Origin of the sequence: Streptomyces sp. NPDC020299 (assembly GCF_044387825.1) — a bacterium.
Classification (GTDB): Bacteria; Actinomycetota; Actinomycetes; order Streptomycetales; family Streptomycetaceae; genus Streptomyces.
This window is the reverse complement of sequence record NZ_JBIRWL010000003.1, coordinates 506655-563732: the sequence shown is the minus strand read 5'-3', so window position 1 is coordinate 563732 and position 57078 is coordinate 506655. Positions and strand designations below refer to the sequence as shown.

Genomic DNA, 57078 nt, shown 5'->3' with positions numbered 1-57078 from the left:
CCCCGATCACCGGCCAGGACGCCGACCTCGCGGGCGTGCGGCGCATCGTCAGGGGCGACCAGTCCATGACCGTCTACAAGCCCTACAAGGAGTCGGCAGACGCCGCCGCCGAGATGGCCATCGCCCTGGGGCACGGCAAGAAGATCGGGTCCATCGCCACCGGCACCGTCGACAACGGCACCCTCAAGGACATCCCCGCGGTCCTGCTCCCGTCGGTCCCGGTGACCGTCGGCAACATCAGGACGACCCTGGTGAAGGACGGTACGTACACCATCGGCCAGATATGCACCCCGGCGCTCCGGTCCGCCTGCGCCAAGGCCGGACTCACCTGACGGGCGCTCTCCGAAGGCGAAACCCCGAAGGCGGAAGCCCGACGGCGAAGGCTGGAAGGCGGAAGCCCCAAGGCGGAAGGAGGTGGCTCCGTGCCGGTTCAGCCCCTGCTGGCGATGCGCGGCGTCTCCAAGCGGTTCGCCGCCGTCCAGGCGCTGGTCGACGTCGAACTGGAGATCAGGGCCGGAGAGGTGGTCGCCCTGGTGGGCGACAACGCCGCCGGCAAGTCCACCCTGGTCAAGGTGATCTCAGGGGTCGGTCCCGCCGACAAGGGGATCATCGAGTGGCAGGGCAGCGCGATCCAGATCAAGCGTCCCCAGGACGCCCAGGTACGGGGAATCGCGACCGTCTACCAGGACCTCGCGATGTGCGACAACCTCGATGTCGTCGGCAACCTCTTCCTCGGCCGGGAGATCCACCGGCACGGCATCCTCGACGAGGTCGAGATGGAGCGCCGCACCCGCGAGCTCGTGCACACCCTGTCCATCCGCATCCCCGACGTGCGTGCGCCGCTCGCCTCGCTGTCCGGCGGCCAGCGGCAGGCCGTCGCGATCACCCGCTCGCTCCTCGGCACGCCCCGGCTGCTCCTGCTCGACGAGCCCACCGCCTCCCTGGGCATCGAGCAGACCAACCAGCTCCTCGACCTCATCGAGGCGCTGCGCGACCGGGGCCTCGGGGTACTCCTCATCAGCCACAACATGGGGGACATCAAGGCCGTCGCCGACCGGATCGCCGTACTGCGCCTCGGCCGCAACAACGGTGTCTTCGACGTGAACACGACCTCCCAGGAGCAGATCATCTCCTCCATCACCGGCGCGGCGGACAATGCCGTCGCCCACCGCCGGACCCTCCCGGAGGAGACATGGCCGTGAGGGGCAGGGGGGCCCGCGCGGGCGACGCCACCGACGCCACGCCGGACACCGGGCAGCGCCGCGCCGGGCGCCGCTGGTCCACCGGGCGCCTCGGGACGTACCTCGGGACATACGCCGGCGAGGTGCGCCGCAGACTGCGCGAACGGGACCTCGGCCCCGCCCCGGTCCTGCTCGCCCTCGCCGTGATCTGGGCGGTCTTCCAGGGCCTCAACGACAACTTCCTCTCCCCGCGCAACCTGTCCGTCCTCAGCGTGGACATGGTGGGGACCGGCATGATCGCCATCGGCGTCGTCTTCGTGCTGCTGATCGGCGAGATCGACCTGTCGGTGGGCTCGCTCGCCGGCCTGGCCGGCGCCGTGTTCGCGACGCTGAACGTGAACCTCGGCATGCCGGAATGGATCGCCGTGATCATCGCGGTGTGCAGCGGTGCGGCCGCCGGGGCCGTCCAGGGGTTCTCCTTCGCCAGGATCGGCGTACCCGCGTTCGTCGTCACCCTCGCGGGCCTGCTGGCCTGGAACGGCCTGATGCTCTACCTGCTGGGGCCGGACGTCAGCATCAACATCAGCGAGGACGGGCTGGTCGCCCAGCTGACCAGCCGCTACTTCGACGCCGCCGTCGTCACCTACGGCCTGGCGGCACTCGGCACCGCCGCGTACCTCCTCGCCGCCTGCCGCGACCGCAGCCGCCGCAGCGCCGCCGGGATGCCGCACCGGCCGCTCGGGGAGATCTGGGCGCGCACGGCGCTCCTCGCGGTGGTCGCGTTCGCCGCCGTCTACGTACTGGGCCGGTTCGCGGGCCTGCCGCTGGCCCTGCTGCTCTTCCTCGGCGTCATCATCGCCTCGGACCTCTTCCTGCGCCGCACGCCCTACGGCCGGCAGATCCTCGCACTGGGCGGCGGTGTGGAGGCGGCCCGGCGGTCCGGCGTCGATGTGGCGCGCGTGCGGATCTCGGTGTTCATGGTGTCGGGAGCCCTCGCCGGGGTCGGCGGGCTGTTCATCACCTCACGGCTCACCTCGGCCAGCCAGGTCCCGGGCTCGGGCATGCTGCTGGTCAACGCCATCGCCGCCGCCACCATCGGCGGCACCAGCCTGTTCGGCGGGCGTGGCTCGACCTGGTCCGCGCTGCTGGGGGTGCTCATCATCCAGTCGATCGCGTCGGGCATGGCGCTGCTGGGGGTCGAGTCCTCCGTCCAGTTCATGATCACCGGAGGGGTGCTGTTCGCCGCGGTGGTCTTCGACTCGCTGGCGCGGCGCGCGGCGGAGTCACGGGGGCGGGCCTGAGGTCTACGGCGGCCGGCTCGGCGATACGGCGCCCGGCGACGTTTCCCGCCGCCGGGCGCCGCCCGTGCCGGTCCTGCCGTGCCTCTGTGTCGTGCCTCGGTGTCGCGCCTCAGTGCTGCGTCAGGCTGCGTCAGTGCTGTTCTTCCTTGCGCCTGCCGCGCAGCAGCCAGGTGGCTCCGCCGATGGCCAGGGCGACCGGCCATTCCAGGGCCCCGGCCACGGTGAGTACTCCGAGGCCCCCGTAGAAGGCCAGGTCCCGGGCGGACAGTTCCTCCCTGCTGAGGTACGGGATCGGAACCGGCGGGCGGAACGTACGGGTACGCAGGTGGAGGCCCGCGCCGTCAGGATGCGCCTCTTCGGCACGCTCCCGCCGGGCCTGCGGACTCCCTGTGGTCGTGCGCGGGCCCGGGGGGCGCCAGGTCTGCTGCCCTTTCTGGGCCCGTACCCGCGCGGTGGGCTCGAGCACGGTCTGAGCTGCGGTGGTCATCCCGTCTCCTCCTCTCCTTCGAGTCGGTATGGATGTGCCTCTTCCATCCTCCCGCGTCTCGGCCGACCCCTCACGACATGGTGAGCACCATCCGGAAGCGGGCCGCGCCGGACATCATCCGCTGGTAGGCCGCGTCGGCCTGGTCCAGGGGGACGGGCTCGGTCATCGGGCGGATGCTGTGCAGGGCGCTGAAGGCCATCGTGTCCTGGATGTCCTGGGCGGTGCCGGACGCATGGCCGTGGACGACTCTGCCGCCCATGATGAGCTGGGTGGGGCTGATCCGCATGGGCTCGACGTCCGCGCCGAGGACCATCAGCTCGCCCCGGTGGCCGAGCCCCTCCAGGGTCGCCGTGATCGCGTCGGAGTTGGCGGCGGTGGCCAGGACCACCCGGGCGCCGCCGAGGGACTGCAGGGCGTCCGCGACGGGGGTGGCCGAGGTGCTGTCGATGTAGTGGTGGGCGCCGAGCTGCTTGGCGAAGTCGGCCTTGTCGGCGCCGCGGGCGATGGCCACGGTTTCGAAGCCCATGGCCGCCGCGTACCGCACTCCCAGGTGGCCCAGACCGCCGATGCCCAGTACGGCGACCAGGTCGCCGGGGCGTGCCGGGCTGTGCCGCAATCCGTTGAACACCGTGACGCCGGCACAGGCCAGCGGTGCCGCGTCGGGCGCCGCCAGAGCGTCGGGAATGCGGGCCAGGGCGTCCTCCGGGGCGATCACCTTCTCGGCGTAGCCCCCGTCGTACGCCCAGCCGGGGACCTTCAGGTTCTCGCACATGATGAAGTCCCCCTGCCGGCAGGGGAGGCAGTGGCCGCAGCTGCCGCCGAACCAGCCCACCGCCACCCGGTCGCCCACCCGCCAGACGCCGTCCGTTCCCTCGCCGACCTTGTCGATGCGCCCGGCGATCTCGTGGCCGGGGACCACCGGGAAACGGACCCCCGGCATGACCGCGTGCACGAACAGGGCATCGCTGTGGCAGACACCGCAGGCGTCCACGCTGATCCGTACATGGCGCGGGCCCGGCTCCGGCACCGCACGCTCGACGATCTCGAAACGGCCACCGGACTCGGCCACCTGCGCGACTCGGTGCGTACTCATCGGGGTCTCCCGGGGTGCGGGGACGTAAGGACACCCCCTGAACCATCAGACCAGCTACGACCGGTTCACGCGCGTCGGATCACCGGGGGCGTGGCCGTCTTCGGGGGTGATCGCCGTCTCCGGGGGCGGCAGGGGGATGCGGGCCGTGACCCGGTAGCCGCCTTCGGCGGTGGGGCCCGAGTGGAGTGTGCCGTCGTACAGGGTCATGCGTTCGCGCAGGCCCAGCAGGCCGTGGCCGTTGCCGGTGGCGGCGCGGGGGCTCGGGGGACCTCCGGTGTCCCGGACCTCGATGGCGAGGTGTGTGCCGGTGTGGGAGACGATCACGGTCGCGGTGGCCCCGGTCGCGTGCTTCATCGTGTTGGTGAGGGCCTCTTGGACGACTCGGTACGCGGCGAGGTCGATCCCGGGCGGCACGGGGTGGCCAACGGGGTGGCCCGGCCCCGTGACGGTCAGTTCGACCGGCAGGCCGGAGGCGCGCACCCGGTCGACGAGGGACTCCAGCCGGGCCAAGCCGGGGGGCGGGGCGAGGTCCGTCCCGGCGGCCGGCGCGGCGGCACCTTCCTGCCCGGAGTCTCCGGCGTCCTCGGAGTCCTCGGAGTCCATCGTGAGCAGGCCCATCACGTGCCGCAGCTCCGTCATCGCCGCCCGGCCGCCGGCCTCGATGGCGAGCAGTGCCTCGTGGGTGCGGTCGGGGGCGGCGTCCAGGACCTTGCGGGCGGCACCGGCCTGGATGATCATCACGCTGACGTTGTGGGTGACCACGTCGTGCAGCTCGCGCGCGATCCGGGCCCGCTCCCGCTCGACCGCCCGCCGCAGTTCCCGCTCCCGCTCGCGTTCGAGCTCCGCCATCCTCGTCTGCCGTTCCTCGGCCCGCGCACGCCAGTTGCGCATGCCGTACCCGGTCGCCGTCAGCGGAACGAGGACCAGCAAAGGCATGTAAGCGTTCGGGATGGTGGGCACCCCGGCATCACCGGTCGCAGCGAGTACCAGCAGCGCGGGGGCCAGGCTGAGCAAGGTCGCGGCGCGGTACGGGCTGTGCGCGACGGCGCTGTACGCGGCGACGACGAAGGCGTAGAAGATGATCCGGGCCTCACCGTCCGGGGCCAGCAGCCCGGCGCCGATCACCACCCACAGCACGGAGAGCGGGTAACGTCCGCGCAGCGCCAGGGGAAGGGTGGCCAGGAGCGCCGGGCCCACCGCTCCGGCCCAGCTGTCCGCGCCGGTGCGGGCCCTGAGCACCCCGTCGACGACCACGTAGCTCCGGCCGACCCCGGCGCCGAGCGCGTAGTCGGTGGCGGCGACGGCCAGGGCGAGTGCCAGCGCCGCGTCGAAGAGCGCGGTGCGCCTGGTCAGCCGGGGCAGCGTGGCCGTCCGGCGCGTCAGTACGGCCACCGCGCCGCGTAACCCGCCGACCCCCCTGTTGTCCGTCACCGGATCATTGTCACCGGGGCGCCCACGGCGGGGCGTCCTCCCCGATGGCCGTCCCCGAGGCGCGCCGTACATCCTGCGGCTACACCTCAGGGACGACACCGGGGCCCGGGCCGGGCCGGTTCAGCCGGCGACCGGTCGGTGGCCGGCGGTCGCCGGCTGCGGAAGGCCCACGGAACTCTGCCATGTGGCCACGAACCCGTCGATGAACGTGAGCCGCCCCCGGCAACTCGCGGGTGGCCACCCCAGCAGCAGCTCCCGCCGTACACCCGGTGCGACGGCTCCGGGGCTCCGGGGGTCATGGTGCACCGTTCCTAAAGACTGAGCGGGAGTGAGTCCTGGTGCCAGGACTCGTGCTCAGCCGCGTGCCCCGAACGGTTGTGGGCACACTGGTCCCCCGCTTTCGCTCCGCGTCCGGCGCCGACGGATCGTGTCCGTGGTCCGGGAATGCGGGGGCGGGTTTCCTCACGCCCCGGGGCCTCCGGTCGGGCCTGGACGGTCCGATGCCCCACCGCATCACGCTGGTGTGGTGGGGGCGGTGCCGTCCGTCGCCGGATCGGGTGTCCCAGGGCGCGTCGTCCGATGGCCACGGCGGCAGCATCGTGGCGTGTGGTCTTGCGGGTTGTGGTGGTCAGGGGCCGCTGCCAGTGCTGGGCGCCCCAGCGGGAGGTGTAGGCCGGGTCGACGGCGACCAGGGGGATGCCGAGTTCCGCGGCCATGGACACCAGCCGCGCACGCAGCCTGGCCGTCGGCAGGCCGGAGATCAGCCGGCGGAACCGTTTGCGCCGCCCGTGCTTCTCCCGGGATTTCTCCGCGTGGAAGTCCAGGTCCTCGATCGCGAGTGCCAGGCCATGGCGTTGGGCCCAGTGCAGCAGGCGGATCAGGGCGTGGCGGACCTGGGCGTCGCGGTGCGGTGCGCTGCCGGATAGGTCGTAGTCGAACCTGCGCGGGGCACCGACCGGATTGCCGTGGGCGTCCAGGCGCCAGGCGGCCAGATGGTCGGCATTCATGTCCACACCGGCCAGCCCCGAGGCGCGTAAGGCGTGAAGCGGCACCATCTGCACCGGCTGGTTCTGCCAGGAGGCGGTCAGGTAGCAGCGGTTACGGCCGACGTCGTGGTGGATGCGGTAGGCCACGGCCCGGTTGGCGGTGATCCGGTCGGCCCACTGCTCGCCCCGGTGCCGGAAACCGACCCGGCAGGCGAGCACGTACCGGCCGTGCGGTGCGTTGGCCAGGTGGGCCAGCGGCGCCGGGAGTTTGATGCTCACCTCTCCGTCCGGGCTGACCCGGATGGTCTCGTTGCCGTACCGCTTGCCGGACTCGCCGTCGGCCTGGCAGAACCAGCGCTCCGCCTCCCACCGGCGCCGCCATGCGGCCTCGCTCAGGTGGGCGGCCTGGAGGTTGTGCCGGGCACGCAGCAGTTTCTTCCCGCCGCGCACCACCCGTACCCGTCCGGCATCGCACTGGGCGCGTTGCTGCTCCAGGCGGTCTTCGAGCAGGTGCAGGCGCCGGGACTTGGCGAACCACTCCCGTTTCGAGCGGTAACCGCCCGGCCGACCCTCGGAGCCCTTGGCTCCGAGGGGCAGCGACAGCCGGTACATGATCGTGTCCACGCCTGCCTGGAGGTCGCGGACGTGGGCGAGCTGACCGCGCCGGGCCAGCGCCCACTGGTCATGCGTGGCCTTGGTGATGCTGCCCGCCCAGCGCGAGGAGGACTCCACGGTCAGAGCACGCTTACGCTCCGCCCACCGACCACTGTCGTGATCGAGCCCGGCCGCGCAGCGGGCCTTCAGATCACGGGAGGCCAGGGAACCGAGCAGGCCACCGACCAGGCCCAGGACCTTCTCGTCCCGCTCGGTCAGCCCCTTGAGACTGTCCCGAATCGCCACCCCGGACGGGCCCGGCACCACGAACGAAGCCGCCACCACACGCAACCCGCCCACCGCCCCACCCCCTGCCCGGTACCGAGGAACCCGTCACAACGCTCAACGCACACCGCCCGCGAAGGTCACGCATTCGATGCAAGAACTTCCGTTCCTCGACCAGGCGCACATACACGATGTGACCGAGACAGGTCGTGTCCCCCGTCGTGGTGTAGCCGATCACGGTCCGTCGCCTCCGCTTCGGAGCCGTCCGGCTCGTGCCGCGATTCCGTCGTGCGATCACCGCTGGTCCCGGCTCGGGGAGCCTCAACACGGCCTCCGAGGAAGGCGATTCGGGTCGCGACCTGGGATTCCGCCAGCTTGATCGGCTACACCACTCGGCGGGACGCCATCCCGAGACACTCACTCATGCACACCAGAACACGCCCAACCACTGTCAGCCAGCAACAGTTCGCGACCCCCGCGCACACCGGCGCATTGCCGGTTTCCGGCAGTGTTCACTAGGGTCAGCGTGCCGGGACCGCTAAGAAAGCGTCACCGGCACGTCAAAATCCGGGGGGACGACGTGACGGAGTACGAGATACCCGACCAGTATCTCCGGGGGTATGCCCAGCTGCTGGCCGACGTCTCCGCCACCGGCCGCCGCCTCACCCGGGACGAGATCGAGGCCCGGCGTGTCCTGGGCGAACAGGCCGCCGAGGCCGGCCACGGACTGCGCGCCCTGGTCCGGGCCCATCTGGCCGCCACCCGCGCCGCCTGGCCCGGCGCCCCCGGCTCGACCGACAGCGCCCTGGCCGCCGTGCAGCAGGTCGTCGACGCCTTCGCCGAGGGCTACGAACGCGCCCAGCGGCACGCCGTACGCCAGGAGGAGGCCGCCCGCCGGGAGTTCATCGACGACCTGCTCTACGGCCGCAGCGACCTGGGCCGCCTCGCCGAACGCGCCGAACGCTTCGGGCTGCGCCTGTCCCAGACCCACGCGGTCGCCGTCGCGCAGGGGCCGGCGCCGTACGACGAGAGCGGCCCGCTCCCCCGGCAGGTGGAACGCTCCCTCATCGCCCGGTTCGGCGACCGCAGCATCCTGCTCACCACCAAGGGCGGCCACATGCTGTGCGTCGCGCCCGGCGACCAGGACGAGATCCTCACCCACTTCGCCAAGCAGGTGCACGCGGCCACGGACGGCGGCCGGGTCGCCGTCGGCCGCCCGCAGCCCGGCGCCGGCGGGGTCGTCCAGTCGTACGAGGAGGCCCTCAACACGCTGGAGCTGGCCGAGCGGCTCCAGCTGGAGGACCCGGTCCTGCGCGCCGCCGACTTACTCGTCTACCCCGTCCTCTTCCGCGACCGGCAGGCCATGGCCGACCTCGTGCGCGCCGCCCTGGGCCCGCTCACCACCGCCCGGGGCGGCGCCCAGCCGCTCCTGGACACCCTTACGGCCTATTTCGACTGCGGCTGTGTGGCCGCGGAGGCCGCCCGCCGGCTGTCACTGAGCGTGCGCGCCCTGACCTACCGGCTGGACCGCATCCACCGCCTCACCGGCGCCGATCCGTCCGACCCCGCCCACCGCTACATGTTGCAGACCGCGGTGATCGGCGCCCGGCTGCTGGACTGGCCGGCCAGGCCTCTGTGACGTGCTGCGTTTTGCGCGCGCCGGGCGCATGGTGGTGGCATGAGCACGGGTCCTCCAGTGGTGGTGCTGCCGCCGGCCGCGGACGGTGGGCGGCAGGTGACGGTGCGCGGTGAGCGCGTGGGGACGGCGTACGACCTGTTCGACGTGCTGGACCTCGTACACCGTGCGGGTCTGCCCGCCGAGGACCAGGCCGTCGACGATCCCGAACTGATCGAGTGGCGCGGCGGCGGGCCGTACGACTTCAACGGCGGCGAGGGCGGCGGCCGAGGGGAGACGGCGGACCAGTGAGCCCCGCCCCGGGAATCAGGTGTTCCACGTCTCGTCGTACGGATCGTGCGGGGTGGGCACCGGGCGGGCGGCGGTGATCTTCAGGAACGGGATCGGGCCGTTGTTGACCGGGTCCTTGGCCTGCTTCGGCGTGTACGTGCCCGTCACCTCCAGCCAGCTGTCGGGTTGCAGTACCGGCGGGATCTTCCCGGTCAGACCGATCTTCACCGGCTGGGCGTCGGCGGCACAGCAGTTGAGGGCCATCCGGACCAGGTACGGGGCGCCGGTGCGGTCCAGGGCGACGAACCCGGTGATGCGGACCTGGCGGCCGCCGAGGGAGCGGCCGTGGTCGTAGACCGCGCGGCCCGCGTAGTCGACCAGGCCGATCGGCACCGGGTTCTCGGCGGGCAGGGACATGTAGCCGTACGGATGTTGCAGGGCGGTGCCGGTGCGCATGGCGCTGTAGGAGCCCAGGGCGGGCGGGGCGACCAGGATGAGGGCGAGGAGGGGGAGGATCAGCAGCCAGGAGATACGGGGCTCGGGGTGCGCGTGGCCGTGGCCGTCGTCCTCGGGTGCGCTCTCGTTCGTGGCCTCGCCGGTGTGCGGCCCCCGGCGGGTGCGTTTCCACTCGTACCAGGCCGTCGCCAGCGCCGTCACGATCAGCAGCGTGCCGGCCAGCAGCAGCAGCGGTTGCAGGCCCGCCTTCACATACCGCAGGTAGAGGCCGGTGAGGCCCGCGTGCAGCAGGGCCGCACCGGTCAGGAACAGGACCGCCGCCTGTGCCTGCCGGTTCACAGCAGCACCGCCCCGGTCAGCACCGCGCCCACGATGGCGAGGGCGAAGGTGGCGGGGGCGAAGCGCAGGGCGAAGCCCCGGCCGAAGGTGCCCGCCTGCATCGCGAACAGCTTCAGGTCGATCATCGGGCCGACCACCAGGAACGCCAGCTTGGCCGTGAGCGAGAACTGGGTGAGCGAGGCCGCCACGAACGCGTCCGCCTCCGAGCAGATCGACAGCAGTACGGCGAGCACCGCCAGGGCCAGGACCGAGACCGCCGGGTTGCCGGCCGCGGTACGCAGCCAGCTCGCCGGGGCCACCGCCTTCAGCGTCGCCGCGGCCATCGCGCCGAGCACCAGGAAGCCCCCGGCGTGCATCAGGTCGTGCCGGACCGAGCCCCAGAACGCCTCGCCCTTGCTCTGTCCCTCGTGCCCGGCGTGCTCGGGCTGCCGGATCCAGTCGGTACGGCCGATCCGCTGCCACAGCCAGCCCATCGCGCACGCCACCAGCAGGCTCGCGGCGAACCGGCCGAGCACCATCTCGGGATTGCGCGGGAAGGCGACGGCGGTGGCGGTCAGCACGATCGGGTTGATCGCCGGGGCGGAGAGCAGGAACGCGATCGCCGCGGCGGGCGTGACCCCGCGCCGGACCAGTGCCCCGGCCACCGGCACGGACGCGCACTCGCAGCCCGGCAGCACCGCGCCCGCCATCCCGGCGACCGGCACGGCGAGAGCGGGCCGGCTGGGCAGCGCGCGGGCGAAGAACGACGGCGGCACGAACACCGCGATCCCCGCCGACAGCAGGACACCGAACGCGAGGAAGGGCAGGGCCTGCACGACCACCGCCACGAACACCGTCATCCAGCTCTGCATCACCGGGGCCGACAGCGCCCCGCGGATCGGGCCCTGGACGACCACCACGAGGACCAGCAACAGGGTCAGGGCGAGCGGGGAGTTGAGGTGCCAGCCGTCCTGCTCCGGCCGCTTCCCGCCGCCGGGCGGCGCGCCGGCATCCTGGGGGGCCCGCCCGGGCGGGGCTTCTTCGGTGATGGCCACGGGTGGGGTACCTCCGCGTGCGGGCGCTGGTCCGCGATCTGGGTGCGTCTTCTCCCTCCCCTTCAGTACGGCACGCGGGCGCTCGGCGTTCAGTTGATTGCTGGAACCACCCGTCCCGTTGGGGCACTCTTTTCCCTTGTGGCGAGCGTTCCGTATCAAGGTGGGCACGGTGGTGGGCACAGTGGTGCGCCCGCGCACATGGTGGTGTGCGGGGACGACGGGCTCGCGCACCGGCTGGCGGCCGAGTTGCGCGGGGTGTACGGGGAGCAGGTGACGCTCGTCGTACCGCCGAACGAACGCACGGCACGCCCACCGGTCGTGGGGCGGGCACGGGCCGCGTCGGCGGCGCTGCTCGACCGGGTGGTGAACGCCGCGGTGGGCCGCGGCCCCGGGACTCCGGGCGGCACCGGCGGCAACGGGGGCGGGGGTGAACCGCCGCGGGGCGAGCGGCTGTTGGAGGCCACCGAACCCGGCGAGACGGTGCTCGCCGAGGCGGGCGTCGAACAGGCGGTCGCGCTGGCGCTCGTGTACGAGGACGACGAGACCAACATCCGTGCCGCGCTCACCGCCCGGCGACTCAATCCACGGCTGCGGCTCGTCCTGCGGCTCTACAACCGGCGGTTGGGCCAGCACATCGAGGAACTCCTCGACCAGGCCGCCACGTTGGCCGGGAACGACGCCGCCGCCGGGGAGGCGTCCACGGTCGTGCTGTCCGACGCCGACACCGCCGCGCCCGCGCTGGCGGCCACCGCGGTCGCCGGCACCAGCAAGGTCGTACAGACCGACGGGCTGCTGCTGCGCGCGGTGGAGCGTCCGCCGGCGCGGCCGGGGCAGGTCGCCGACCCGGGGCTGTGCACGCTGGCGTTGCTGTCCAGCAGCGATCCGGCCGGGGCCGACGGGGCCGAGGGCAGCGGGGAGCAGGGGCCGCGACTGCTGCCCGACGCGGCTCAGGTACGGGACGCCGCCGGGCGCGCGTCGGTGGTGCTGGAGCAGGTGTCGTACTCCGCCGGGGCGCCGCTGACGGCGGGGCGCGGGGTCGGCGTCGTACCGCCGTTCGCCTCGCTGTTCTCGCCGCGGCTGCGGTGGTCGCTGGCCGGGATGGTGGGGTGCGTGGTGGCGCTCGCGGTCGCCCTGTCGGTGGTGACCGGGATCCATCCGCTCAGCGCCTTCTATCTGACGCTGCTGGACATGTTCGCGATCGACGACCCGGCCATCGGCAAGTCGCTCGGGCGGCAGATCCTGCAACTGCTGTCCGGGCTGGTGGGGTTGCTGCTGCTACCCGTACTGCTGGCCGCGGTCCTCGAGGCCCTGGGCACCTTCCGCACCGCGTCCGGCCTGCGCAAACCGCCCCGCGGGCTGGGCGGGCACGTGGTGCTGCTGGGCCTGGGCAAGATCGGCACGCGGGTGCTGGTGCGGCTGCGGGAGCTGGGCATCCCGGTGGTGTGCGTGGAGGCCGGCCCCGAGGCGCGAGGGCTGGCGGTGGCCCGGCGGCTGCGGGTGCCGGTGGTGCTGGGCGATGTGACGCAGGAAGGGGTCCTGGAGGCCGCCAAGATCCACCGCGCGCACGCCCTGCTGGCGGTGACCAGCGCGGACACCACCAACCTGGAGGCGGTGCTGTACGCGCGGTCCGTACGCCCGGATCTGCGCGTGGTCCTGCGGCTGTACGACGACGACTTCGCGACCGCCGTGTACCGCACCCTGCGGGCCGCGCACCCCCAGGCCCAGACCCGCAGCCGCAGCGTGACCCACCTGGCCGCACCCGCCTTCGCCGGGGCGATGCTCGGGCGCCAGATCCTCGGGGCGATCCCCGTGGAACGGCGGGTGCTGCTGTTCGCGGTGGTCGACGTCGGCGGCCATCCCCAACTGGAGGGCCGCACCGTCCAGGCGGCCTTCCGGGCCGGGGCCTGGCGGGTCCTGGCCCTGGAGGGACGACCGCAAGCGGACGAGCAGTACGTACTGCGACCGGAGGACCGGGTACTGCTCGCGGCCACCCGCCGAGGCCTGGCAGAACTCCTGGGCCGACGCGGAACACCCACCCAGCCACCGCAACCGGTGCCCTGACCGGACACCGACCAGAGCCTGCCGGACGGGCGGGGCCACAACGACTCCCCCCGGCCAGGGACCGGCGGACCTGCTCCGCCGACGCGGAACGCCCGCCCGGCCACCGCAACCGGCGGGCTGAGCGGGCGCCGGTCAGAGGCTGCCGGACGGGTCCTCAAGTCACTTTGGTTCCCCGCCGCCGGGAGCGGGCGGGGACGCCAAGTGTTCCTGGGCGGCCCGCGATCGGTGCCGTGGGGTGGCGCGTCGGGGTGGGCGGGTCAGGGTGATCTGGCGGACCAGTTGCTGGAAGCAGGCCAGTGCCGCGACTCCTGGCAGGGCCGCCGCCGCCGTGTCCTCGATGGTCCGGGGCGCCTGGACGACGCAGAGCAGTACCGCGACGGAGGAGAAGAGCAGCACGACGAACCACGAGTGCACGGCGCGCCGCTGGTGCAGCGCCGCCCGCAGGATGGACAGCGACCCCGCCATCCAGGGCCCGTAGACCAGCATCGGCCACCAGGCGTCGGAGCCGCCCTGGTCGTGCGAGGTGACGACGAGCAACGGCTCATAGGTGGCCAGGCCGCTGAAGACGCTCACCATCGACACGATGATCGCGGCCAGTGCCGCGATGAGGAAGCTGGCGATGCGCAGCCCGCCGACGCGCCGGTGCGCCGGAATCCTGCGATGCCCCCGGCGGGGCCCCCGCACCGGCGGCAGATCGGCCTGGATGTCCTGAAGGTGCCTCATGGGGCTGCCGGCCGGAGGGGCGGTGACCGACGCCTCGTCACGAGGGTGCGGCACGGACCGCGCGGCTTCCTCCTGGCTGGCCTTCTGCAGCAGGTAGGCGAGTTCCTCGGCCGGGTCCCAGGCCGGGTCCCAAGCCGGGTCCGGCGAGGAATCGTCGAACTCGTCCAGGTAGTCGGTGGTGCCGTGCCACACACGGCCGTAGCGCTCGTCGTTCATGAGAATGACAGGGCGCAGGCCCAGCGACCGGCGAGGTCGGATTCCAGCTTCCGGACCGCGGTGAGGAAATTCTCCAGCAACGGGTCGGTGACCTGAAGTACGACAGGCACACCATCCTTACTGAGGATTCCCGGAGTATAGACGTACGGCCCCACCGTCACCCCGTACAGGCCGACCGACTCGCCAGGATCGCTTGCATTAGCCATGCCCGACTAACGTCGGCCCTTTTCACTTGGATGCGCGGCGATCGGGTGAACAACCACACGGAAAAACGCTTGAAACAACCCTCTTTTCTTCCGGATCGAAAGCGGCACGGATAACCCGACTGAAAAAGAAACGTAAGTCGCATTGCACTAAGTCGCATTGCAGACAGTCCACCGGACCGGGGCCGTGCCGCGCCGACACGCACGGCCCCCATACGTCACTCCGCCGTCAATCCGCCGGCTTCAGATGCCGCGCCGCGAAGTCCAGCTCCAGCCGCACCTGCTTGATCCGCTCGTCCACCACCAGCGATCCGTGCCCCGCGTCGTAGCGGTACACCTCGTGGACGGCCCCACGGGACTCCAGGCGCTTGACGTAGTTGTCGATCTGGCGGATCGGGCAGCGCGGGTCGTTGACACCGGCGGAGATGTAGACGGGCGCCTCGACCTGGTCGACGTAGGTGAGGGGGGAGGACGCCTCGAAGCGGTCGGGGACCTCCTCCGGGGTGCCGCCCAGGAGGGTGCGGTCCATGGCCTTCAGGGCTTCCATCTCGTCGTGGTACGCGGTGACGTAGTCGGCGACCGGGACGACGGCGATGCCCAGGGTCCAGAAGGCCGGCTGGGTGCCGATGCCGAGCAGGGTGAGATAGCCGCCCCAGGAGGCACCGGTCAGGATCAGCCGCTCGGGGTCGGCGAGCCCGGAGGAGACCGCCCACTCGCGGACCGCGGCCACGTCCTCCAGCTCGATCAGACCGACCCGGTGCTTCAGCGCGTCCGTCCAGGCCCGGCCGTAGCCCGTGGAGCCCCGGTAGTTGATCCTGACCACCGCGTAGCCGTGGTCCACCCAGGCCGCCGGGCTCGCGGCGAAGGCGTCGCTGTCGTGCCAGGTCGGGCCGCCGTGCAGATCGAAGACGGTGGGCAGCGGGCCCGTCGCGCCGGCCGGCTTCTGGATCAGGGCGTGGATACGGCCGCCGGGCCCCTCGACCCACACGTCCTCCACCGGAACCGAACCCGGGCACTTCAGGCCCGGCGGGTCCAGGACCACCCGGCCCGTGGTCGAACGGACCGACGACGGCTCGGCCGCCGAGGACCAGAGGTACTCCACGCTGCCGTCGGGGCGGGCCGTCGCACCGGAGACCGTGCCCCGCGGAGTGGGGATCCGCGTCAGCTCGCGGCTGCCCAGGTCGTACCGGAACACCTCGCTGCGGGCCTTGAAACCGTGGGCGACGAGCAGCGCCGTACCGTCCGGATACCACTCCGCGCTCACATCGCCCGGCAGGTCCAGCACCAGGTCCGTCTCGTCACCCGAGGCGACGTCCCAGACCAGCGGCTCCCACCGGCCGCGCCGCTGGTGCCCGATGAGCAGCCGCGTGTCGCCGTCGAGCGGGGCGAAGCCCAGCACCTCAAGGCCCAGCTCCTCCGTGCCGTCCTTGGTGTCGTCCAGCTCGGCGACCACCGTGCCGTCCGGGCGCAGCACGCGCAGCGCCGAGTGCATCGCGTCGCCGTGCTCCGTGTGCTCGATGGCGATCAGGGAGCCGTCGTGGGAGAGGTCACCGACGCCCGCCGACTCCCGGTGGCGGTACAGCTCGAAGGGCGCCTCGCCCTCTCTCGCCACGTGGATGGTCGAACCCTCGTCGTCCGTCGAGCGCCCGACGACCGCCGTACGCCCGTCCCGGGACAGGGCCAGGCCCGCCGGGTAGGAGGGCTCCAGGCCCGGGGTGGCCAGTTCGTCCTCGCCGCCCGTGAACCGCTGGCGGCGCCACACCCCGAACTCGTCGCCGTCCTTGTCGTCGAACCACCAGATCCAGGCGCCGTCCGGGGAGAGCACGCCGTCCGTCGTGCCGTTCGGCCGGGACGTCACCTGGCGCTGCTCTCCACTCGTGCGGTCCCAGGCGTACAGCTCGTACGTCCCCGTCGCGTTCGACACGAACAGGGAGCGGTGCGGCGCGTCCTCCGCCCAGTCGGGCAGCGAAACCCGCGGCGCCCGAAAGCGCTTCTCCCAGTCCGGCATGTTGCTCTCACTCATGGCCCCAGTCATGCGCCCATACTGCCCGTCCACGACGGCAAATAGCTGGTGGGTATGCGCAGCCTGTGGATAACTTTTGCGATCACGCGCCCCCGAAGGCCTCCCGGGTCCGGGGACGCCGACGGGCCCCCGTACCGTTGACGGCGTGTACCGCTTTCTGCTGACACCCCGCTGGTGGGGCATCAACGTCTTCGTGCTGCTCGCCATCCCGTTCTGCGTCTTCATGGGGTCCTGGCAGCTGAGCCGGTTCGAGACGAGGGTGCAGGACCACCGCGACGCGAGCGAGCGGGCCGTGTCCGACCGGCACGAGGCGGCCCGGCCGCTGGACCGGCTGCTGCCCGTGGACCAGAACACCTCGGGCAAGCAGGTCACCGCGACCGGGCGGTACGGCAAGCAGCTGCTTGTGCCCGACCGGGAACTGGACGGCAAGAACGGCTTCTACGTGCTGACCCTGCTGCGCACCGACTCCGGGCGGGCCCTGCCGGTCGTACGCGGCTGGCTGCCCGGCACCGCGGACCCGGCCGAGGCGCCCGCCGCGCCGGCCGGCCAGGTCACCGTCACCGGGGCGCTCCAGGCCTCCGAGACGCCCGGGGACAACGGCGTCAGCGCGGCGGGCGGCCTGCCGGCCGGGCAGACGGCGGCGATCAGCTCGGCGTCGCTGGTGAACCTGGTGCCGTACCGGGTGTACGACGCCTGGGTCACCCTCAACAAGGGGGCCGCGGGGATGAAGCCCGTCCCGGCGACCGCCCCCGCCGGCTCGGGCCTGGACCTCAAGGCCTTCCAGAACCTCGGCTACACCGGCGAGTGGTTCGTCTTCGCCGGCTTCGTGGTCTTCATGTGGTTCCGGCTGCTGCGGCGGGAGGTCGAGTTCGCACGGGACGCTGCGCTGGGCTTGGTGCCGGACCAGGAGACCGCCGGGGTGTGAACCCCGTTTCCCGTGCACCGGGGTCTGGCTCGGGCGAGGGTCGCGCAACCCGGCGCTCCGGGGCGCCTCCCCCACTCTCGGCTTCGCTCGAGCGGGGGGACCCCCACCGCCCACCCGTGCCGCCCCAGCGGCACGACTGCCCGCAGCTACGCCGAGAGCAGCCCGGTCCAGTAGACCGTCCCCGCGCAGGCGTTCGGGACCGTCACGGACGCCGTAGGGGAGCCGCCCTCCGCGGTGTGGGACACCACCACGCTGCCGTCCGCCGTGCCGTCCGCCGCGAAGAGCTGGGTCGTGGTCCCGGCGGACGTCGTACCGGAGGTGTCCGCGCTGCCGGTCTCACCGGTCGGCGTGGGCGTCGGGTCGGGCGTCGCGCCCCCGGTGTCCGTGCCGCCGGTGTCCGTGCCGCCGCCGGTCGTGGGGCAGGTCTCGGACGGGACGAAGGCGAACTTCTCCTCGTAGGCCGCGCCGGGCTGCAGCACCAGACCGGAGACCTCCAGCGAGGGGTCGGGAAGCCCCGCCGCCGCGTCACCGGAGACATGCCGGGCCGCGCCGATCTTGGCCGGGTCCGCGGCGCCCTGCGCGGCAGCGCCCACGCTGCCCGGGCCGCCGACGGTACAGCTGGTGGAGGAGACGTTGACGACACGGAAGGTGCCGTAGACCACACCGCTCGCGTCGGGCGCGTTGACGGTCCCGGTGGCCGAACCCAGCTGGGCCGCCGTGCACACCGTGGTGGTGGTGCCCACGGTGGCGGAGGGGTTCGCGCCGCCGGTGGAGCCGTTGCCGTGGCCCGTGCCCTTGTCCTTGCCGGAGGGCTTCGTGCCGCCCTTGTCCTTGCTGCCGGGCTTGCCGCTGGAGCCGCCCGCGGTGCTGGCTCCGCCGTCCGGGTTCTTGCCCGAGTCGCCGCCCTGGGCCTGGGAGGCCTGGCCGGCCATGGAGGTGTTGGGGTCGGAGCCGGTGGAGTTGGAGACGTGCACCAGGGCCGGGATGGCGGTGCCGATGAAGAGCGCCGCGGCGGCCATGCCGACGACGGCCTGCCGCTTGCGCGCCCGCCGGGCGGGCACCGCGCGCCGCAGGTGGTCGAGCGTGCCGTCACGCGGCTCGATGCCGTCGACGGCCGAGTGCAGCAGCCGGCGCAGATCCAGCTCGTCCGAGTCGAGCCCGTCGGGGCTCTGGTCGGCGGGGCCGTGGTTCACAGTTCCGTTCCCAGCGTGCGTTGGCGTGTGCTCTTGCTCGTCCTGCTCGGTCGGTTCGTGCCAGGCATAGGGCTCGTGGCGGTCGTGCGAGCCGCCCTCTTCCACGCGGTCGCTCATGATGCCGCCGCCTCCATGGAGACCCGGAGGGCCGCGATGCCGCGCGAGCCGTACGCCTTCACGGAGCCCAGCGATATCCCGAGCGTCTCGGCGACCTGGGCCTCGGTCATGTCGGCGAAGTAGCGCAGGACGAGGACCTCGCGCTGGCGGCGCTGCAGGCCCTTCATCGCCTTGATGAGGTCCCGGCGCTCCAGCGAGTCGTACGCGCCCTCCTCCGCGCTCGCCATGTCCGGCATCGGCTTCGACAGCAGCTTCAGGCCGAGTATGCGGCGGCGCAGCGCGGACCGGGAGAGGTTGACGACGGTCTGGCGGAGGTAGGCGAGCGTCTTCTCCGGGTCCCGGACGCGCTTGCGGGCCGAGTGGACGCGTATGAAGGCCTCCTGGACGACGTCCTCGCAGGAGGCGGTGTCGTCGAGGAGGAGCGCGGCCAGGCCGAGCAGCGAGCGGTAGTGGGTCCGGTAGGTCTCGGTGAGGTGGTCGACGGTGGTGCCGGCCGCGACGGTGTCCTCGGCGCTCTGGGCGCCCTCGGCGCTCTCGCGCGGGGTCGGTACGCCGTCGCGCTGGTTCGGTATGCGGGTGGGCCGCGCTGCGGGCATGGGCGCGATCACCGGCATGCCGCCGGGCGTGCCGGGCATGCGGGGTCGGAGCGTCGCACGGGGGCGGAAAGCCGTGCCGTGGGTCGCCGCAGTGAAGTCGAGTACCTCTGCCACGCCTGTTGGACACGCTTCCCCCCGCCGGGGTTGTACGTGTCAGGCATCACTTTCCCCGAAAGCACACCCGACGAGGCCTCAAATGCCGTCATGCGTCCCGCTCTTCCCTTATATCCCATATGAACGGGCGTCCCCACGCCCCGATCACGGCGTCCCCACGCCAGGATCATGCGTCCCCACGCCCCGTAAGGGCGACCGCAAAGACGCTCCCCGCCCTCCGCGTGGTTGCGGAGAGCGGGGAGGAAAATCTTCGGACACCGAAGGGGGTCGGTTCAAGTGGTCCGGACCATGCCCCTGACCACACTTTTTTGCGCAGAACCTACGAATGGGCGCGCTCCCACCGCCGGTCTTGCGGCGGACCCGGGGGCCTCACGAGAACTCCGCCGCCACCAGTTCGGCGATCTGCGCGGTGTTCAGCGCGGCACCTTTGCGCAGATTGTCCCCGCATACGAAGAGTTCGAGCGCGGTCGGGTCGTCGAGCGCGCGCCGCACCCGCCCGACCCAGGTCGGGTCGGTGCCCACCACGTCGGCGGGCGTGGGGAACTCCCCGGCGGCGGGGTTGTCGCAGAGCACGACACCGGGCGCCGTGGCGAGGATCTCCCGGGCTCCGTCGACGGTGACCTCGCCCTGGAAGCGGGCGTGGACGGTGAGGGAGTGCGTGGTGACGACCGGCACGCGCACACAGGTCACGGCGACGGGCAGCTTCGGCAGTCCGAGGATCTTGCGGGACTCGTCCCGCACCTTCATCTCCTCCGAGGACCAGCCGTCCTCCCGCAGCGACCCGGCCCACGGTACGACGTTCAGCGCGACAGGCTCCGGGAACGGACCCGTGTCGTCCCCCACGGCCCGCCGCACGTCACCGGGGCTGGTCCCGAGCTCCGTACCGGCGACCAGGGACAGCTGGGCGCGCAGCGCGTCCACGCCGGCCCGCCCGGCCCCGCTCACCGCCTGGTACGAGGACACCACCAGCTCGCGCAACCCGAACTCGGCGTGCAGCGCGCCCAGGGCGACGATCATCGACAGGGTCGTGCAGTTGGGATTGGCGATGATGCCGCGCGGACGGACTCTCGCCGTGTGCGGATTGACCTCGGGGACGACCAGGGGCACGTCCGGGTCCATCCGGAAGGCGCCCGAGTTGTCCACCACGACGGCGCCGCGCGCGGCGGCGATCGGCGCCCACCGCGCGGAGACCTCGTCGGGTACGTCGAACATGGCGACGTCGACCCCGTCGAAGGCCTCCTCCGTGAGGGCGGCCACCTCGACCTCCTCGCCGCGCACGGCCAGCTTGCGGCCGGCCGAGCGCGGGGAGGCGATCAGGCGGATCTCGCCCCAGACGTCGGCGCGCTCGGACAGGATCCGGAGCATGACCGAGCCGACGGCCCCGGTCGCTCCCACGACCGCGAGCGTCGGTCTGCGGGTCATCGCCCGGTGCCTCCGTAGACGACGGCCTCGTCGGAGTCGGAGTCGAGTCCGAAGGCGGTGTGCACGGCGCGCACGGCCTCCGGCACGTCGTCGGCGCGGGTGACGACCGAGATGCGGATCTCGGAGGTCGAGATCAGCTCGATGTTGACGCCCGCGTCGGACAGCGCCTCGAAGAAGGAGGCGGTGACGCCCGGGTTGGTCTTCATGCCCGCGCCGACCAGGGAGATCTTGCCGATCTGGTCGTCGTAGCGCAGCGAGTCGAAGCCGATGCCGGACTTGTTCCGCTCCAGCGCGTCGATGGCCTTGCGGCCCTCGGTCTTGGGCAGCGTGAAGGAGATGTCCGTCAGGCCCGTCGAGGCGGCGGACACGTTCTGGACGACCATGTCGATGTTGACCGCGGCGTCCGCGATCGCACGGAAGATCGAGGCGGCCTCGCCCGGCTTGTCCGGCACGCCGACGACCGTGATCTTGGCCTCGGAGGTGTCGTGCGCGACACCGGAGATGATGGCCTGCTCCACCTTCTTGTCCCCTTGCTCGATCGGCTCGCTGCTGACCCACGTGCCTTGCAGTCCGCTGAAGCTGGACCGGACGTGGATCGGGATGTTGTAACGGCGGGCGTACTCCACACAGCGGTGGAGCAGCACCTTGGAGCCGGAGGCCGCGAGCTCCAGCATGTCCTCGAAGGAGATCCAGTCGATCTTCTTCGCCTTCTTCACCACGCGCGGGTCGGCGGTGAACACGCCGTCGACGTCGGTGTAGATCTCACAGACCTCGGCGTCGAGCGCGGCCGCGAGGGCCACGGCCGTGGTGTCGGAACCGCCCCGGCCCAGGGTCGTGATGTCCTTCTTGTCCTGGCTGACACCCTGGAACCCGGCGACGATGGCGATGTTGCCCTCGTCCACGGAGTCACGGATGCGGCCCGGCGTGACGTCGATGATCCGGGCTTTGTTGTGGACCGAGTCGGTGATGACACCTGCCTGGCTGCCGGTGAACGACTGGGCTTCGTGACCCAGGTTTTTGATCGCCATGGCCAGCAGGGCCATGGAGATCCGCTCTCCGGCGGTCAGCAGCATGTCGAACTCGCGCCCGGCAGGCATCGGGGACACCTGCTCGGCGAGATCGATCAGCTCGTCCGTCGTGTCGCCCATCGCGGAAACCACGACAACCACCTGGTTGCCGTTCTTCTTGGCTTCCACGATCCGCTTGGCGACGCGCTTGATGCCCTCGGCATCGGCTACGGAGGAGCCTCCGTACTTCTGCACGACAAGGCCCACGTGCGCTCCTCGCTCCGGTATGTATCGGTCGGCTCAGTCTAACGAGCGCCCGGAATTCCCCTCCGCGATATCGCATCGTGAGATCCCGCCCGCCCGTCCGGAACAGCACATGCCCACCCCGGGGGAACCCACTCGGAACGTGCCCGGGGTCACAGCGACGGGCGGCGCGGTGAGCCGGGCCCGCTACTCCGGGCGCACGCCCAGGGGGCCGCCGATTTCCTCGGCCATGACGCGGCCCGCCTCGAACTCCAGGGTCTCGTCGCCCAGGGCGGGCTGGTCGGTGTCGAGGCCGTCGAGTTCTTCCAGGGGCTGGTTCAGGCGAACGTGGATGAGCACCGACTGGAGGGCGCGCAGCACGGCGGAGGCCGTGGGGCCCCAGTTGGAGAAGTAGGAGAACTGCCACCACCACAGGGCCTCCGTGGTACGGCCGGCCCGGTAGTGGGCCATGCCGTGGCGCAGGTCGGTGATGACGTCGGCCAGGTCGTCGGAGATCCGGGCCGGGACCGGCGCCTTGCGGGGCTCGTAGGGGTCGAAGACCTCGGAGTAGACGTCGATGGGGTCCAGCAGACGCGCGAGGTTCTCGCGGAGTCCGTCGGCATCGAGTTCCGGGCCCGGGTCCGGCTCGTAGCGCTCGTCGGGGACGATGTCCTCGTGGGCACCCAGCCGGCCGCCGGCCAGCAGGAGCTGGGAGACCTCCAGGAGGAGGAAGGGCACCGCCGAGGCCGGTTCGTCGCCCTTCGCCACCTCCGTGACGGCCACCAGGAAACTCTCCACCTGGTCCGCGATCTGGACCGCGAAGTCGTCCGGGTTCCGCGTCGAGTCGTGCAGCGTGGCGTCAGACATCTAGGAGTCGTCTCCCCTCGAAGGCGCGGCCGAGGGTGACCTCGTCCGCGTATTCCAGGTCGCCGCCCACCGGGAGGCCGCTGGCCAGGCGGGTGACCTTCAGGCCCATGGGTTTGATCATGCGGGCGAGGTACGTGGCCGTCGCCTCGCCTTCGAGATTGGGGTCGGTGGCGAGGATCAGTTCGGTGACCGTCCCGTCGGCCAGGCGGGCCAGCAGCTCCCTGATCCGCAGGTCGTCGGGGCCGACGCCCTCGATCGGGCTGATCGCGCCGCCGAGCACGTGGTAGCGGCCGCGGAACTCGCGGGTGCGCTCGATCGCCACGACGTCCTTCGGCTCCTCCACCACGCAGATGACGGCCGGGTCGCGGCGCGCGTCACGGCAGATGCCGCACAGCTCCTCCTGCGCGACATTGCCGCAGGTCGCGCAGAAGCGGACCTTCGCCTTCACCTCGAGGAGGGCCTGTGCGAGCCGCCGTACGTCCGTCGGCTCCGCCTGGAGGATGTGGAAGGCGATCCGCTGCGCGCTCTTGGGACCGACGCCGGGCAGGCGACCCAGCTCGTCGATGAGGTCCTGGACCACGCCTTCGTACAACGGACTGCCCTTCCTGGAGTCTTACGGTACGTACCGTAGTTGGCGGTGGGCGGTCTTAGAAAGGCAGGCCCGGAATCCCGCTGCCGCCACCGCCCAGACCCTGGGCCAGCGGACCCAGCTTCTGCTGCTGCAAAACCTGCGCGTTCTCGTTGGCCGCCTGGACGGCCGCGACGACCAGGTCCGCGAGGGTCTCGACCGTCTCTTCAACAGATGCAGCGTCCGGGTCCACCGCCTTGGGGTCGATCCGCAGCGCGCGCAGCTCACCCGAGCCGGTCACCGTGGCCCGCACCAGGCCGCCGCCCGCCTGCCCGTCGACCTCCGTGGCCGCGAGCTCCTCCTGCGCCCGCGCCAGATCCTGCTGCATCTTCTGGGCCTGCTGGAGCAGCTGCTGCATGTTGGGCTGGCCACCACCGGGAATCACGATCAGCTCCTGGTCTTGTCGTTGCCTCCGTTGTGCACGAGCCTACGTGGTCCACTCAGCCATCGCCCCAGCACTCTTTCGAGTGACATATGCGGTGGCCCCATACCTGACCAAGGCCCTCTTACGGGCGGAAATCCGACGGAAGCGACGCCCCCGCCACCCGTTGGGCGGTAGGAAGGGTCCGCACATCGACATGCGCTATCACACGGAGTGACGGGCCGGAATCAGCAGGGTCGGAACCAGTAGGGAGTGCCGGGTGGGTCAGCCGGAGATGCGGCCCGAGGGTCCGCCTCAGGACGGGCGGGGCGAGGGGGCGGCCGGACCGCGGCCGGGCGATCTGACCGGGCGGCCGTTTCCGCTCGGGGACTGGGGCGAGCCGGCCGAGCGGCTCGACGAGCTGTACCGGTGGGTGGAACGGGGAGCACTGGACACCGCGGCCTGGTACCTCGCGGACCGGGTGTGGAAACGTCGCGGCGCGCGGGCGCTGCGGGGCGGGGCGGCGGCCGGGGCGGTGTGCGGGGCCGCGCTGCCCCTGCTGGACCTGACCGGGGTGGCCGGCGGTACCGCCGCCTGGGGGTATCTGGCGTTCGTGCTGGCGGTGGCGTGCGTGGCCGTGGACCGGTTCTTCGGGATCACGTCCGGGTGGATAAGGGACGTGGCCACCGCGCAGGCCGTGCAGCGGCGGCTGCAGGTGCTCCAGTTCGACTGGGCGTCGGAGAGCGTGCGGGAGGTGCTCGGTCCGACGGAGGGGACGGCCGGGGAGGCCGCGGAGCGGTGTCTCGGGGTGCTGCGGAGGTTCTCCGAGGACGTGACGGAGCTGGTGCGGGTGGAGACGGCGGACTGGATGGTGGAGTTCCGCACCGGCCCGGCGCCACTGGGGATCCAGACGGCGGTGCCTTCCGGGGCACGGCCGGAGAACGCGTCCGCCGGGCCGGGCCGGTTTCCCCTCCCCCCGGGCCCGGCCCGCCCCAACATGCCCCGGCAGCGACCGCCGGAGCCGCGCTGACCCCTGCGGGGCTCACTCCTTGGTGTAGGTCAGGCTCTCCACGCTGCCCTGCATGTCGCGCCGCAGCCGGCCGTCCGAGAGCAGGGTGACCTCGCTGGCGACGCCCGGCTTGCACTCCGAACTCGGGCCGTCGGTGACGGTGGACGAGGCGATCTCCAACGGGCCGTCGGCGCCCGGCTGTTGGGCGAGCTTCGCCTCGAAGACGCAGTGGTACGTCCCGCCGTCCTTGGTGGGGCCGTCGGCGACCACCGTGAGGACCGTGTCCCCCACCTCACCCTGCTGGAGGGTCAGTTCGCGGGTGTGGTGGCCGAGGGAGTTGTCGATCGTTCCCGACCACGTACCCAGGTACGCGGCCGGGACCGCACCGTCCGCCGCCGGCGGCGGGGTCGGGGATTCCGGCTCCGTGGTGGTCGGGGTGGGCCCGGGTGTGGTGGGTGCGCCGGGGGCGGTCGGGGACGGGCTGACCGTGCCCCCGCCGGTGTCGTCGCCGCCACCTCTCATCAACGCGTACACCGAGCCGCCCGCGGCGAGCGCGACGACCAGCGCGATCACGACGAGCAGCGCGGTGGACCGCCGGTTTCCCCGCACGGGCTGGGGCCCGAGGCCGATGGGCGGCGGGCCGTACGGCGGGGTCGAGCCGTAGCCGCCCGCGTACGGGTTGTACGGCGCCTGGGGGCCGGGCTGTTGCGGGTAGCCGTAGGCGGCGGGCTGCGGGTGCTGCTGGGGATAGCCGTACGCGGGGTGCGCCGGGGGCGCGCCGGGCGGGGGCGTCCGGCCCTGCCCGGCGATCATCGTCGGGAGGTGGTTCAGGGGCACGCCGCCGCCCTGCTGTCCCTGCGGTCGCGGGTCCCCCGGCGGCGGCGGTACGGAGGCGTCGTCGGAGGCGGGGGCGTGCTCGGGGGAGGCGGCGGATGCGGGGGCCGGCGGGCGGTCGGGCGTACGGTCCTGGGCGGGGACGGGGTCGGGCATCCGCTCTCCCCCGGGACCGGCCACCGGACCGGCCGCGGCCACCTCGCCCGCCCCCGCACTCCCCGATGTCCCCTCGGGATCCTCCGTGTCCAGCAGCCGCACCGCGTGCCGCCCCAGCTGGGCGACGAGCGCCCCCGGCAGCCAGGGGTCCCGGGAGCGGCCCCCGGCGACGGTGTCCTCCGCGCCCGTACGCTCCAGGACGTCGTCCAGCGTCGGGCGGGCGGCCGGGTCCTTCTTCAGGCAGTCGCGGACGAGGTCGGCGATGCCCTCGGGCACGCCTTCGAGGCCGGGTTCCTCCTGGGCGATGCGGAACATCATCGCGTGGACCCCGCTGTTGGAGGTCCCGAAGGGCAGCGCGCCGGTCGCCGCGTAGGCGAGGACCGAGCCGAGGCAGAAGACGTCGCAGGCGGGCGTGATCCGGTCGCCGCGCACCTGCTCGGGCGCCATGAACCCGGGCGAGCCGACCAGTGAGCCGGTCCGGGTGAGCCCGTCCCCGGCCAGGGTCTCCAGGGCCCGCGCGATGCCGAAGTCGATGACCCGCGGCCCGTCGATGGTGACCAGCACGTTGGACGGCTTGAGGTCGCGGTGGACGATCCCGGCCGCGTGGATGTCCTGCAGCGCGTGCGCGAGCCCGGCCGCGAGGATCCGCACCGACCGCTCGGGCAGCGCCCCGTGGTCGTGCCCGACGACCTGCTGCAGGCTCGGCCCGGCGACGTACCCGGTGGCCACCCAGGGCACGACGGCCTCGGTGTCCGCGTCCAGCACGGGCGCCGTCCAGTGACCGCCGACCCGGCGCGCGGCCTGCACCTCCTGCCGGAACCGCGCCCGGAACTCCTCCTGTTCGGCGAGCTCCTCGCGCACCAGCTTCACGGCGACGGTACGGCCCCGGTCCGACCGGGCGAGATACACCTGCCCCATGCCGCCCGCGCCCAGCCGCGCCAGCAGCCGATACGCCCCGATACGTTGCGGATCCCCCGGCCCCAGCTTGTCCATCGCCGCGCCGCCTCCCCCGATAGGCCCGAAATCTGCGCGTGTGCAACAAACCGAGAATAGTGCGGCACTGATCCCCTCCGCATCGAGCAGGGTCTACGGTTCCGTAACAGCTCTCGACACCCTGTCGCGGAAACGATCCGCCCAGGGAACAGGACGCCGATACCGGTTCCGCATCGCGGACATCTACGCTCACCGCCATGACCCCTCAGCCCAACCCTCAGGCCGGCGCCGCCGTGAAGGCCGCGGACCGTGCGCACGTCTTCCACTCCTGGTCCGCGCAGGAGCTCATCGACCCGCTCGCCGTCGCCGGCGCCGAGGGGTCGTACTTCTGGGACTACGACGGCAAGCGGTACCTGGACTTCAGCAGCGGGCTCGTCTTCACCAACATCGGCTACCAGCACCCCAAGGTCGTCGCCGCCATCCAGGAGCAGGCCGCGACGATGACGACCTTCGCGCCCGCGTTCGCCGTCGAGGCGCGCTCGGAGGCGGCCCGGCTGATCGCCGAGCGGACGCCCGGCGACCTGGACAAGATCTTCTTCACCAACGGCGGCGCCGACGCCGTCGAGCACGCGGTCCGGATGGCCCGGCTGCACACGGGCCGCGCGAAGGTGCTGTCCGCGTACCGCTCGTACCACGGCGGCACCCAGCAGGCGGTGAACATCACCGGCGACCCGCGCCGCTGGGCCTCCGACAGCGCCGCGGCCGGTGTCGTGCACTTCTGGGCGCCCTACCTCTACCGCTCCCGCTTCTACGCCGAGACCGAGGAGCAGGAGTGCGCGCGGGCGCTGGAGCACCTGGAGACGACCATCGCCTTCGAGGGGCCCGGGACGATCGCCGCGATCATCCTGGAGACGATCCCGGGAACGGCCGGGATCATGGTCCCGCCGCCCGGTTATCTCGCCGGGGTGCGTGAGCTGTGCGACAAGTACGGGATCGTCTTCGTCCTGGACGAGGTCATGGCCGGGTTCGGACGGACCGGCGAGTGGTTCGCGGCCGGCCTGCTGGACGTCGTGCCCGACCTGATGACCTTCGCCAAGGGCGTGAACTCCGGGTACGTGCCGCTCGGCGGCGTCGCGATCTCCCAGAAGATCGCGGAGACCTTCGCCAGGCGCCCCTACCCCGGCGGCCTGACCTACTCGGGGCACCCGCTGGCCTGCGCGGCGGCCGTCGCCACGATCAACGTGATGGCCGAGGAGGGCATCGTCGCGAACGCGGCGACGCTGGGTGCGTCGGTGCTCGAACCGGGGCTGCGGACGCTGGCCGAGCGGCACAGAAGCGTCGGCGAGGTGCGGGGCGTCGGCATGTTCTGGGCGCTGGAGCTGGTGAAGAACCGCGAGACCCGGGAGCCGCTCGTGCCGTACAACGCGGCCGGGGAGGCGAACGCCCCCATGGCGGCGTTCGCCGCGGCGGCGAAGAAGCAGGGCCTGTGGCCCTTCGTGAACATGAACCGGACACACGTGGTGCCGCCGTGCAACGCGAGCGAGGCGGAGCTGAAGGAGGGACTGGCGGTACTCGACGCCGCGCTGAGTGTGGCGGACGAGTACACCCAGTGACCAAGTAGCGGTTGTCACAGCTACGTACGTGAATGCTCCGAACGCGTAAGGTGGCGTGCTCGTAGACATATACGAGCATCCACCCGCACGTGTGAGGAGAGCCCCCCGACCATGCCCGGCACCGGCGCCGTGACCCGCAGCACCCTGCGACAGCAGATAGCGGACGCGCTACGCGACGAAGTGCTGGCCGGGCGGCTGCTGCCGGGGCGGGAATTCACCGTGAAGGAGATAGCGGAGCAGTACGGGGTCTCCGCGACGCCGGTCCGCGAGGCGCTGGTCGACCTGTCCGCGCAGGGGCTCCTGGAGGCCGACCAGCACCGCGGCTTCCGGGTCCCGCAGTACACGGCGGCCGACCACCGGAACATCATCGAGGCCCGCAGCCTGGTCACCGACGGCATGTTCCAGGCCCTCGCCGAAGGCCACGACGGCTTCCGGAACCCGGAGGACCCCCGTACGGCGGCCGCCTTCGCCGTGGTGCGCCGCCGCGGCGAGGAGGCGCGGCGCGCCGCCGCGGCCGGTGACCTCTCCGTGCTGATCGGCTACGACCTGCGCTTCTGGCGCGAGCTCAGCGCCATGTTCGGCAACCCCTACCTGGCGGACTTCCTGCACCGGCTGCGCGTGCAGTCCTGGGTGTGCACGGTGCAGCACCTGCGGCGCCTCACCGACCTGCGCGGCGACCTGTGGTCCCGGCACACCGAACTGGTCGACGCCCTGGCCCGCCAGGACTCCGCGACCGCCCGGTCGATCGTCGCCGCGTACAACGCGCACTCCCTGGCCCTGATCGAGCGGCCGGCGGGCGAATGAGGCCCGGTGCATGGGTATGGGACGTGCACGAGGGGAGTCGGCCGGGTAACGCACCGACTAGGCTTCCCTGTCCACCCTGCCATGCTGTACGCGTGCTGATGCGAGGAGCCCTCTTTGGCTTGTGACCTGTGGCTGGTCCCGCTCGTCGATGTGTTGTGCCACACCCCGGACAACCCGTTCGCCGAGGAACTCGCGCAATACAACAAGGTGCTCACCGAGGCCGGGCTCCCACCGGTGCCCGTGTACCAGTACATGCCGGGCCTGTCCGGCGAGGTCGCCCCGGTGGCCGGCTTCGACTACGACGCGCTGCACTTCCTGCGCCGCGTCTACCTGCTCCAGATGTGCGGCCTTCCGGTGACCCCGGTCGACGACCTGGGCGGGGACTACGAGCAGTTGCTGGAGATGTTCGAGTCGACGGCGCAGCAGTCCCACCTGGTCTGGCACTACGACCACGCGGGCGCCTACGTCCCGGTGGACTTCCCGAACCCGCTCTCCAACGACGAACTGCTGGCGGGCGGCGGACCGCTGGGCTCCGCCCAGACCCTGCTCAGGGAGCTGGAGTTCGTGGCCCCGTCGATCGGCATCGACCCGGCCAATCCGCCGGCGCCCCCGGAGCCGCCCCGGGCGCCGACGGAACTGGAGGAACCGGCCGTGGCCGCCCCGTACGACCCCAGCCCGTTCGCGCGCGAACGGCACGTCTGGCTGGGGCTGCACGCGGCGGCGACACGGAGCCTGGCGCAGGGCTCGATGATCGTGTTCAGCTGAACCAATCTCTGCCTACCCACCAGTAGTTGAGGGCTCGTGTCACGATCGGGACACGAGCCCCTCGTCTTGTTGTCCTTACGTCTTGACGTCACCTGGTTTCTCTGCGTTTCCTTCCTTGCACATCATCGGCTCCCGCATGATGCTCCCCCCACGGAAGGCACCGCTGTGTGCAGCACCCGTAGGCCCCCTGTACGCCGTATCGCCACAACCCTGACCGCCTCCGCCTCGGCCCTCACGCTCGCCGCGTGCGGTGCCGTCGACAGCATCGGCGGGAGCGACGGCACCGCAACGCCCAAGAAGGGCGACGACATCACGGTGGGGCTGCTCCTGCCCGACAAGGACACGGCCCGTTTCGAGGCCTTCGACCACCCCATCTTCAAGAAGGAGGTCGCCTCCCTCACCCACGGCAAGGGCACGGTCGACTACGCCAACGCCGAGGCGAGCCAGGACAGACAGAGCCGGCAGTTCCAGGAGATGGTGGCCAAGAAGGTCGACATCATCGTGGTGGACGCGCTGGACTCCAAGGCCATCGCGCCCGACATCCGGAAGGCGAAGGCCGCCGGCATCCCCGTCATCGCCTACGACCGGCTCGCACAGGGCCCGATCGACGCGTACGTCTCGCACGACAACGAACTCGTCGGCGAGGTCCAGGGCCGCGCCATCCTCGAAGCCCTCGGCAGCAAGGCGGCGACCAGCGAGGTCGTCATGATGAACGGCGACCCCGCGGACCCGAACACCGGGCAGTTCAAGGAAGGCGCCCTCAGCGAGCTCAAGGACAAGGTCCGGATCGCCAAGGCGTACGACACGGACAAGTGGTCGCCGGACGTCGCCAAGGCGAACATGAAGAAGGCGATCCAGGCCCTCGGCCTCGGCGACATCGCCGCCGTCTACTCGGCCAACGACGGTATGGCGGGCGCCGTGATCGAGGCGCTGAAGGAGGCGGGCGCCACCAGCATCCCGCCGGTGACCGGGCAGGACGCGAACCTGGACGCGGTGCAGCGGGTCATCTCCTCAGAGCAGTACATGACGGTGTACAAGTCGTTCCTGGAGGAGGCCACCAACGCGGCGGAGATGGCGGTGTACAAGGTCCAGGGCCGCGACATCCAGTTCGACGCGCTGACCCGGGACACGGTGAACAGCCCGACCACCAAGAAGATCCCCGCCGCGCTGGTGCCGGTGGTCTCCCTCACCAGGAAGAACATCAAGGACACGGTGATCGCGGACGGCGTCTACACCGTCAAGCAGCTCTGCACCCCGAAGTACGCGTCGGACTGCGCCGCGATCGGTCTGAAGTAGCCGCCCGCCCCCGACCCCTACCCCGTCCACCGGCCGGCCGGCTAGAACACCGGCGTGCCGTCCTGGGTGAGCTTCCAGTTGGTGACCGCGAAGTCCTTCGGGTCGAGGGTCTTCTTCGCCGTCACGTAGTCGATCATCAGCTGGCGGATCTCGTTCGTGGAGCTGTACGCGATCTCCGCGGACGCGATGTGCGGGTACCCCGAACCGCCGTTGGCCCGGTAGTTGTTGACCGCGACGACGAAGACCTGGTCGTCGGCGACCGGGGCGCCGCCGTACGTCAGGTTCCTGATCCGCGAGCCCTCCGCCTGCGCGATGTCGATCTCGTAGCCGACGCCCGCCGCGGTGTCGTACATGTAGTCCCAGAAGCTGTTGGCGCCCGTGAGGGTGGCGGTGTCCACGGCCGTGCCCGACGGGACCTGGTGGTAGTACTTCGCCGCGTACTCCAGGTAGTCCTTCAGCTGGGCGCCGGTGAGCTTCTTGCCGTACAGGGTGTTGTCGTAGATGTAGAGCCCGGCGATGTCCTTGATGGTCACGTTCCCGGCGGGGATGTCCGCCGTGCGGCTGAAGGGCGCGGCGACCGAGATCAGCGGGAGGGCCGCGTCCGCCGCGGACAGGGCCGCCTTCACCGTGTCCGCCTGCACCTTGTGGATGAAGTCCATGATGGGCACGTCCTTCCAGCAGGACTCCGCCGCCGAGAGGTCCTCGGTACAGGTGCCCACCGCCGTGTTGACGTACTTCACGACCAGCTCGTGGTCGGCCGCGAGGAGCTTCTTGATCTCCGGGTCCTCGTCCACGGTGTTCGGGTTGAGGGTCTGGGCGGTCTTGCCCGTCACCTTCCACTGCCCGTCGCGCAGTTCGAGTTCGAAGTCGAAGACGCTGAGGCGGTAGCCCCAGCAGTACGGCTCGGAGAGCAGGACGTCCTCGCCGGTCTGCTCGTTCTTCACGGTGTAGGACGGGACCTCGACGTGGGTGTGGCCGACGAGGATCGCGTCGATGCCCGGGACCTGCTCGGCGACCAGGTTCGACGCGTTCTCGACGTACGGGAGTTCGTCACCGTACGAGGAGGAGCCGTCGAGGCCGGAGTGGTCGGTGAGGAAGACGACGTCACAGCCCAGCGCCCGCAGCCGGGGCACGTACTTCTTCGCCTGCTCCACCAGCCCGGGGAACACCATCTTCCCGCTGACGTTGTCCTTGTCCCAGATCGCGATGCCGGGGTTGGTGAGGCCGAGGATGCCGACCTTGATGTCGGGGGCGCCGGGGACGCGGATCTTCTTCACGGTGTACGGGGCGAACGCCGGGCGCAGGGTCTTCGCGTCCAGCGCGTTCGCGCCGAGCAGCGGGAAGCGGCACTGCTTCTCGAACCTGCGCAGCACGTCGATGCCGTAGTTGAACTCGTGGTTGCCGAGGGCGGCGGCGTCGTAGCGCATGTGGTTCATGGCGACGGCCATCGGGTGCTTGGGGCCGTGCTTGCCGTCGGTGCCGGTGATGGGGTCCACGCGCGCGAAGTAGTAGGCGAGGGAGGTGCCCTGGATGATGTCGCCGGCGTCGACGAGCAGCACCCGGTGCTCGCCCTTCGCCTCCCGCTGCTGCTTGATGAGCGTGGCGACGCGGGCCACGCCCACGGAGTTGCCGGCCTTGTCGCTGTAGGCCGCGTCCTTGTAGTAGTCCCAGTCGAAGACGTGGCTGTGCAGGTCGGTGGTGCCCAGGATGGAGAAGGACCAGGTGCGGGGCTTGGGTTCGGGCCTGTGCCCGGACTTCTGCCCGGCGGCCTCGGCGGTGCCGGTGCCGACCGCTCCCGCGACGGCCACCGCCGCACCGGTGACGGCCGACTTCTGCACGAACTCACGGCGGTTCATGGGACTGACGGGCATTCGGGACTCCTGGAGCTGAGGAGGGCGGAGGGATGACAACTACCCGCGTAGATGCTTGCCGCGGCCACTTCCGTGCGGAACCACGAACAGCCCAAGGGCCGGTCAAGGATGCTCATGTCCATGACCGGCCCAAGGGGGAACCGCGTCCTACAGGAACGAGTTGATCTCGATCGTCTCGTCACGGCCCGGGCCCACGCCGATCGCGGAGATCGGGGCGCCGGACATCTCCTCCAGCGCCTTGACGTAGTTCTGGGCGTTCTTCGGCAGGTCGGAGAACGACTTCGCCTTCGTGATGTCCTCGGACCAGCCCGGCAGGGTCTCGTAGACCGGCTTGGCGTGGTGGAAGTCGGTCTGCGAGTAAGGCAGTTCCTCCACCCGCTTGCCGTCGATCTCGTACGCCACGCAGACCGGGATCTGCTCCCAGCCGGTCAGCACGTCCAGCTTGGTGAGGAAGAAGTCGGTCAGACCGTTCACCCGGGTCGCGTACCGCGCGATCACCGCGTCGAACCAGCCGCAACGCCGGTCACGGCCGGTCGTCACGCCCCGCTCGCCGCCGATGCGGCGCAGCGCCTCGCCGTCCTCGTCGAACAGCTCGGTCGGGAAGGGACCGGCGCCGACGCGCGTGGTGTACGCCTTGAGGATGCCGATGACCCGGCTGATCTTCGTCGGGCCGACACCGGCACCGGTGCAGGCGCCGCCGGCGGTGGGGTTGCTGGAGGTGACGAACGGATACGTGCCGTGGTCGATGTCCAGCAGCGTGCCCTGGCCGCCCTCGAAGAGGACGACCTTGTTCTCTTCCAGGGCCTGGTTCAGCACCAGCACCGTGTCGGTGACGTACGGCGCGAGCTTGTCGGCGAAGCCCACCAGCTCCTCGACCACCTGGTCGACGGCGATCGCGCGCCGGTTGTAGAGCTTGGTGAGGACCTGGTTCTTGATGTCGAGGGCCGCCTCGACCTTCTGGGTCAGGATCGACTCGTCGTACAGGTCCTGCACCCGGATGCCCACGCGGTTGATCTTGTCCGCGTAGGTGGGTCCGATGCCACGCCCGGTCGTGCCGATCTTGCGCTTTCCGAGGAAGCGCTCCGTCACCTTGTCGACGGTCACGTTGTACGGCGTGATGATGTGCGCGTTACCGCTGATGAGGAGCTTGGACGTGTCGACGCCTCGCTCGTTCAGACCGCTCAGCTCGGAGAGCAGGACCGACGGGTCGACGACGACGCCGTTACCGATGACCGGCGTACAACCGGGCGAGAGGATTCCGGAAGGGAGAAGGTGGAGTGCATACTTCTGGTCGCCGACGACCACCGTGTGGCCGGCGTTGTTGCCGCCCTGGTAGCGCACTACATAATCCACCGAGCCACCGAGCAGGTCGGTCGCCTTTCCCTTGCCTTCGTCACCCCACTGAGCACCGAGCAGCACAAGTGCGGGCACGCGCGTACACCCCTTCCGGGCGGGGCATGTCCAAGGTCAGGGGCGCACGCGTAGGCTTCACCGCCGCGTACCACCGCGACCGTCGTTGGTCGCACAACCGTCGGACCGGATGCCCCGGAATAGACGAAGCCCCTGGCGCAATAGCGCAAGGGGCTCTTGCACAAAGATGCTACCCGAGGAAGCGAGGCAGGACCGAGGTGGCGACCTTCGCGACGTCCGATCAGCTGCTGGTGATCATCGATCCCCTCGCCCGGCAGGCGGACGGGGAAGCGGTACGGATCGCGAAAGACGTGCTCAGCGCGGGTGCGGCCACGAAGGTGTGCCTGCCGGACGACCCCGAGGAATTCGCCCGGGCGCTCACCCGGCGGGGCTCGCGGCGACCGGTGGTCGTGGGCGACGACCGGGCGCTGGTCCGGGCGGTGACCCTGCTGCACCGGCAGCGGGAGCTGGCCGGATGCCTGCTGTCGATGGTCCCCGTCGGGGGCTCCCTCGCCCTGGCGGAGACACTGGGCGTGCCGACGGGGGCGGTGGCCGCGGCCCGTACGGTGCTGGACGGGGTGGAGCGGCGCATGGACCTGCTGGTCGACGAGAGCGACGGCGTGGTGCTGGGCGCGCTGCGCATCCCACCGGTTCCCGTGCGGGAAGCCGAGACGGTGGGGCCGACGGCGTCGGTGGCATCGGCTTCCGGACGCCCGTGGCTGCGCACCCGCTACCGCTCCCTCGTACGCACCCTGGCGGCCCGCCCCACCCGGCTCGCCGCGACCGTCCCCAGCCCCGGCCCGTCCCGGCTGCGGGTCGAGGTCGACGGGGAGACGGTCATCGGCCTGGAGCAGCCGGTGGAGGCGGTGTCGGTGACCGCGGGGATGGCTGGGGTGGCCGACGTGGAGGTGCGACCGGTTTCGGTCGGCGCGGAGGCGTCACCCCTGCTGGCGTCCGGGAGGACGGTGACCGTGACCGGCGCGGACTTCCGCTACCGCGCGGACGCGGGGGTGGCGGGGCCGGTGCGCAGACGCACGTGGCGGGTGGTGGAGGGGGCCTGGGGGCTTACGGTGCCGTCGTCATCGTGAGCGGGGCGCCTGGAAGCCGGTGGTGTCGAGGAGGCAGTCGAAGCGCTCGGGGATGTGGAGCTTCTCGCCGAACGGCTTCGTGCAGTGCGACTCATAGCCCTTGGCCGAGGGCGTCCAGAAGACGGTCGCCTGCTCCTCCTGCATGTCGAGGAGCAGGTAGACAGGGACGCCGGCCCTTCCATAGACCGTGACCTTGTCCGTCAGGTCGTCCTTCCGGGTGGAAGAGGAGGTCAGTTCAGCGACGAAGGACAGGCCTTCGCCGTCCAAGCGGTTGCTGTCCGTCTCGAATACCCGCTTGTGCGCCGCATGGATGTCTGGCCCATAGGCACACTCATCGCCTGGAAAGACGTAGAGGAACGGACCGGTGGTGAGGTTGTGATCGGGGAGGAGATGGGGCCTGAGCTGTTCGCAGACCTGCTCCATCACCCGGTGGTAGTACCCCTTCGACCACGGCGACCCGACGATGTTCCCCCTGTAGATCTCGGCCTTGAAGCCGTCGCGCAGGTGCAGCTCATCGAGGATGTCCAGCAATTCCTCGAAGCTGTCGGGCTCGCTGCCGCTTATCGTCGGTCGCTCTGTCATCAACGTCATGATGCGCCCTCCCTCGGATACAGACCAGCCACCACATAGAGTAGCCGCCTGATCACCCATCCGGACGCGCCCTGGATCACCCCGTCTCCACGCTCAGTCCCTCCAGCCCCCGGATCACGAAGTTCGGCTTCCGCTTCGGCTCGGCGGCCAGGGTCAGGGTCGGGGCCTTCTCCAGGAGGGCCGTCATCGAGGCGGCGAGCTCGATACGGGCGAGGGGGGCGCCGATGCAGTAATGGATACCGGCGCTGAAGGAGATGTGCGGGTTGTCCTTCCGGCTCAGGTCCAGCCGCTCGGGATCGGCGAAGACGGCCGGGTCGTGGTTGGCGGACCCGAAGAGCATGGCGATCTCGGACCCCCTGGGGATCACCGTGCCGCCCATCTCGATGTCGATCTCGATCTCGTCCAGGACCCAGCGTTCGAAGAGCTGGAGCGGGGTGTCGTAGCGCATGAGCTCCTCGATCGCGGAGGGGATCAGGGAGTGGTCGGCGCGCAGGGCGGCCAGCTGGTCCGGGTTGCGGAAGAGGGCCCACCAGCCGTTCACGGTGGCGTTGACCGTGGCCTCATGACCGGCGTTGAGGAGCAGGACGGCCGTCGAGATCATCTCCTGCTCGGTCAGCCGGTCGCCCTCGTCGTGCGCGGCGATCAGGCCGGAGATGAGGTCGTCACCCGGCTCCTTGCGGCGGGCGGCGATCAGCTCGCGGAGGTAGTCGGAGAACTCGACGGAGGCGCGTACGGCCCTCGCCGCCGTCTCCTCCGACGGGTTCAGCTCGTACATCCCGCAGATGTCCGCCGACCAGGGCCGCAGCGGGGCCCGGTCGGACTCCGGGATGCCCAGCATCTCGGCGATCACCGCGACCGGCAGCGGCTCGGCCACGTCCGTCAGCAGATCACCGCCGCCCGCGTCGACCAGTTCGGCCACCAGGTCCTGGGCCAGCCCCTGCACGTACGGCTTGAGCTGCTCCACCGTGCGCGGTGTGAACGCCTTCGACACCAGGCGCCGGATCCGGGTGTGGTCCGGCGGTTCGAGGTCGAGCATGCCGTGGTCGTTGAGGACGCGGAACGGCTCGTGCTCGGGTGGAGGCGCGGTGCGGCCGAAGTCCTCGTGCGTGAACCGGTGCTGGTACGTCCGCCCGAGCCGCCGGTCCCGCAGCAGCGCCGAGACGTCCGCGTGGTGCGGTACGAGCCACTGGTCGGTGGGCTCGTAGTAGATCGCCCGGCCCCTCTCCCGCAGCTCGGCGTAGGCCGGGTACGGGTCGGCCACGAACGCGGGGTCCCAGGGGTCGAACGCGAGGTCATCAGCAGCTGCCATGAACGGACGCTAGCCGGTCACGCAGGCTGCTGACCAGGGGGTTGGGGGTGGAGAGCTGGGCGGGGTCTGGGGGCGGGGTGCGCTTGCCGCCGGTTGGAGGGTCGCCGTGGGGCCGCCCGCTTCTTTCGCATTGTCGTGCCTCCGCGACCCGAGTAAAGGGCGCTCCGCGTCGGCTTCGCCGATGGCCCTTCGGGCCACCCTTGACTCGGCTCGCTCCACCACGGGGAAGAAGCGAGCGGGCAGCCCAGGGAAAGCGGGGGCCCGGGTGGGCGTCCCTTGCGTGGGCTGGGTAGCGGGGCGGGGTGGGGGGCGCGAACGCGCCTCGCCTGCACGCCGGGGTGGCTTGGCGACGATCGGTGGGTGGGATGTGAGGGTGCGCGCTGGGTGGGGGGCGGCACGCCGGGCTGGCTTAGCGGCTTGGGGTGAGTGGGGGGGCGCGTCGAGCAGGCGGGGGCACACCGGCTGAGGTTGGGGGCTTGGGGCGGGTGGGCGGTGCGGGTGCACGTGGAGGTGAGTTGTGGCGGCACGCCGGGCGGGGTTGGCGGCTATCGGTGAGTGGGTGGAGGAGGTGGAGGAGGTGGAGGAGGTGGAGGAGGTGGAGGCAGCGGCTCGGGGTGGGTGACGGGCCGGGGGCTGCGCCCCCCGGCCCGCAGCCCGCACGACCCGGCGCCACCAGCCCTCCGCCCTCCACCCTTCGCCCTCCGCCCTCCACCCTCCACCCTTCGCCCTTCGCCCTCCGCCCTCGGGAATCCGACACCCGACACCCGACACCCGACACCCGACATCCGACATCCCACGTGCGTCGCATTGGCCTCACCAGTCACAGACACCCGGTGATTGGCAGAAATGTCTCACGGGCAGAGGACGAAACCGCAGGTCGCAGCGCCTAGGCGTGGTACATATCTTCCACTTGCACCCACGACCCCACCCCGTATCCCTTTTGCCCTGATATGGGAAGGGGAAGCCGCCCGGTCGGCCGCCCCCCGCGCCGACCCTCGGCGCCGTACTGGAGCCCGCCCGACCGCCGCACCCACCACCAGCCGCCCCCGCCTCCCGACCACCGACCGTCAGCCCCCACCCCACCCCACCCCACCCCACCCCGGCACGCCCGCACCCACCGACCGCGCATCCCCACCCCGGACTCACCGCAGCCGCCGAACCACCCCGCCGAACCACCCCGGCGTGCCGCCACCCGCCCACCGCGCACCCCAGTCACCCACCGGCCGCGAGACGCCAACCCCACCCGGTGTGCCCCGCCTGCCCGACGCGCCCCCCCCCACTCACCGATCGCCGCTGAGCCCTCCCGGCGTGCAGGCGAGGCGCGTTCGCGCCCCCCACCCCGCCCCGCAGCCCAGCGGGCGGAAGGGAACACCGACCTCGGCCCCCGCTTCCCCGGGCTGCCCGCTCGCTTCTCCCACGGGATTCCGTGGGCCGGGTCAAGGGTGGCCCGTAGGGCCATCGGCGTAGCCGACGCGGGAGTGGAGCGAAGCGGAACGGGAGCGCCCTTGACGCGGGTCGCGGAATCCCGACAATGCGAAAGAAGCGGGCGGCCCCACGGTCACGACTCAACCGGCGGCAAGCTCGCACCACACCAGCTTGCCCCGGCTGCCATTCCTGGCCAGCGGCTGCCAGCCCCACAGGTCGGCGCAGGCTCGGACCAGTGCGAGGCCCCGCCCTTCCTCGGCCTCGGCCAGCCGCTCCCACGCCTGCGGTGGCTGCGGTGGTGCCGGGTCCCCGTCCCACGCGCCGATCCGCAACACCCCCGACGCCCAGTGCACCCGCAGAGCCGCCGGCCCCTTGGCGTGCCGTACCGCGTTCGCCACCAACTCCGCCGCCAGCAGCTCCGCCACGTCGACCAGGCCGATCAGTCCGTGCAAGGTCAGGATCAGGCGAAGCGTGCGGCGACTGACGGTGACCGCACGGACGTCACTCGGGACGTGCAGCCAGTACTCCCACGGCTCGTTTTCCAGCATGCGTCGGCACTCCGTTCACGTAAGGGGGAGGAGAGTCGCGGATCGCGGGTGGTGGCCTCGCCGCAGCCGTCATGGCAGGACGGAGCGGTGCGCTTCCGGCGCCCCGGGGTTCCGCAGTGTGTGCGTCGCGTCACCGACGGTAGGTAATAAATTTCGACGGCACCCCACCGCACGACAGGTGCGCCTGGGCGCAGAGCTGCGGAAACTGCGTGAAGCCGCAGGGCTCAAGGCGACCGCGGCAGCCAGCCTGCTCGGCGCCAACTCCGTGCAGATGAGTCAGATCGAGGCCGGCATCTCCGGCGTCAGTGAACAGCGGGTACGTCGCCTCGCCGCCAACTACGCCTGTTCGGACGATGCGTTGATCGATGCCCTCGTGGCGATGGCGACCGACCGTAGCCGCGGCTGGTGGGAGGAGTACCGCGGCGTACTTCCTGCCGCGTATGTGGATCTCGCCGAACTGGACCATCACGCGAGGTTCCGTCATGACGTCGCGGTCATCCAGGTGCCGGGGCTGTTCCAGACGGAGGACTACGCCCAGGCCCTCTTCGCCTACATGAACCCGGAGTTCCCCGCGGAGGAGGTGGAACTCCGGGTAGCTCACAGGATGCAGCGAAGGGTCATCATCGAGGGCCCGGACCCCATCCCGTACGAGACCGTGATCCATGAGGCCGCGCTCCGCATCAGGGTGGCCGGACGCGTCACCACCCGGGCCCAGCTCTCCCGCATCCTGGAGATGTCCGACGCGGACCATGTCACCGTCCGGGTCATCCCCTTCAGCCTGGACGACTTCGCTGGAGCCGGAAGCACCATGGTGCACCTGGGCGGCGCGGTCCCCCGCCTCGACACCGTCGTACGCGATGCCCCGCACGGCACGGTGTTCCTCGACTCCGAGGCCCAACTGGATCACTTCCGGAAGCTCTTCCTTAGGGTGAAGGAAGCGTCGCTCTCTCCGGAGCAGTCACGCGACCTCATCCACCAGTTGGCCAAGGAACTGTGAGGACCAGCATGACCACCCGCACGCAGTGGCAGAAGTCGTCCTTCTCCGGTGGCGGCGAGGGCAACGACTGCGTCGAAATCGCCCACCTCCCCACCCACATAGCCGTCCGCGACTCAAAGGCCCCCGCCCGCGCGACCCTCTCCTTCCCGGGCGAGGCCTTCAGCTCCTTCATCACCGCCCTCAAATCTCACCCCGGCGTAACCAACCGCGCCTCATAAGCGAACACCGCCGCCTGAGTCCGGTCCCGCAGCCCCAGCTTCACCAGGATCCGGCTCACGTGGGTCTTGATCGTCGACTCGGCGACCACGAGCAGTTCGGCGATCTCCGCGTTGGACAGGCCCTGGGCGATGAGGACGAGTACCTCCGTCTCGCGTTCCGTGAGGTCTCCGTAGGCGGAGTGGGCCGTGGCCGACAGGCGTGGGGTCTCGGCGAGGCGGGAGAACTCCGTGATCAGCCGCCTGGTGACCGAGGGGGCGAGGAGGGCCTCGCCGGAGGCCACCACCCGTACTCCGTCGGCGAGTTGCCGGGCCGAGGCGTCCTTGAGGAGGAAGCCGGAGGCTCCCGCGCGCAGGGCCTGGTAGACGTACTCGTCGAGGTCGAAGGTGGTCAACACCAAGACCTTCGCCGTGCCGTCCGCCGCGACGATCTCGCGGGTGGCCTCGATGCCGTTCAGTTCGGGCATGCGGATGTCCATCAGGACGACGTCCGGGGACAGTTCGCGGACGCGGTCCACCGCCTCGCGGCCGTTGACCGCCTCGCCGACGACCTCGATGTCCGGCATGGCGTTGAGGAGCACCGAGAAGCCCTCCCGCACCATCATCTGGTCGTCGGCGATCAGTACCCGAATGCTCATGCAGATCCTTCGTTCATGGTGGTGACCGGCAGGAACACCGTCACCTCGTAGCCGCCGTCGTCGGACGGGCCGGCCGTCATCTCGCCGTTCAGCATGGTGACGCGTTCCCGCATGCCGGTGATGCCGTGGCCGGCCCCGGGTGAGGGCTTGATCAGGGACGGGGCGGGCGGCGGGTCGTTCACGACACGCAGGCCGAGCCCGCCGAGGACGTAGCCGACCTCGACGCGGGCGCTCGCGCCGGGAGCGTGCCGCAGGGTGTTGCTCAGGGCTTCCTGGACGATCCGGTACGCCGACAGCTCCACGCCCTGGGGCAGTTCGCGTACCGCGCCGGTCACCGCCTTCTCGACGGTGAGGCCCGCCTCGCGCACATTGGCGAGCAGGGTGTCCAGGTCGGCGAGGGTGGGTTGCGGGGCGTCCGGGACCTCGTAGTCCTCGGCGCGGACGACGCCGAGGACGCGGCGCAGCTCGGTCAGCGCCGCCACCGCGTTCTCCCGGATGGTGGCGAAGGCCCGCTCCAGCTCCGGCGGCGGGTTCTCCACCCGGTAGGGGGCGGCCTCCGCCTGGATGGCGACCACCGACATGTGGTGGGCGACGACGTCGTGCAGCTCGCGGGCGATGGTGGTGCGCTCCTCCAGCAGGGTGCGGCGGGAGCGCTCCTGCGCGGTCACGGTCTGCTGGGCGGTCACCTCCTGCCGGGCGTCACGGCGGACGTGCCAGACGGTGACGGCGAGCATGGCCATCGCGGAGACGACCATCATGGGGCCGACGTTGGTGATGTCGTGGTCCCAGCCGAAGAAGGTCTCGGCGAGGAAGCCGTACGCGGCGGTGATCAGCCACATCCAGGCCGCCGTGCGGGGCCGGGTGCGTATGGCGACGATCGTCAGCACCGCCAGGTGGGCGCACAGACTGCCGGGCGTCCACGGCCAGTTGCTCGAGACGCCGACGAGGCCGCCGACGCCGACGACTGCGGTGACCGCCGTCGCCGCGAAGGACACCCAGAAGGCGCCGATCGGACGGATCAGGGTGAGCAGGACCGGGATCGGGGCGATCAGGCCGCACAGCAGGGCGGTCGCGCCGCCGCCGTTGTTCCCCGACCAGGCGACGAGCGCCGCCACCATGCCGGCGGCGGCCACCGCCCAGTGCCGGCCCCAGGACGCGAACTCCCGCAGCTGCCCGGTGAGCCGGCCGGTGAGGGGGCCGTCGACGCTCATGCGGGGCAGCGGGCGGTAGGCGAAGGCGTCGTGGAACAGGTCCTGCCGCAGCCCGCGCAGGGCGTCCGCGGCCAGCCGGTACTCCGGGCTGCGCGGGCCGGCACCCGCGCCCGGCGGCGTCGTCTGCGTTTGCGTCGTCTCGGTCACGTGTCCAAGGTAGGCGGGGGCGGGTTCGCGGTCGTCAGCAGTGAGAGGGGTCCTCAGGAATCCTTCTCAGGTACTACGGGCCGTCCCCTACGGGCCGTTCCTGACGGGTACGGGCCGTTCCTGACGGGTTCAGCGGCTGCCCGGGCGGACCAGGCCCGACTCGTAGGCGAACACCGCCGCCTGGGTGCGGTCGCGCAGGCCCAGTTTCACCAGGATGCGGCTGACGTGGGTCTTCACGGTCTGCTCCGCGACGACGAGCCGTTCGGCGATCTCCCCGTTCGACAGGCCCTGGGCGATCAGGGCGAGCACCTCGGTCTCGCGTTCCGTCAGGCCGCCCACGCGCTGCTTCAGCGGTGTCCGGCGGCTGCCGTCCATGCGGGAGAACTCGGCGATCAGACGGCGGGTGATCCCGGGCGCGAGCAGCGCGTCACCGGCGGCCACCACCCGGACCGCCTCGGCGAGCTGGTCCGCGGAGGCGTCCTTGAGCAGGAAGCCGGAGGCGCCGGCGCGCAGGGCCTCGTACACGTACTCGTCGAGGTCGAAGGTGGTGAGGACGAGGACGCGTATGTCGGGGTGCTCGGCGGTGATGCGGCCGGTGGCCTCGATGCCACCCACTTCGGGCATGCGGATGTCCATCAGGACCACGTCCGGGAGCAGTTCGGCGACCTTGGCGATCGCGTCCCGGCCGTCCACCGCCTGGCCGACGACGTCGATGTCGGGCTGGGTGTTGAGCAGCACGGTGAAGCCCTGCCGGACCATCTGCTGGTCGTCGGCGATGAGGACGCGGATGGGGCTGCTCGTCATGCGGTGTGGCCCTTCGGGTCGGTGACTTCGGCCAGGTCGGCGACGGGCGTGGACGTGGGGAGGAGCGCGCTCACCCGGTAGCCGCCGTCGGGCAGCGAGTGTGCCGCCAGGGAGCCGTCGAGCATCGCGATCCGCTCCCGCATGCCGAGCAGCCCGTGCCCGGCTCCCGGTGACGGCGGAGTGGGCCGGGTTGGGGGTGAGTTGACTATCTCCACGCTCAACTTGGGGAGGGAGTACCGCAGTTCGACGTGCGCGGTCGCGCCGGGAGCGTGCCGCAGTACGTTGCTCAGCGCCTCCTGCACGATCCGGTACGCGGACAGCTCCACGCCCGGCGCCAGCGGTCGCCGCTCGCCCTTGACCTCCAGGGTCACGGTCAGGCCCGCGGCCCGGGTGTTCTCCACGAGCGCGCCGAGCCGGTCCAGGCCGGGCTGCGGGGCGTGCGGGGCGGCGCCGGCGGCCGGCCCGTCGAGGGGGTCGCCCGTCTCGGGGTGCTCCGAGCGCAGCACGCCGAGCACCCGGCGCAGCTCGGTCAGGGCCTCCAGCGCGTTCTCGCGGATGCCCGCGAGGTTCTCCTTGAGCTCCTCGGGCGGGTTCTCCACGAGGTGCGGGGCGACCTGGGCCTGGATGGAGATGACGGACATGTGGTGGGCGACCACGTCGTGCAGCTCGCGCGCGATGCGGCTGCGCTCCTCCAGGAGGGTGCGCCGGGCCCGTTCCTCGGCGGTGAGCGTGGTCTGCCGGCCGAGTTCCGCGCGTGCCACGCGGCGGCCGCGCAGGGCCATGCCGAGCACGACGACGACCGCCGACAGGACGATCGTGACCACCCCGGTGGGCTGGTAGTTCGCCGCGCCCCACAGCCCTTCCAGGACGTAGGTGACCAGTACGGTCAGGGCCAGCGCCTCCCCGGAGGCCCTGGTGCGCACCCGCAGCGCGAGCAGCAGCAGTACGAGCAGGTGGGCGATGATCCCGGCCGGGGTCCAGGGCCAGGTGAACTTGTCGTTCACGTCCATGGGCATCCGGCCGTGCAGTGCGACGGCCCCCACCACCATGGCCGTCGTGGACAGCCACCACGCCGGAATCGGCCGCCGCAGGGCGAGCACCACCGCGCCGCCCTGCGCGATGCCGATCAGCAGGGCGGTCGTGGGGTTCAGGTTCCCGTCGTTCCCGAGGTGGGCCGCGCCGCCGAGGCCGATGCCGAACGCGGCGAGCCACAGCACGCCGTGCGGCAGCCAGCGCACCCATACGGACGGGGGCAGCGGGTCCGCCCTGACGGTCCACAGGTCATCCCGCAGCACCCCCAGCCAGCGCAGCACAGGGCGGCCGAACACCTGCTGGAGCCCCCGTTCCGTCACGCGCCCCACCTTAGACACGGTGACCGTCCACCGTCGCTCCCCGGCCGGACGGCCGGTGCGCACGGACCACGCGTGAACGGCGGCGGCGGGCGCGGGCGGGCCGCTCGTGGCAGCGGAACGCGGTCCAGCAGACGGCGAGGGCCAGGGTGAAGACCGGGAGCCAGAGCAGGCGGGCGGCGACCCAGGTCAGGCTGGAGGGTGGGGTGTGCAGGCCGGTCAGATGGCCCGCGGGCAGGGCGAGGGCCGTGGTGGCCATCATGGCGGTCTGGTGCCAGAGGAAGATCGTCATCGCGGAGAGGTTCACCAGGGCCACCGCCGCCCAGGCGAGCGGCCGGCGCAGCACTCGGCGCAGCGGTGCCCGCAGCAGCAGGACCAGCCCGCACTGGGCGAGGCCGAAGGTCACGGCCGCCAGGGTCGGTGGGTCCAGGTTGGAGACGGCCGTCCCGGGGACGCCGACCATCGAGGCCGGGTAGCCCGCCCACGCGACCAGTCCCGCGGTGGCCGTCGCCCCGCCGGTGAGCAGCACCCAGCCGGCGCGGCGGCTCTCCAGCTCACCCCGGGTCCAGGCCGCGCCCAGGGTGTAGGGCACCAGCCAGCCGGCCGCCACGTTCACCCAGCCGAGCCAGGGCGGGGCGATGCCGAGGCCGAATCGGAGGAGGTCCACGTGGAGGACGACGGCCAGCGGCCACAGGGGGTTGAGCCGGGTCACCAGCGGGGTCGCCGCCGTCAGCGCGGCGAACACCAGCAGGAACCACATCGGCGACAGGGCCAGTTTGACCAGGGTGCGGACCGTGTCGTACGGGGCGCCGGCGAGGAGCAGGGCGGTCGCCGCCACCGTCCACAGGGCCAGTACGGCGGCCACCGGACGGAACAGCCGGGTCAGCCGGCCGCGCAGCCACTCGCCGTACGACACCCCCCGGGCGCGAGCGGAGGCGTACCCGCGGGTCGCCACGTGCCCGCCGACCAGGAAGAACACCGCGAGGGTCTGGAAGGCCCAGGAGACGGGCGCCAGCCAGGGCATGTGCTGGAGCGGGCTCGCCGCGTGCAGCGTGCCGTCGTCCACGACGAGGGCGGTGACCAGCCAGTGGCCGAGGACGACGCCGAGGATCGCGAAGGCGCGCAGGGCGTCGACCGCGCGGTCCCGGGAGGCGGGGGTGGCGGCGTCCATCCGGCGGGCGGCTTGCCGTATGCCCCGGGGGAGCGGGGTGTGGAGGGTTCGCTCAGTCATGGGTCACCTCCGAGGTGTCGCCCAGGACGATCCGGGCCAGGTTGGTGAGGGCCGTCGAGCCCGGTGTGAAGTAGCCGCTGTGTGCGGCGTCGCCGGCGTCGAAGACCCGGGCACCGAAGGCCGGGGAGACCGGGTCGGTGCCGAAGCCGAGGGTGGTGACGAACAGGTCGGCCCTGACGTGCGGGACTTCCCCCACCCAGTCCTCGCTGCCCCGGGCCGCCCAGACCCGGGCGGGCGTGTGCAGCGCGGATGCCTTGTCGGCGCCCGTGCCGGGGCTGCCGATCAGCGCGATGTCGTCCACCGCGAGGTGGTCGGCGGCACGTCCGCAGACCACCGAGCCGTACGAGTGGCACACCAGGGTGAGACGGGTGTGCGGGCCGGTGACGCGGCGCAGCTCGCCGACGAAGTCCCGGAGGTGCGGGGCGGCTTGCTCGGCGCGGCCCGCGGTGAGGACGGTCGTGCTGACCGTGCCGGGCGTGCGGTAGCCCAGCCAGGCGACGACCGCGGTACGGGTGCCGGGCGGGGCCTGCCGGGTGAGTTCGCGGTGCAGGGCGGAGGCGGCCGTGTGGAAGCGGGCGTAGGTGTCGAGGGAGGTGTCGGAACCCGGGACCACGACCGCCACCCGGTCGGCGTGGGCGAGGTCGCCGAAGACCTCCGTGGCCAGGCCCGCGCCCCGGCCGTCGAAGGCGAGGAGATGGCGGGCCGGGGCGGCGAGCGAACGGTCCGCCGCGGCGCGCCGCCGGTCACCGTGGGCGGCGGCCATCCGGGACGCCTGCGCGGCGTTGGCACGGTTGGCCGTGTAGGCCTCGCCCAGGGTGGACGGCGTCAGAGGGCCGAGGGCGGCGGGCGGCGGGGCGGGGACCTCGGGGTGGGCGGCGGCGGAGAGGGGGACCACTATGGCGGCGGTGATCGCTGTGGCCAGGAGGGCGCGGATCCATCTGGGGCCGCGGGGGGTGGCTGGGCCGGTGTCCCGGCTGGTGGCTGGGCTGTCTGGGCTGGCGCCTGGGCGTCGTTCCACGTCCCGCTCGTGTGCCTCCCGTACCAGCTCCATGCCGGCCTCCCCTTCCGGTTCCGCCCGGTCATCGGGCTGATGTGGAAGGGAAGTTACGGAGCGGGGCTCGTCGTTGGCGTCCCGCCGGAGAGCTGTCCTCGGGGGTAGCTCTCAGGTACTACGGGTATGACCGGGGCGCGTCACCAGGCGAGTTGGGCGATCTCCTCCGCCACCACCGCGCAGGCGTCCGCCGCCGGGTCGATCAGCGGGAAGTGGCCGACCTCCTCCAGCAGGGTCAGGCCCACCATCTCGCCCGCCTTCGCCGCCGCCTCCGCGTACGACTCGGCGACCGCCTCCGGAACGACCAGGTCGGTGCGGCCCTGGACCAGCGTGGTCGCGATGCCGGTGGGCAGCAGGAGGGCGGGGTCGGCGTACGGCTGCCGTTCGGCGAACTTCTCCTCGCCGCCGAGGAGTTGGAGCGCCGCGTTGCCACAGACCTCCAGTTTCCCGGCGACCGCGAAGTCCGCGATCGGGGCGAGGGCGACCACTCCGCGCAGCGCGGCGGGGCGGTCGGTGCGCCAGTGGGAGTCGGCGGGGAGGACGTGGCGAGCCGCCGCCCAGAGGGCCAGGTGGCCGCCTGCCGAGTGGCCGGTGAGCACCGTGCGGCGGGGGTCGGCCTGGGGCAGTGCCTCGCGGACGAGGGCGGGGAGGGCGTCCAGGGCCGCGGCCACGTCGTCGAAGGTGTCCGGCCAGCGGCCGGCGATCGGGGCGTTCTCGGGCTGCGCCGGGGTCGTGCTGCCGCGCCGGTACTCGACGTTGGCGACGGCGAAGCCCCTGGCGGCCAGGGAGTCGGCGAACGGGGTGATGTGGTGGCGGTCGTAGGGGGCGCGCCAGGCGCCGCCGTGCAGGACGACGACGAGGGGGACGGTGTTGTCGGGGCCGCGCTCGCCTCGCGGCGCGTAGAAGTCGATCACCTGGTCGGGGTGGTCGCCGTAGGCACGGGTGGCGTCGGGGGCGACGGACGGGTGCGAGAAGGCCGACTCCTCCTCGGCGGCGGCGCGGGATGCTGCTGCGGCGTCGTCCGGCATGCTCCAACCTCTCAGCGGTGTAACGGTTTTTGGCGGACCAGGTGGGGAGTCGGCCGTTGGCGGGGACGGTATCAGGCCGGTGACGTGGCATGTCAGCGGGATCTTCGCCCCCGCCGCCCCTGCCCATTCCCGTCCCCAGGGGCTCCGCCCCTTCGACCCCGCTGGGGGCTGCCGCCCCCAGACCCCCGCTTCGGCCTGAACGGCCTCGTCCTCAAGCGCCGGACGGGCTGATGATCGAGAGCCGCGCCTTCCAGCCCACTCGCACGGGTGGTGGGTGGGCATAGGCCGGGGGTCTGGGGGCGGAGCCCCCAGCGGAGTGGGGCCCGGCCCGTTACCCCGCGACCGTCTCCGCCAGTACCCGCGCCGCCCGCTCCACGTCAGTGAACCGCACGTACAGCGGGGTGAAGCCGAAGCGGAGGACGTCGGGGTGGCGGAAGTCGCCGACGACGCCGCGTTCGATGAGGCGGCGCATCACCTCACCGGCGTCGTCGCAGCGCAGCGCGATCTGGCTGCCGCGCTGCTCGTGCGGGGCGGGGGTGAGGGACTCGACGCGGCCCGGCGGGACGTATGCGGTCACGCACTCCAGGAAGAAGTCGGTCAGGGCGAGGGACTTGGCCCGTACCGCCGGGACCGACACGTCCTCCCAGACCTCCAGCGCCGCCTCCAGGGCCAGCATGGACAGGATGTCCGGCGTGCCCACGCGGCCGCGCAGGGCGCCCGGCGCCGGCTCGTAGGACGGGCGCATGCCGAAGGGCTCGGCGTGGGAGTTCCAGCCGGGGAGGGGGGAGTCGAAGCGGGGCTGGAGGTCCTGACGGACGTACAGGAACGCCGGTGAACCCGGGCCGCCGTTCAGGTACTTGTAGGTGCAGCCGACCGCCAGGTCCACCCCGTGCTCGTCCAGCCCCACCTCCAGCGCGCCCGCGCTGTGGCACAGGTCCCAGACCGCGAGGGCGCCGGACGCGTGGATCGCCGCCGTGAGGGCGGGCAGGTCGTGCAGGCGGCCGGTGCGGTAGTCGACGTGGTTGAGCAGGACCGCCGCCGTACGGTCGCTCAGCGCGCCCGGCACCTCGGCCGGGGTCACCGGGCGCAGCGTGCGGCCGGTCAGGCGGGCCGCCGACTCGGCGATGTAGCCGTCCGTGGGGAAGGTCGTCGCGTCGACGAGGATCTCGTCGCGGCCCTCGCCCGCCATGCGTACGGCCGCCACGAGCGCCTTGAAGACGTTGACGCTCGTGGAGTCGCCCACCACGATCTGGCCCGGCGCCGCGCCCACCAGCGGGGCGATCCGGTCACCGATCCGCTCCGGTGCCGTCCACCAGCCGCTCTCCGTCCAGGAGCGGATGCGCAGTTCGCCCCACTCGCGGCGGATCACGTCGTCCAGCCGGGCGGGGACGTGTGCGGGCAGCGCGCCCAGTGAGTTTCCGTCCAGGTAGACACCCGCGGCGTCAGCCGCATGATCGGACACAGTGTCGAGGGAGAAGCGGGATCTGACGGGGGCCAGGTCGTCCGCCGCGTCCAGCTTCTCCGCCCGCATCACGAGTTCGGACATGGGCTCAGACATGCGCTCAGACATGGGACCTCGCCGTCCACAGCTCCGGGAAGACGTTCTTCTGCGCGCGCTTCTCCAGCCAGGCCACGCCCGCCGAGCCGCCGGTGCCGGCCTTGGCGCCCATCGCGCGGCGGGTGGCGACCAGGTGGTCGTTGCGCCAGCGCCAGACCAGTTCGGCCACGTCGCTCAGCGCCTCGCCGAGACGGGCGAGTTCGGCGTTCTGGTCGCCGGAGTAGATCGCGGTCCAGGCCGACTCGACGGCGTCCGAGGGCTCGTAGCGCAGGGACACGTCACGGTTCAGGACGGCGGCGGGGATCGTGTGGCCGCGGCGGGCGAGCAGCCGCAGCACCTCGTCGTAGAGGCTCGGCTCGTGCAGGGCCTTCTCCAGTTCGGCGTGCACGCGCGGCGCGCCCCGGTGCGGGACGAGCATCGACGCGGACTTCTCGCTGAGCAGGAACTCCATGCGGCGGTACATCGCCGACTGGAAGCCGGAGCCCTCGCCGAGAGCGGAGCGGTACGAGTTGAACTGCGCCGGGGTGAGCTGGCCGAGCGGCTTCCAGGAGGCGTTGAGGGCCTCCAGCTCGCGTACGGAACGCTTCAGCGCGTCGATCGCGACCGGTACCCGGTCCTCGCGGAGCGCCCTGGCCGCGGTCTCCCACTCGTGGACGATGACGGTGAACCACAGCTCCATCACCTGGGTGGTGACCAGGAAGACCATCTCTCCGGGGTCGTCGGAGAGGGTGTGCTGGAGGTGGGTGAGCACGTCCGCCTTGACGTAGTCCTCGTAGGGCGTCGTACCCGCGAAGTCGAGATGCGGGGTCTCGGGCTCAAGGGCCTCGGGGGGCTGAGAGGTCGGGTGAGCCTGTTGGGACATCGCTGTCTCCTGTTGTTGCTCCGGGTAGCGGTCCGCCCCTGCCGATGCCGGCACGGGGGCCCCGGTCCCCTATGCGCATCCTCCGCAATCCCCCCGGATACGGCAAGGCCCGCCTGCTGCCAGACGGGCCACACCGGCTGCCTCCCGGCAGGTCAGCCGAGGGTCTGGGCCGCCGTCGGGGAGGAGTCCTTCAGGAACTGCGTGCAGCGCTCGTACTCCTCCTGCTCGCCGATCGCCTGCGCGGCGCGGGCGAGGGCGTGCAGGGCGCGCAGGAAGCCACGGTTCGCCTCGTGCTCCCAGGGGACCGGGCCGTGGCCCTTCCAGCCGGCTCGGCGCAGGGAGTCCAGGCCCCGGTGGTAGCCCGTGCGGGCGTAGGCGTACGACTCGACGACCGAGCCCCGCTCGAACGCGTCGTCGGCCAGCTGGGCCCAGGCGAGCGACGAGGTGGGGTACCTGGCGGCGACGTCCGCCGGCGCGGTGCCCTGGGCGAGGAGCTCACGGGGCTCCGGGTCGTCGGGGAGGTGCGTGGGGGGCGGGCCCCCGAGGAGGTTCTCGTGAATGCTCATGGGTCCAGTCTGTCGCACGACTGGCCGCGGCTACGCCCGGCGGTTGTCGCTACGTCCGACGGTTGCCGCTACGTCCGACGATCGCCTTGCTCCAGCGGCGGTGCCGTCACCGAGCCGTGCGTACGGCATTCCGGGCGGACGCAGCCGGGCCGCGGGCGGCGTACGAAGGCGAAGGCCAGTGCCGATCCGGCGACCAGTACCCCGGCGCAGATCGGCATCGCCCGGCGGAAGGCCGCGTCGAAGGCGGCCGCCGAGCGGTAGGCCTCCGGGCCCATCCCGGCCAGCAGCGGCAGCGCGGCCACAGCGATCAGACCCGCCGCCCGGGCCGCCGCGTTGTTGATGCCGCTGGCCAGGCCCGCCCGGGCGGTCTCCACGGAGGCCAGCACGGAGGCGGTGAGCGGGGCTACCAGGGTGACCATGCCGGCGCCCATGACCAGCAGGGCGGGGAGTACGTCCGTCACGTAGTTCGCGTCCCGGCCCACCCGCAGCATCAGCAGCATCGCCGCCGCGCAGAGCAGGGGGCCGACGGTGAGGGGGACGCGGGGGCCGATCCGGTCGGCGAGGGCGCCCGAGCGGGCCGAGAACAGCAGCATCAGGACGGTCGTCGGCAGCAGGGAGACACCGGCCTGGAGGGGCGAGTAGCCCGCCACGACCTGGAGCTGGAGGGCGGTGAGGAAGAAGAAGCCGCCGAAGGCCGCGTAGACGCAGAGGGTGACCAGGTTGACCGAGGTGAACTGGCGGGAGGCGAAGATGTCGAGCGGCAGCATCGGGTCGGGGCGGTGCTTCTCGACGTAGACGAAGGCGACCGCGGCCAGCAGGCCCGCCACCGCCGTGAGGGCGACGGCGAGTGAGCCGCCGCGGGCCTCGATCAGCGCGTACGTCACCAGGGCCAGGGCCAGCGCGCCCAGCGCGGCGCCGAGCGCGTCGAAGCGGCCGTGCGCGCGGGAGTCGGAGGACTCCGGGACGTGCCGCAGGGCGATCGGCGCGCACAGCAGCGCCAGCGGCACGTTCAGCAGGAACACCCAGCGCCAGCCGGGGCCCGCGACCAGCCAGCCGCCGAGGAACGGGCCGACGGCCGCGCCGACCCCGCCGAAGCCGGACCACAGACCGATCGCCCTCCCCCGGTCGTCGGGGTGGAAGGACGCCTGGATCAGGGCGAGCGAACCGGGGGTGAGGAGCGCTCCGCCGATGCCCTGGAGGGCGCGGGCCGCGATCAGGATGCCCGGGGTGGGGGCGAGCCCGCACAGCAGGGACGCCAGGGCGAACCAGATCACGCCGAGCACGAAGATCCTGCGGCGGCCGTAGCGGTCGCCCAGGGAGCCGCCGAGCAGGATCAGCCCGGCCAGCGTGACCATGTACGCGTTGACCGTCCACTGGAGGGCGGAGAGGCTCGCGTCGAGGTCGCGGCCGATGGTCGGGAGCGCCACGTTGACGACGGTCGAGTCCAGCATCGCCATGCTGGAGCCGAGGACGGTGGTCAGCAGGATCCACTTGCCCTGCGGTGAGGACAGCCGGACGTCGGGCATGCCCCCAGGTATACAGCGGGCCCGGCGCCGTAGACAGACGCCGGGCCCACCGGAAGTACCGCGGCCGGTTACCGCGATCGGCTACTTGATCTTGTTGCCCGCGGACCGCAGGTTCTGCGTGGCCTCGACGACGCGCTTGGCCATGCTCGCCTCGGCCAGCTTGCCCCAGGTGCGCGGGTCGTAGGTCTTCTTGTTGCCGACCTCGCCGTCGACCTTGAGGACGCCGTCGTAGTTCTTGAGCATGTGGTCGGCGACGGGACGCGTGAAGGCGTACTGCGTGTCCGTGTCGAGGTTCATCTTGACGACGCCGTTCTCCAGCGCGGTCGCGATCTCCTCCGCCGTGGAGCCGGAGCCGCCGTGGAAGACGAAGTCGAACGGCTTGCTGCCGGACGGCCGGCCGAACTTGGCGGCGACGCCGTCGTTCAGCTCCTTCAGCAGGTCGGGGCGGAGGACGACGTTGCCCGGCTTGTAGACGCCGTGCACGTTGCCGAAGGACGCGGCCAGCAGGTAGCGGCCCTTGTCGCCGAGGCCGAGCGCCTCCACGGTGCGGATCGCGTCGTCGACCGTGGTGTACAGGGAGTCGTTGATCTCGTGGGAGACGCCGTCCTCCTCGCCACCGGTCGGGGTGATCTCGACCTCGAGGATGATCCGCGCGGCGGCGGCGCGGGCCAGCAGCTCCTGGGCGATCTCCAGGTTGTCGGCGAGGGTCTCGGCCGAGCCGTCCCACATGTGGGACTGGAAGAGCGGGCCCAGACCGGCCTTGACGCGCTTCTCGGAGAGCGCGATCAGCGGACGTACGTACCCGTCGAGCTTGTCCTTCGGGCAGTGGTCCGTGTGCAGGGCGACGGTGACCGGGTACTTCTCGGCGACGATGTGCGCGAACTCGGCCAGGGCCACCGCGCCGGTGACCATCTCCTTGTCGTACTGGCCGCCCAGGAACTCGGCGCCACCCGTGGAGATCTGGATGATGCCGTCGCTCTCCGCCTCCGCGAAACCGCGCAGGGCCGCGTGCAGGGTCTGGGTCGAGGTCACGTTGATGGCCGGGTAGGCGAACTTGCCTGCCTTCGCCCGGTCGAGCATCTCGTTGTAGACCTCGGGGGTTGCGATGGGCATCTGTCCGCTCCTTGTATGTGCGGGTTTGCGTCCTGCTATTACGGCCCTGACCTAGGGAGTGACGTCATCGTCGGGGCCATCTTCGCAGACTGGACGGGATTCTTCGGACACCCTGTCCAGCCTGTGGATAACCGCTCAGTCGAGCCCCAGGTCGTCCTTCGAGTAGGCGTAGAGGTACGGCACACCGGCCTGCTCGGCGATGGCCTCGGCGGCTCCCGTCGCCCGGTCCACGATGGTCGCGACGGCCACGACCTCCGCGCCGGCCTCGCGCAGCGCCTCGACCGCGGTGAGCACCGAGCCGCCGGTGGTGGAGGTGTCCTCGACGGCCAGCACCCGGCGGCCCCGGACCTCGGTGCCCTCGATACGGCGCTGCAGGCCGTGCGCCTTGCCCGCCTTGCGCACCACGAAGGCGTCCAGCGTCTTCCCGCGCGCGTGGGAGGCGTGCAGCATGGCCGTGGCCACCGGGTCGGCACCCAGCGTGAGCCCGCCGACCGCCTCGAAGTCGAGGTCGGCGGTCAGGTCGAGCATGACCTGACCGACCAGCGGCGCGGCCACACCGTCGAGGGTGATCCGGCGCAGGTCGACGTAGTAGTCGGCTTCCTTGCCCGACGACAGGGTCACCTTGCCGTGCACCACGGCCTTGTCCTTGATCTCGCGAAGCAGCTCGCCACGTACGTCCGTCATGCCGGACAGCTTAGGGCGTGCCCTCAGAGCCGCCGCCAGCGCCAGGTCGTCGTGGCCTCCAGCGGCTCCAGCGGCGTGACCAGGCGCGGAAGCGTGTTCAGGCCGTTCGGCGGGCCCGTCTGCGGCTCCACGCACACCGCGGCCTCCTGCTCGTCGTAGACGACGACCCACTCCTCGCGGCTGGTCACCTTCAGCTCCAGCTGCCCGGGCCAGGTGAGCGTGACGTCCACCCCGCCGGGCATGCCGAAGCAGTCGTCCCAGGGGCCCGGCTCGGGATCGACGCGGTTGCCGGTGGGCAGGTGGTCGTCGCCGCGCTCCTCCTGCCAGGCGGGGGCGAAGTCGAGGCGCGCGTCCTGACCGCCCAGGTTCCGGTTGAACCACGGGTGCCAGCCGATCTGCGCCGGGAAGGACGAGTCGTACGTCTCCACGGACATGGTGAGCGTCAGCGCGTCCTCGGCCAGCGTCACCGCCTGGGTGACCCGGGCCGGGAAGGGCCACGGCTCGACCAGGTCGTACGTGAGGACCGCCTCGTCGGCGCCCGTGCGGGCGACGCGCCAGGCGCCGTCGCGGGCGGTGCCGTGGATGGCGTGCGGCGGGGAGTTCAGCGGCATCTGGTGGGCGGTGGCGCCGTCCAGGAAGCGGCCCTCCCGGATCCGGCCGCACCAGGGGACCATCGGGAAGCACCCGAACCGGTCACCCTGCCGGAGCAGCTCGAGACCGGCGACCTTCAGCCCGCCGACCCGGCCACCGTGGGCAGGCCGCAGGGTCACTTCCGCGTCACCCGCGGTCAGAGTGATGTCTTCGTTGCTCACGTGACGACCCTACTGGGACGATCAAGAGGGCGCTGGAGGTCCCGGACGGCGGTGGTCGGTCGCGTCAGCGGCGGCGGCGCGTACCGGCGGCGCGGGGGCGCTCTCCGCGCCGCGCAAGAGAACAGTCGCAACTTCGCCGGCCGTGTCCGGCGGCACCGGGGCGGCCCAGTGCGGCGCGGAGTTCAAGGCAACAGTCTGCGGCACCGGCACAGACGCGTACTGCCGCGCGAGGGCGCGTGGTCGCCCCCTGCCACGCTGCGGCCGATCGCCGCCCGCCAGGCGGGGTGGCGTCAGCGGCGGCGGCGCAGGGCCCGGCCCACCACGATCGCCGACGCCAGTACCACCGCCGCCGCCGGGGCGGCCCAGCGGAGCGTGGAGTTCACGGCGACGGCCTGCGGCGCCGGTACGGGGGCGTACCGGCCGCGCGGGGGCGCGTGGTCGACCTCCTCCGCGCTGCGGCCGATCATCGTCCGCCGGGCGTGTGCGGCCTCGGCCGGCGGCTCGGCGTGGTCCTCGGTGCCGGTGTCCTCCCGGAGGCCGAGGCCGTCGTCGGCCACGGGGCTGAGGGAGGGGGGCGGGATCTCGGTGTCGTGGACGGAGGCCTCGGCGGCGGTATCGGCCGGAGGCAGCGGCTCCGGTTCCGCGCCCAGCGCCTCCACGCAGCGGTTCAGCAGCCGCATCGCCGCCGAGGCCACCGCGTCCCGCGGGAGTTCCGCGACGCGGCCGTCCCCGGTGGCGGTGCCGTGGACGGTGACGGTGGTGCCGCCGTCGGTGCCGCGCAGCCGGAGGGTGAGGACGAGGGTGACCGAGCCCGTGCCGCGGGTCTCGGTGGCGTCGCCCTCGACGACGTACGCGCCGTCCTGTCCGGGCGAGATCCGCAGCGAGCCGCGGTAGGTGATGGAGTGGCTGCCGATGCGCACCTTCAGCCGCCCGGCGACGGGCTCGGCACCGGCGTCCTGCTGGAGCCCGGGAATCGCCCGGGCGATGCGCGCGGGGTCGGCGAGCGCCTCCCTCAGCCGCTCGACCGGAACCGGAAGGAAGACCTCGTGCTCCATGTCGGCTGAGCCTACCCAGGTGCGACCGGTACGTACCCCCTTCGGCGAATCGTCAGTAGCGCGGATGCACCAACGTGGACGCGGGCAGCCCCGGCACGCGCGTACGGTCCGCCGAGCGGGCGGCGGCGGTGAGTCCGGCCGGGGTCAGGATGCGCGGGCGCGGCTGTTCCGGGGCCAGGCGCAGTGGGGGTGCGGCCGGGCCCGGCGCGGCCAGGAGGAAGCCCCAGTCGTGCGGGGCGTGGAAGGCACCGGCGGAGCGGTCGGGGCCTGCGGCGGGGCCGGGGTCCTGGCCGGGGACGCGGTACGGGGTGGCGGCCAGGCCGGCCGCGCGGAGTGTCGACGCCACCGTCCAGAAGTCCCGGGCCCGGCCGGCGACCGGGCCGGCGTGCACGGCCAGGCGGCCGCCCGGTGCCAGGGCCCGGCGGGCCAGGCCGTAGAACTCCAGGGAGTACAGCTTGGTGCTGGCGGTGATGCCGGGGTCGGGGAGGTCCGCGATCACCACGTCGTACGCCGCCGGGGGCACCGCGCGCAGCCGGCCGAAGGCGTCCGCGGTGGTGGCGTGGACGCGGGCGTCGTCGTACACGTGCCCGTTCAGACGCGCCAGGGCGGGATCGTGGCGGGCGAGGCGGAGCAGGCCCGCGTCGAGTTCGACGAGGTCCACGCGGCGCACGCCCCGGTGGCGCAGCACCTCACGGGCGGCCAGCCCGTCGCCGCCGCCGAGGATCAGCACGCGCGCGTGGGGGCCGGTCATCGCCGGGTCGACGAGGGCCTCGTGGTAGCGGCGTTC

General features: G+C 71.9%; 52 protein-coding genes (2 of these 52 running past the window's edge). 15 read left to right on the top strand and 37 right to left on the bottom strand.

Annotated features, from left to right (window positions below):
• From ACH45E_RS10540 to ACH45E_RS10530, 3 genes are all read left to right on the top strand, one after another.
• Positions 1 to 332, top strand: partial view of a substrate-binding domain-containing protein gene (locus ACH45E_RS10540; RefSeq protein ID WP_361446216.1) — the 3' end only. Its footprint begins 772 nt before the window's first position; the window shows 332 of its 1104 coding nt (coding positions 773-1104); its start codon lies off the left edge, out of view; its stop codon occupies positions 330 to 332.
• 90 nt (positions 333 to 422) lie between these two features.
• Positions 423 to 1202, top strand: a complete 780-nt coding sequence (locus ACH45E_RS10535) for an ATP-binding cassette domain-containing protein (protein ID WP_361446218.1) — start codon at positions 423 to 425, stop codon at positions 1200 to 1202.
• A complete protein-coding gene (locus tag ACH45E_RS10530) occupies positions 1193 to 2482 on the top strand; it encodes a sugar ABC transporter permease (RefSeq protein WP_399040398.1) in 1290 nt (429 codons plus the stop codon). The genes ACH45E_RS10535 and ACH45E_RS10530 overlap by 10 nt, the downstream gene beginning before the upstream one ends.
• 130 nt (positions 2483 to 2612) lie before the next feature.
• Here the strand turns inward: ACH45E_RS10530 and ACH45E_RS10525 are convergent, their stop codons facing one another.
• From ACH45E_RS10525 to ACH45E_RS10510, 4 genes are all read right to left on the bottom strand, one after another.
• Complete coding sequence (locus ACH45E_RS10525) at positions 2613 to 2969, bottom strand: hypothetical protein (RefSeq protein ID WP_361446220.1); 357 nt, start codon at positions 2967 to 2969, stop codon at positions 2613 to 2615.
• A gap of 70 nt (positions 2970 to 3039) precedes the next feature.
• Positions 3040 to 4062, bottom strand: a complete 1023-nt coding sequence (locus tag ACH45E_RS10520; RefSeq protein WP_361446222.1) for an alcohol dehydrogenase — start codon at positions 4060 to 4062, stop codon at positions 3040 to 3042.
• A gap of 54 nt (positions 4063 to 4116) precedes the next feature.
• A complete protein-coding gene (locus ACH45E_RS10515; RefSeq protein ID WP_361446224.1) occupies positions 4117 to 5493 on the bottom strand; it encodes a histidine kinase in 1377 nt (458 codons plus the stop codon).
• A 311-nt stretch (positions 5494 to 5804) separates the two neighbouring features.
• Positions 5805 to 7433: an IS200/IS605 family accessory protein TnpB-related protein gene (locus ACH45E_RS10510; protein ID WP_361446226.1), complete on the bottom strand. Its 1629-nt coding sequence runs from the start codon at positions 7431 to 7433 to the stop codon at positions 5805 to 5807.
• A gap of 505 nt (positions 7434 to 7938) precedes the next feature.
• Between ACH45E_RS10510 and ACH45E_RS10505 the strand changes: the two genes are divergently transcribed.
• Positions 7939 to 8997, top strand: coding sequence for a helix-turn-helix domain-containing protein (locus tag ACH45E_RS10505; RefSeq protein WP_361446228.1), 1059 nt, complete (start codon positions 7939 to 7941; stop codon positions 8995 to 8997).
• Positions 8998 to 9036: 39 nt separating this feature from the next.
• Positions 9037 to 9285, top strand: a complete 249-nt coding sequence (locus ACH45E_RS10500; protein ID WP_361446230.1) for a hypothetical protein — start codon at positions 9037 to 9039, stop codon at positions 9283 to 9285.
• A 15-nt stretch (positions 9286 to 9300) separates the two neighbouring features.
• On the opposite strand, the gene ACH45E_RS10495 is transcribed toward ACH45E_RS10500, so the two are convergent.
• Together ACH45E_RS10495 and ACH45E_RS10490 are read right to left on the bottom strand one after the other, a co-directional pair.
• On the bottom strand, positions 9301 to 10059 hold the full coding sequence (locus ACH45E_RS10495) for a TIGR03943 family putative permease subunit (protein ID WP_361446232.1): 759 nt from the start codon (positions 10057 to 10059) through the stop codon (positions 9301 to 9303).
• A complete protein-coding gene (locus ACH45E_RS10490; RefSeq protein WP_361446234.1) occupies positions 10056 to 11093 on the bottom strand; it encodes a permease in 1038 nt (345 codons plus the stop codon). Before ACH45E_RS10490 ends, ACH45E_RS10495 begins: the two co-directional genes overlap by 4 nt.
• 198 nt (positions 11094 to 11291) lie before the next feature.
• Here ACH45E_RS10490 and ACH45E_RS10485 point away from each other — a divergent pair, with 198 nt between their 5' ends.
• A complete protein-coding gene (locus tag ACH45E_RS10485) occupies positions 11292 to 13154 on the top strand; it encodes an NAD-binding protein (protein ID WP_361446236.1) in 1863 nt (620 codons plus the stop codon).
• A 159-nt stretch (positions 13155 to 13313) separates the two neighbouring features.
• Here the strand turns inward: ACH45E_RS10485 and ACH45E_RS10480 are convergent, their stop codons facing one another.
• Together ACH45E_RS10480 and ACH45E_RS10475 are read right to left on the bottom strand one after the other, a co-directional pair.
• Complete coding sequence (locus tag ACH45E_RS10480) at positions 13314 to 14093, bottom strand: hypothetical protein (RefSeq protein ID WP_361446238.1); 780 nt, start codon at positions 14091 to 14093, stop codon at positions 13314 to 13316.
• 432 nt (positions 14094 to 14525) lie between these two features.
• Positions 14526 to 16319, bottom strand: a complete 1794-nt coding sequence (locus ACH45E_RS10475) for a prolyl oligopeptidase family serine peptidase (protein WP_361446240.1) — start codon at positions 16317 to 16319, stop codon at positions 14526 to 14528.
• A 145-nt stretch (positions 16320 to 16464) separates the two neighbouring features.
• On the opposite strand from ACH45E_RS10475, the gene ACH45E_RS10470 reads away from it, so the two are divergent.
• A complete protein-coding gene (locus ACH45E_RS10470; protein WP_361446242.1) occupies positions 16465 to 17244 on the top strand; it encodes an SURF1 family protein in 780 nt (259 codons plus the stop codon).
• A 146-nt stretch (positions 17245 to 17390) separates the two neighbouring features.
• On the opposite strand, the gene ACH45E_RS10465 is transcribed toward ACH45E_RS10470, so the two are convergent.
• From ACH45E_RS10465 to ACH45E_RS10435, 7 genes are all read right to left on the bottom strand, one after another.
• Complete coding sequence (locus ACH45E_RS10465; RefSeq protein WP_361446244.1) at positions 17391 to 18554, bottom strand: hypothetical protein; 1164 nt, start codon at positions 18552 to 18554, stop codon at positions 17391 to 17393.
• Positions 18551 to 19189 (bottom strand): SigE family RNA polymerase sigma factor, encoded by a 639-nt coding sequence (locus tag ACH45E_RS10460; RefSeq protein WP_399040393.1) that lies wholly within the window; start codon positions 19187 to 19189, stop codon positions 18551 to 18553. The genes ACH45E_RS10465 and ACH45E_RS10460 overlap by 4 nt, the downstream gene beginning before the upstream one ends.
• A gap of 444 nt (positions 19190 to 19633) precedes the next feature.
• On the bottom strand, positions 19634 to 20686 hold the full coding sequence (locus tag ACH45E_RS10455; RefSeq protein WP_361446248.1) for an aspartate-semialdehyde dehydrogenase: 1053 nt from the start codon (positions 20684 to 20686) through the stop codon (positions 19634 to 19636).
• A complete protein-coding gene (locus ACH45E_RS10450) occupies positions 20683 to 21960 on the bottom strand; it encodes an aspartate kinase (RefSeq protein ID WP_361446250.1) in 1278 nt (425 codons plus the stop codon). The genes ACH45E_RS10455 and ACH45E_RS10450 overlap by 4 nt, the downstream gene beginning before the upstream one ends.
• A gap of 183 nt (positions 21961 to 22143) precedes the next feature.
• Positions 22144 to 22803, bottom strand: a complete 660-nt coding sequence (locus ACH45E_RS10445) for a DUF5063 domain-containing protein (RefSeq protein WP_361446252.1) — start codon at positions 22801 to 22803, stop codon at positions 22144 to 22146.
• Entirely contained in the window at positions 22796 to 23395 is a 600-nt protein-coding gene (gene recR, locus ACH45E_RS10440; RefSeq protein ID WP_132856910.1) for a recombination mediator RecR, read from the bottom strand. The genes ACH45E_RS10445 and recR overlap by 8 nt, the downstream gene beginning before the upstream one ends.
• 55 nt (positions 23396 to 23450) lie before the next feature.
• Positions 23451 to 23816, bottom strand: a complete 366-nt coding sequence (locus tag ACH45E_RS10435; RefSeq protein ID WP_361446254.1) for a YbaB/EbfC family nucleoid-associated protein — start codon at positions 23814 to 23816, stop codon at positions 23451 to 23453.
• Between the two features lie 256 nt (positions 23817 to 24072).
• Here ACH45E_RS10435 and ACH45E_RS10430 point away from each other — a divergent pair, with 256 nt between their 5' ends.
• Positions 24073 to 24822 carry an SLATT domain-containing protein gene (locus ACH45E_RS10430; RefSeq protein WP_361446256.1) on the top strand — a complete coding sequence of 250 codons (750 nt, stop codon included), beginning with the start codon at positions 24073 to 24075 and terminating at the stop codon, positions 24820 to 24822.
• A 12-nt stretch (positions 24823 to 24834) separates the two neighbouring features.
• On the opposite strand, the gene ACH45E_RS10425 is transcribed toward ACH45E_RS10430, so the two are convergent.
• Complete coding sequence (locus tag ACH45E_RS10425; protein WP_361446258.1) at positions 24835 to 26784, bottom strand: serine/threonine-protein kinase; 1950 nt, start codon at positions 26782 to 26784, stop codon at positions 24835 to 24837.
• Between the two features lie 197 nt (positions 26785 to 26981).
• Between ACH45E_RS10425 and ACH45E_RS10420 the strand changes: the two genes are divergently transcribed.
• From ACH45E_RS10420 to ACH45E_RS10405, 4 genes are all read left to right on the top strand, one after another.
• The gene (locus ACH45E_RS10420) at positions 26982 to 28337 is read left to right on the top strand and encodes an aspartate aminotransferase family protein (RefSeq protein ID WP_361446260.1); all 1356 of its coding nucleotides are present in this window, start codon (positions 26982 to 26984) and stop codon (positions 28335 to 28337) included.
• Between the two features lie 111 nt (positions 28338 to 28448).
• Complete coding sequence (locus tag ACH45E_RS10415) at positions 28449 to 29141, top strand: GntR family transcriptional regulator (RefSeq protein ID WP_361446262.1); 693 nt, start codon at positions 28449 to 28451, stop codon at positions 29139 to 29141.
• Between the two features lie 114 nt (positions 29142 to 29255).
• The gene (locus ACH45E_RS10410; RefSeq protein ID WP_361446264.1) at positions 29256 to 29906 is read left to right on the top strand and encodes a hypothetical protein; all 651 of its coding nucleotides are present in this window, start codon (positions 29256 to 29258) and stop codon (positions 29904 to 29906) included.
• A 165-nt stretch (positions 29907 to 30071) separates the two neighbouring features.
• Entirely contained in the window at positions 30072 to 31202 is a 1131-nt protein-coding gene (locus ACH45E_RS10405; protein WP_361446266.1) for a substrate-binding domain-containing protein, read from the top strand.
• A gap of 41 nt (positions 31203 to 31243) precedes the next feature.
• On the opposite strand, the gene ACH45E_RS10400 is transcribed toward ACH45E_RS10405, so the two are convergent.
• Together ACH45E_RS10400 and ACH45E_RS10395 are read right to left on the bottom strand one after the other, a co-directional pair.
• Entirely contained in the window at positions 31244 to 33073 is a 1830-nt protein-coding gene (locus tag ACH45E_RS10400; RefSeq protein WP_361446268.1) for a 5'-nucleotidase C-terminal domain-containing protein, read from the bottom strand.
• Between the two features lie 147 nt (positions 33074 to 33220).
• The gene (locus ACH45E_RS10395) at positions 33221 to 34504 is read right to left on the bottom strand and encodes an adenylosuccinate synthase (protein WP_361446270.1); all 1284 of its coding nucleotides are present in this window, start codon (positions 34502 to 34504) and stop codon (positions 33221 to 33223) included.
• 197 nt (positions 34505 to 34701) lie between these two features.
• Here ACH45E_RS10395 and ACH45E_RS10390 point away from each other — a divergent pair, with 197 nt between their 5' ends.
• On the top strand, positions 34702 to 35571 hold the full coding sequence (locus ACH45E_RS10390) for a diacylglycerol kinase (RefSeq protein ID WP_361446272.1): 870 nt from the start codon (positions 34702 to 34704) through the stop codon (positions 35569 to 35571).
• On the opposite strand, the gene ACH45E_RS10385 is transcribed toward ACH45E_RS10390, so the two are convergent.
• The 3 genes from ACH45E_RS10385 to ACH45E_RS10375 form a co-directional block, all read right to left on the bottom strand.
• Positions 35563 to 36162, bottom strand: a complete 600-nt coding sequence (locus ACH45E_RS10385) for a Uma2 family endonuclease (RefSeq protein ID WP_361446274.1) — start codon at positions 36160 to 36162, stop codon at positions 35563 to 35565. The genes ACH45E_RS10390 and ACH45E_RS10385 overlap by 9 nt on opposite strands.
• Positions 36163 to 36238: 76 nt before the next feature.
• Complete coding sequence (locus tag ACH45E_RS10380; RefSeq protein ID WP_361446276.1) at positions 36239 to 37471, bottom strand: cytochrome P450; 1233 nt, start codon at positions 37469 to 37471, stop codon at positions 36239 to 36241.
• Positions 37472 to 39036: 1565 nt separating this feature from the next.
• On the bottom strand, positions 39037 to 39444 hold the full coding sequence (locus ACH45E_RS10375; protein WP_361446278.1) for an ATP-binding protein: 408 nt from the start codon (positions 39442 to 39444) through the stop codon (positions 39037 to 39039).
• A 178-nt stretch (positions 39445 to 39622) separates the two neighbouring features.
• Between ACH45E_RS10375 and ACH45E_RS10370 the strand changes: the two genes are divergently transcribed.
• Together ACH45E_RS10370 and ACH45E_RS10365 are read left to right on the top strand one after the other, a co-directional pair.
• Positions 39623 to 40441 (top strand): DUF5753 domain-containing protein, encoded by an 819-nt coding sequence (locus tag ACH45E_RS10370; protein ID WP_361446280.1) that lies wholly within the window; start codon positions 39623 to 39625, stop codon positions 40439 to 40441.
• 8 nt (positions 40442 to 40449) lie between these two features.
• A complete protein-coding gene (locus tag ACH45E_RS10365) occupies positions 40450 to 40659 on the top strand; it encodes a DUF397 domain-containing protein (protein WP_361446282.1) in 210 nt (69 codons plus the stop codon).
• On the opposite strand, the gene ACH45E_RS10360 is transcribed toward ACH45E_RS10365, so the two are convergent.
• From ACH45E_RS10360 to ACH45E_RS10285, 16 genes are all read right to left on the bottom strand, one after another.
• Positions 40629 to 41294, bottom strand: a complete 666-nt coding sequence (locus ACH45E_RS10360) for a response regulator transcription factor (RefSeq protein WP_361446284.1) — start codon at positions 41292 to 41294, stop codon at positions 40629 to 40631. The two genes, ACH45E_RS10365 and ACH45E_RS10360, sit on opposite strands and share 31 nt — an antisense overlap.
• Entirely contained in the window at positions 41291 to 42652 is a 1362-nt protein-coding gene (locus tag ACH45E_RS10355; RefSeq protein ID WP_361446286.1) for a histidine kinase, read from the bottom strand. Before ACH45E_RS10355 ends, ACH45E_RS10360 begins: the two co-directional genes overlap by 4 nt.
• Before the next feature lie 129 nt (positions 42653 to 42781).
• On the bottom strand, positions 42782 to 43456 hold the full coding sequence (locus tag ACH45E_RS10350) for a response regulator transcription factor (RefSeq protein WP_361446288.1): 675 nt from the start codon (positions 43454 to 43456) through the stop codon (positions 42782 to 42784).
• A complete protein-coding gene (locus ACH45E_RS10345; protein WP_361446290.1) occupies positions 43453 to 44808 on the bottom strand; it encodes a sensor histidine kinase in 1356 nt (451 codons plus the stop codon). Before ACH45E_RS10345 ends, ACH45E_RS10350 begins: the two co-directional genes overlap by 4 nt.
• Before the next feature lie 10 nt (positions 44809 to 44818).
• Positions 44819 to 46036, bottom strand: a complete 1218-nt coding sequence (locus tag ACH45E_RS10340) for an acyltransferase (protein WP_361446292.1) — start codon at positions 46034 to 46036, stop codon at positions 44819 to 44821.
• Positions 46029 to 47087, bottom strand: coding sequence for an alpha/beta hydrolase (locus ACH45E_RS10335; protein WP_361446294.1), 1059 nt, complete (start codon positions 47085 to 47087; stop codon positions 46029 to 46031). The genes ACH45E_RS10340 and ACH45E_RS10335 overlap by 8 nt, the downstream gene beginning before the upstream one ends.
• A 140-nt stretch (positions 47088 to 47227) precedes the next feature.
• The gene (locus ACH45E_RS10330; RefSeq protein ID WP_361446296.1) at positions 47228 to 48115 is read right to left on the bottom strand and encodes an alpha/beta hydrolase; all 888 of its coding nucleotides are present in this window, start codon (positions 48113 to 48115) and stop codon (positions 47228 to 47230) included.
• Between the two features lie 331 nt (positions 48116 to 48446).
• On the bottom strand, positions 48447 to 49673 hold the full coding sequence (kynU, locus tag ACH45E_RS10325; protein ID WP_361446298.1) for a kynureninase: 1227 nt from the start codon (positions 49671 to 49673) through the stop codon (positions 48447 to 48449).
• Positions 49674 to 49677: 4 nt separating this feature from the next.
• The gene (locus ACH45E_RS10320; protein WP_361446300.1) at positions 49678 to 50535 is read right to left on the bottom strand and encodes a tryptophan 2,3-dioxygenase family protein; all 858 of its coding nucleotides are present in this window, start codon (positions 50533 to 50535) and stop codon (positions 49678 to 49680) included.
• Between the two features lie 152 nt (positions 50536 to 50687).
• Entirely contained in the window at positions 50688 to 51101 is a 414-nt protein-coding gene (locus ACH45E_RS10315; protein WP_361446302.1) for a DUF3151 domain-containing protein, read from the bottom strand.
• 68 nt (positions 51102 to 51169) lie between these two features.
• Positions 51170 to 52627, bottom strand: coding sequence for an MFS transporter (locus ACH45E_RS10310; protein WP_361446304.1), 1458 nt, complete (start codon positions 52625 to 52627; stop codon positions 51170 to 51172).
• 81 nt (positions 52628 to 52708) lie between these two features.
• Positions 52709 to 53740: a class II fructose-bisphosphate aldolase gene (gene fbaA, locus ACH45E_RS10305; RefSeq protein ID WP_361446306.1), complete on the bottom strand. Its 1032-nt coding sequence runs from the start codon at positions 53738 to 53740 to the stop codon at positions 52709 to 52711.
• 135 nt (positions 53741 to 53875) lie between these two features.
• Positions 53876 to 54424 carry an orotate phosphoribosyltransferase gene (gene pyrE / locus ACH45E_RS10300; RefSeq protein WP_361446308.1) on the bottom strand — a complete coding sequence of 183 codons (549 nt, stop codon included), beginning with the start codon at positions 54422 to 54424 and terminating at the stop codon, positions 53876 to 53878.
• A 23-nt stretch (positions 54425 to 54447) separates the two neighbouring features.
• The gene (locus tag ACH45E_RS10295) at positions 54448 to 55236 is read right to left on the bottom strand and encodes an aldose 1-epimerase (RefSeq protein WP_361446310.1); all 789 of its coding nucleotides are present in this window, start codon (positions 55234 to 55236) and stop codon (positions 54448 to 54450) included.
• Positions 55237 to 55526: 290 nt separating this feature from the next.
• Positions 55527 to 56291: an SRPBCC domain-containing protein gene (locus ACH45E_RS10290; protein WP_361446312.1), complete on the bottom strand. Its 765-nt coding sequence runs from the start codon at positions 56289 to 56291 to the stop codon at positions 55527 to 55529.
• A 52-nt stretch (positions 56292 to 56343) separates the two neighbouring features.
• A protein-coding gene (locus ACH45E_RS10285) for a polyamine aminopropyltransferase (protein ID WP_361446314.1) crosses the window boundary here: on the bottom strand, positions 56344 to 57078 show its final stretch. Its footprint extends 906 nt past the window's final position; 735 of the gene's 1641 nt are visible here — the last part of the coding sequence; its start codon lies beyond the right edge, outside the window; the stop codon is at positions 56344 to 56346.

Coding starts and splice junctions, on each gene's coding strand:
- ACH45E_RS10360 (WP_361446284.1), bottom strand. CDS start 41,294: ATGAGCATTCGGGTACTGATCGCCGACGACCAGATGATGGTGCGGGAG.
- ACH45E_RS10415 (WP_361446262.1), top strand. CDS start 28,449: ATGCCCGGCACCGGCGCCGTGACCCGCAGCACCCTGCGACAGCAGATA.
- ACH45E_RS10385 (WP_361446274.1), bottom strand. CDS start 36,162: ATGACGTTGATGACAGAGCGACCGACGATAAGCGGCAGCGAGCCCGAC.
- pyrE (WP_361446308.1), bottom strand. CDS start 54,424: ATGACGGACGTACGTGGCGAGCTGCTTCGCGAGATCAAGGACAAGGCC.
- ACH45E_RS10315 (WP_361446302.1), bottom strand. CDS start 51,101: ATGAGCATTCACGAGAACCTCCTCGGGGGCCCGCCCCCCACGCACCTC.
- ACH45E_RS10455 (WP_361446248.1), bottom strand. CDS start 20,686: ATGACCCGCAGACCGACGCTCGCGGTCGTGGGAGCGACCGGGGCCGTC.
- ACH45E_RS10500 (WP_361446230.1), top strand. CDS start 9,037: ATGAGCACGGGTCCTCCAGTGGTGGTGCTGCCGCCGGCCGCGGACGGT.
- ACH45E_RS10400 (WP_361446268.1), bottom strand. CDS start 33,073: ATGCCCGTCAGTCCCATGAACCGCCGTGAGTTCGTGCAGAAGTCGGCC.
- ACH45E_RS10365 (WP_361446282.1), top strand. CDS start 40,450: ATGACCACCCGCACGCAGTGGCAGAAGTCGTCCTTCTCCGGTGGCGGC.
- ACH45E_RS10520 (WP_361446222.1), bottom strand. CDS start 4,062: ATGAGTACGCACCGAGTCGCGCAGGTGGCCGAGTCCGGTGGCCGTTTC.
- ACH45E_RS10530 (WP_399040398.1), top strand. CDS start 1,193: ATGGCCGTGAGGGGCAGGGGGGCCCGCGCGGGCGACGCCACCGACGCC.
- ACH45E_RS10335 (WP_361446294.1), bottom strand. CDS start 47,087: ATGGAGCTGGTACGGGAGGCACACGAGCGGGACGTGGAACGACGCCCA.
- kynU (WP_361446298.1), bottom strand. CDS start 49,673: ATGTCTGAGCCCATGTCCGAACTCGTGATGCGGGCGGAGAAGCTGGAC.
- ACH45E_RS10425 (WP_361446258.1), bottom strand. CDS start 26,784: ATGGACAAGCTGGGGCCGGGGGATCCGCAACGTATCGGGGCGTATCGG.
- ACH45E_RS10465 (WP_361446244.1), bottom strand. CDS start 18,554: ATGAGCGACCGCGTGGAAGAGGGCGGCTCGCACGACCGCCACGAGCCC.
- ACH45E_RS10340 (WP_361446292.1), bottom strand. CDS start 46,036: ATGACTGAGCGAACCCTCCACACCCCGCTCCCCCGGGGCATACGGCAA.
- ACH45E_RS10380 (WP_361446276.1), bottom strand. CDS start 37,471: ATGGCAGCTGCTGATGACCTCGCGTTCGACCCCTGGGACCCCGCGTTC.
- ACH45E_RS10420 (WP_361446260.1), top strand. CDS start 26,982: ATGACCCCTCAGCCCAACCCTCAGGCCGGCGCCGCCGTGAAGGCCGCG.
- ACH45E_RS10310 (WP_361446304.1), bottom strand. CDS start 52,627: ATGCCCGACGTCCGGCTGTCCTCACCGCAGGGCAAGTGGATCCTGCTG.
- ACH45E_RS10485 (WP_361446236.1), top strand. CDS start 11,292: ATGGTGGTGTGCGGGGACGACGGGCTCGCGCACCGGCTGGCGGCCGAG.
- ACH45E_RS10350 (WP_361446288.1), bottom strand. CDS start 43,456: ATGACGAGCAGCCCCATCCGCGTCCTCATCGCCGACGACCAGCAGATG.
- ACH45E_RS10460 (WP_399040393.1), bottom strand. CDS start 19,189: ATGCCCGGCACGCCCGGCGGCATGCCGGTGATCGCGCCCATGCCCGCA.
- ACH45E_RS10320 (WP_361446300.1), bottom strand. CDS start 50,535: ATGTCCCAACAGGCTCACCCGACCTCTCAGCCCCCCGAGGCCCTTGAG.
- ACH45E_RS10330 (WP_361446296.1), bottom strand. CDS start 48,115: ATGCCGGACGACGCCGCAGCAGCATCCCGCGCCGCCGCCGAGGAGGAG.
- ACH45E_RS10445 (WP_361446252.1), bottom strand. CDS start 22,803: ATGTCTGACGCCACGCTGCACGACTCGACGCGGAACCCGGACGACTTC.
- ACH45E_RS10480 (WP_361446238.1), bottom strand. CDS start 14,093: ATGAACGACGAGCGCTACGGCCGTGTGTGGCACGGCACCACCGACTAC.
- ACH45E_RS10525 (WP_361446220.1), bottom strand. CDS start 2,969: ATGACCACCGCAGCTCAGACCGTGCTCGAGCCCACCGCGCGGGTACGG.
- ACH45E_RS10475 (WP_361446240.1), bottom strand. CDS start 16,319: ATGAGTGAGAGCAACATGCCGGACTGGGAGAAGCGCTTTCGGGCGCCG.
- ACH45E_RS10375 (WP_361446278.1), bottom strand. CDS start 39,444: ATGCTGGAAAACGAGCCGTGGGAGTACTGGCTGCACGTCCCGAGTGAC.
- fbaA (WP_361446306.1), bottom strand. CDS start 53,740: ATGCCCATCGCAACCCCCGAGGTCTACAACGAGATGCTCGACCGGGCG.
- ACH45E_RS10290 (WP_361446312.1), bottom strand. CDS start 56,291: ATGGAGCACGAGGTCTTCCTTCCGGTTCCGGTCGAGCGGCTGAGGGAG.